Consider the following 57671-nt stretch of genomic DNA (forward strand, 5'->3'; position numbering starts at 1 on the left):
CCCCCCCCCCCCCGCGGGGGGGGGGGCCCGCTTCTCTGCATGCAGCCCTGCTTCCAAGGGCAGGCAGCGGCCGGAGCCGGGGCCGGCCGTTACAGGGCGTTGGTATAGGGTGGAATTCATGAGTCTTGCCGTTGTGCCCTGTACTGACCGCGCCGTCTGGGACGGATATGTTGAGCGCTTCCGGGGCCATCCTCAGCAGCTATGGGGCTGGGGTGAGACCAAGGCCATGCACGGCTGGTCCGTGGACCGCGTCGTGGTCACCGACGACGAAAATATTCTCGGCTGCGCGCAGTTGCTGATCCGGAAGCTGCCGTTGCCGTTCCGGGCACTGGTCTACGTACCCCGCGGACCCATGTGCTCCGCCGAAAACGCCACCGCCGTCCTGGGGCAGTTGGCCAAGCATGCTTCCTCCCGCCACCGGGGCGTGGCGCTGAGCATTGAGCCCGACTGGGACGCCGAGTCCCCCTACGAAGGCGCAGTCGCTGCCGCCGGCTTCAAGCCCTCCGGGAACACCGTGCTCATCCCGCGCACGCTCATCCTTGACCTGGCCAAGACGGATGATGAGCTCATGGCCGACATGTCCAAGTCGACGCGCGCCAACATCCGCAAAGCGATGCGAAGCGACGTGGATTTCCGGAAAGTGCAGACCGCTGCGGAGCTTGAGCGGGTGTTGGGCATCTACCACGAAACGGCCAGCCGTGCCGGGTTCGGGATCCACGAGGACCAGTACTACCGGGACATCTTCGCCAACCTGGGGGAGGGCTCGCCCATCATCGGAGCCTTCGACGGCGACCAACTGCTGGCGTTCGTCTGGCTGTCCCGGAGCGGTGCAACAGCGTTTGAACTCTACGGCGGAGTCTCGGCGGAGGGCCAGAAACAGCGGGTGAACTACGGCGTCAAGTGGGCCGCCCTGCGCGCCATGCGCGAGGACGGCTGCGGGCGCTACGACTTTAACGGCCTGCTCAACGACGGCATCTCCGATTTCAAGAAGCAGTTCGCCAAGCACGAGAACATGCTCATGGGAACGTGGGAGAAGCCGCTCTCACCGCTCTACCCCGTGTACGCGCGGGCCATGCCGGCCGCCCGCAAGGGACTGCAGGCAGCCCGGAAGGGCTTGCAGGCGGCCCGCAAAGCGCTGCCAGCCGCCCGCAGCAAAGGGCTGCCCGCCGCGCGCCGGCTCCTGAAACGGGTTACGCGGCGCTAAGAGCGCCCGTGGTGACGGCGAACGCAACCGCCGTCTCCGTAGCCCCGCCCACAGCATGGACGTTCACCGGAGCCTCGGCGGCGGCCAGGAACGCGCTGCCGCCGCGGGCCAGCTCCAGGTCGCCCTTGGGCGAGTCGAGGTACACCGCGCCTTCCACCACAATCATGACGACGGCGCCCGACTGGGCGAGCGGGACCGGTGCCGCGCCAGGAGCCAGCTCGATCCGCTGAAGCTGGAACTCCCGGAACGGGGGCCGGTACAGCTGCTGTCCCAGTCCGGAAATTTCCGGGTTCAACATCGGGACCGCCACGGAAGTGAAGTCGACGGTGCGCAGGAGTTCGGGCACGTCAACGAATTTGGGTGTCAGTCCGCCCCGGAGCACGTTGTCGGAGGAGGCCATGACCTCCACTCCCAGGCCGGAGAGGTAGGCATGGATCTTGCCCTCGGGCAGGTAGACAGCCTCACCGGGGGCCAGCGAGATGCGGTTGAGCAGCAGCGAGATCAGGACTCCAGGATCACCCGGATACTGCTCATTGAGGCTGACGACCGTGGACAGTTCCGTCTGGTACGGTGCCAGCGAAGCGCCGGACGCCAGGGCAGCCGCCACCGTCGCCGTGGCCCGCGGGACATCTTCGCCGCCCTGAATCAGACGTTCGAAGGCAGCCCGCAGGCCGGCACCCTCGTCCGGATTCTCCAGGAACTGGATCAGTTCGGTCAGCAGGGGCGGCACCTCGGTTTCGATCAGGTCGAAACAAGCGCCAATATGGGCCAGGATCTTCCGGGTGGCGGCAGGATCCCGGAATCCGCAGAGCGATTCAAAGGGCGTCAGCGCAAAGATCATCTCCGGCTTGTGGTTGTCATCACGGTAATTCCGGTTGGCTGCGTCCGGGGCGATGCCTTCAGCATTTTCCCGCGCAAAACCTGCCCCGGCCTGCTCGATGCTGGGGTGAACCTGAAGTGACAAGGGCTGGGCAGCCGCAAGAATCTTTGCCAGGAAAGGCAGCCGCGGCCCAAATTCCGCCACTGATTCGCTGCCGAGGAAGTGCTCCGGATCTGAGGCAATCAACGCATCCAGGGGTGTTTCCGAGCCGTCAGTCCGGCGGGCCATTGACGGGGCGCCGGGGTGTGCGCCGATCCACAGTTCGGCTTCCGGACCACCGGACGCAGGGCGCCCCAAAAGCTCTGCGATGGCTGTTTTGGATCCCCAGGCATAGTCGCGGAGGGCGTTTTCAAGTTTGTACACAGCCAGGTCCATTTCCTTAGTTTGCAGGTCTTCAGTGGGTGTCCATGCGGGTCAGCGTGGTCAGCAGGCTACAGGGGCGCGCACTGACCGTTGGTGGCGACGAGTTGGCGGATGGCTTCCTCGTTGCCCTCGCGCTTGAGCTGGTTCAGCAGCTCCTCGGTGATCGGTTCGCCGTCGGGCGTTGTGGTCACCGGGGTGAAGTCCGACGACGGCGGGGGCGTTTGCTGCGCGGGCCAACCTCCTGCCAGGCCGGAAGCGGCCTGCAACGGTCCGGCTGCCTGCAGATGTCCGCCGGCCGTGGGAGGCTGCACCACGCCGTCGACGAACGACGCAGCCTTGGGGCCCGAAGCAGATGCCAGGAGCTGGTCCACCTTGTCGTGGATGACGTCGAAGTCAGGCACCGTGGAGAAGGAAGCGTCGAAGTCGGGCGGACCGATGGTGAGCCGCTTGGCTTCCTGGCCCTTGGCCTTCATGGCAAGATCCACAAAGCTGCCGAGCTGGGACGAGGAGATGTTGGACTCCACCACCTTGGTGCCTGCGCTGGCGATGTCCTCGAATTTGGACAGCAGCGTGGCCGGGTCCAGCTGCTTCAGCATGGCCTGCTGGACGCACTGCTGACGCTGGATGCGGGAGTAGTCGTCAACGTATTCGCGGGACCGTCCGTACCAAAGTGCATGCTCGCCATCGAGCGTTTGTTCACCGGCGGGAATCCAGCCCAATGGCATGCCGTGGGTGCGCGTAACCTCATCGAAGTAACCGCTCATCGGAACCCAGCCGCCGGCCTTGATTTTGATGCCGCCCATGGCGTCGATGAGTTTGGCGAAGCCCGCCATATCCACCAGGACATAGGCCTGGACAGTAATGCCCAGCGTCCCTGAGACTGCTTCGAGAGTCGCCTGCGCACCGGGATCGGCTACCCCAGGGTAGAGGTCGGCGTGCTCATTCGTTACTTCGGTGTTGATGGCGTTGATCAGGCACTCGTCACCACAGTTGTACCCGTCCGGGTAGATCCTGCGCATGGGGGAGTCTTCGCTGAACTGGGCGTTCTGGAGGTTTCGCGGCACGGAGATGATGGCGGTCTGGCCGGTCTTGGCATCCACGCTGAGGACGGAAAGGCTGTCCGGGCGCCGGCCCGTACGGTCGTCGCCGGCGTCACCGCCCATCATCAGGAAGTTGTAGCGGCCCTCCACCGGATCGATCGCCGGCCCGGCCGAGAAGATATTGCCAATGGCATTGCGCCCCACGTTGAGCAGGTAAGCGGCGTAACCCAAAGTGCCGCTGCTCAGGACCACGGCAATGACAAGCGCGATCACGACGGCGGGACGCGCCCCCGGCGCCAAGAGGACCGGCCTGATGAGCCGCAGGGTGTTGATAAAGAGGTACGCCCACCAGAGGGCGAGCGCCACCAGGAGCACGATGATCACCAGCGAAGCGAACGGGTTGGTGATGACATTGATCAGGAGGGTGCGGTTGAGGATAAACAACAGCACCGTTGCCACCAGCACCACCCAGACGCCCAGGGTCACCCGCAGTGCGGTTCGGCCGAGTTTACGGTCACCGGCCACAACCTGCGCGCTTCCGGGCACCAGAAGGGTCATCAGCAGCAGGACAAAGGCCCGCTTGGTCCGGACAGGGGACGAGGCGCCGGACGGAAACCGTACGGGGTCGGTCATGACCGTGCCGGGGGCGGGGTGCTGCGGTTCGCTTCTGGACATGTTCCCGTACCTAGCGGCTGCCCCGGAGGACGCCATTGCCGTCAGCGAAGACTTCGCTGACTTTCTGCCGGAGGTTGGCTCCCTTGCGGGCGGCCACATCGTTGAGCTCCTGGGCGAAGTCCACGAGATCGGCGCGGAGCGAGGCTGCCAGTGCGTCCGTGCCCGAGGCGAGGATGCGGACCGCCAGCAGGCCGGCGTTGCGGGCGCCGGCTATGGACACGGTGGCGACCGGCACGCCGGCCGGCATCTGCACGATGGACAGGAGGGAATCCATGCCGTCCAGGGTCTTCAACGGGACCGGGACACCAATGACAGGCAGGGGAGTCACGCTGGCGAGCATGCCCGGAAGGTGGGCCGCCCCGCCGGCGCCCGCGATGATGACGCGCAGGCCGCGTTCATGGGCGGTCTGCCCGTACCGGATCATTTCCGTGGGCATCCGGTGGGCGGAGACCACGTCGGCTTCAAAAGGTATGCCGAACTCGGCCAGCGCATCAGCCGCGGCCTCCATTACCGGCCAGTCCGAATCTGAACCCATAACAAGCCCGACAAGAGGGCCGGTGCCCGTGTCGGCAGTCCCGGTGTCGCCGGTGCCGGGGGTAGTTTCGGTGCTCATGCGTTCTCCTCGGAAATCCGTGTTGAATCGTCGGCCGGGATCCGGCCGTCCCGGATGATGGCTGCCACCCGCGTGGCGCGTCGCCGGACCGAGTCCACATCATCGGTGGAGTCCCCGACGAGGTTGACGTGGCCGATCTTGCGGCCAGGACGCACCGACTTGCCGTAGCAGTGGACCTTGGCCGCCGGCTCACTGGCGAGGGCAGCCGGGTACGCCGAGAACAGGTCCTGGTTGTCGCCGCCCAGGAAATTCTTCATCACCACCACCGGACCCAGCACATCGGTGGCCCCCAACGGAAGGTTGAGGACTGCCCGCAGATGCTGCTCAAACTGGCTGGTGACTGAACCGTCCTGGGTCCAGTGACCGGTGTTGTGAGGCCGCATGGCCAGTTCGTTGATGAGGAAGCCCGCGCCGGTGCCGGGTGTTTCGAAGAGTTCCGCGGCCATCACACCGGTGACGCCGAGTTCGTGGGCGATCCGCAGGGCGGCGTCTTCGGCTGCTGCCGCAACCTCCAGCGGGATGCCCAGGGCAGGCGCAATGACCTCATCGCAGACGCCGTCCACCTGGATGGTGTGCACCACCGGCCACGCCCTCGCTTCACCGTCAGGGGTCCGCGCAACGAGGGCGGACAGCTCGCGGCTGAACTCAACCTTTGCTTCGGCCAGGAGCGGGCTCATGGCCTCGAACCACGGAGCAGCCTCGGCGGCGTCCTCGGCGGAGTCGACTATCCGCACGCCCTTGCCGTCGTACCCTCCGCGGGGCATCTTGAGGACCACCGGCCAGCCGATCCCGTCGCCGAACCTCACCAGTGCGGCGACGTCAGCGACCTCAGCCCACGCCGGGTTTGGGAGGCCCAGCCTGTCGATGGCAGCCCGCATCACCAGTTTGTCCTGCGCATTGACCAGGGCATCGGGGCCGGGCTGGACGTTGACGCCGGCGGCCAGGAGTACGCGAAGGTGGTCGTTGGGGACGTGCTCGTGATCGAACGTCAGGACGTCCAGCCCGTCGGCAAAGTCCAGGAGCGTTTGGAGGTCTTTGTAGTCACCCACCGGTGACGTGGAGACAGCTGAGACGGCTGAAACGTCCTCAGCTTCGGCCAGGACACGCAGTTCAAAACCAAGGGCGGTGGCGGCTGGGGCCATCATGCGCGCGAGTTGGCCGCCGCCAACCACGCCGATTACTGGAAAAGTCACATATGCCAGCCTACAGAAAAGGTCGCCGGATCCCGGCTTCCGGGCGCCACGACGCCCGCAAACCTGGTAATCCGGGCACCGCTCAACCCGGCCGGCAGGCTGGTTCCCAGCTTTGGGGGCTAAAATAAACCTCTGGCCGTGTGGCCCACAGATCGGACGGCCATGGAGGGTCATGATTAACTCACTCGCAGATCGTATCCGGGGACTAGCCTCGCTGTTTTGGCGCGAGGTAGCCAAATTCGGAGCAGTTGGCGGTGTGGCGTTCGTCATTGACAACGGCCTGACGTATTACCTGATGCACGGACCCATGACGGACAGCGAAGCCAAGGCGCGCTTCGTCGGCGCCAGCATCGCCACAGTCTTTTCCTGGATCGCCAACCGGCTGTGGACGTTTCGGCATCGGCGGCAGGCAAACGTGCTCCGCGAGTTCCTGATGTTCATCCTCATTAACGGCATTGGGATCGGAATCTCGACGGGGTTCACTGCCCTGGCCAAATATTCATTCAACGTGACCGACAAGAACATGCTGTTCGCCGCCGGTGTTGTGGGAATCCTGGTAGCTACGGTGGTCCGCTTCTTTGCCTACCGGTTCCTTGTGTTCAACCAGGAATTGGACCAGGAGCCGGAGTTCTCCCACGACCACGAAATCATCGAAGTGCACCACCACGACAAGCCGGCTCCGGCAGCCGTCCTGGGCGCAAAAGCACCTGCGGCCAGCGCCCACGGCTCGGAAGTCCCTGACCAGGACGCGTCCGGAAGTGCCCGCCAGCCCTAGTTGGGTGAGCCCTGGTTCTTCGGCAGCTGCAGTCCCGAGGCAGCTGTAGTCCTGAGGCAGCTGCAGTCCTGAGGCGGCCGCAGTCCTGAGGCGGCCGCAGGTCCTGGCACGGCCCCCGGGCCGCTACCTTCCTTGGATGCGTTCCGTAGCCAGAAGCTGGTCTGTCAGCTGCACAGCGGGGTGAGCCAGCACCACCGAGCCCCCGTTGTGCCAGGCGCCGAGGGAGTTCGCCAGGGCTGCCTCCAACCCATCCCCGGCCGTGACCAGGAGCCTCACCCCTTCCTCGTGCGGGGCTGAGAAACCGGTCAGCAGGTCTGCATGGAGGTGGCGTGTCCCCTCGCCGTCAGCGATGGCGCAGCCGGACGCGGACGGATCTGAGTGGGCCATGAAAACGTCGCCATGGGAACGCACCTCGGCCGCGTAGTCGATAACTCCGGCAGGCAGGTCTCCCGGCCACCGCATGGCAAGCGCAGGCAGCGCGACGGCGATAACGGCGTCGTACTTTCCTGCTTCGGTTCCCGGCTTGTCGGTGACGAGCAGCTCAGCCTCGCCCCCGTCCAGGACTGTCTCCATGCCGAGTTGCCAGGCGGCCAGGGCCCAAATCAGTGATTTCCAGTGGACGGGGAGGTCAAGGCCCAGCCGCATCCCCGGTTCGGCGTCCAGTTCGTCCTGCAGCAGGTTGCCGGTCTTGGCGACCCAGTTGTCCAGGACGCGGCCCGAGAGTTCCACCCGTTCCGAGTCCGGCCCGTACCAGGTCAGCCGGGGTGAGGTGGCGTGGCCGGAACGCAGGTTGGTCATCAGTTCGATCGCCGGGATGCTCATGGCACCATCTTGCCACGGACGCCCCGGGCACATCCTTGGCCGCGGACAGCCTTCTGCCACCCCAACCGGCGGTCTGCAACCCGCTCTTTGCTGTGATGTTCCTCACAATGTATTTGTCATCCTATTTGTCTTATTGCGGCAGCGACGGTATTTTTGGCCGTTATTCGTTGCAATCGGGGGCTTTCGGCCTCCGGCTGGGGCCGCCCGCCGCTCGGCGCGCCGATCCTTGGAAAATTCCCGGGCGTGGCGTGACGGCGTTTAGCCGGGAAAGGTGATTATTATCCATCGACGGCTTGACTCTCCCCTAGTTACACACGTGTAATTAGATATCGAAAGCGACTGCATAAATACCCGCACTCAACCGAGCCATGGGAACCATGCAGTGGCTGCAAACTTTCAGGAGGGTCGCCGTGGGGCAAGCAGAGCGTATCCATGAAGATGCCGTCGCCGGCCAGGCAACGGCTAAATACCGCGCACGGGGCGTACCGAGCGACTGGTACGTGGACCCTGCTGATCCTGACGCGGCGGACCGCTACAACCGAAACGCCCAGGACCCGCTCCAGGACCAGGCAACAGCGTTCCTGGCGGCCCATGAAGCACTCCTTGACGGCGGGCACGACCAGGACGAGGACGACCTGGATCCGCCCATGGAACTGCGCACTCCCGGCCCCGGGGTTACCCAGCCGGTGTGGATCGGATTGCCGTTCCAGCAGGACTTCGATGACGAAGGTGAACTGGGCTGGCAGACTGATGCCCTGTGCGCCCAGACCGACCCGGAAGCATTCTTCCCGGAAAAGGGCGGATCCACCCGGGACGCCAAGAAGGTGTGCGGTGCATGCAATGTGCGCTCACAGTGCCTGGAATACGCGCTGGCGAATGACGAACGGTTTGGCATTTGGGGTGGCCTTTCCGAGCGTGAACGCCGGCGGCTAAGGAAGCGAGCAGTCTAATTCTTCAGGAAGTACATGTCACTGCCGTTGTGGTCGCCCACAACGGCAGTGCCTATCTCCCCAGGACCCTGGCCGCCCTTGCGGACCAGACGCGGCCCGCCGATTCCGTCATCGGAGTGGATACCGGCTCGCGCGACGATTCCACGGTCCTCCTGGAACGGGCTTTAGGCGCAGAGAATGTCATCAGCTTTCCGCACGGCAGGAGCGGGATGGGTGGCGCCGTGCGCGCCGGGCTCGCCGCGCGCTCACCCTGGGAAGGCCAGTCCGAACGATCCGCCACAGAGTGGATCTGGCTGCTTCACGATGATGCAGCCCCCGCGCCCGAGGCGCTTGCGGAGCTCCTTGGTGCCGTGGAGCGGGCACCGTCAGTCACAGTCGCCGGCTGCAAGCAACTGGACTGGCACAGCGAACGCCGCCTGATCGACGTCGGACTGTCCACCAGCCGGTGGGCCGAGCGTCTAACCCTCATCGATGCCGACGAACTCGATCAAGGCCAATACAACGGCCGGTCGGACACCTTTGCGGTGAACTCAGCCGGAATGCTGGTGCGCCGTGACATCTGGGAACACCTGTCGGGCTTTGACCCCGCACTGCCGGGAACCGGCGATGACGTCGACTTCTGCTGGCGTAACCGACTCGCCGGGCACCGTGTCGTCGTGGTGCCTACGGCCCGGATGTTCCATGTGGCACACCGGCCCCACGCCCAAGGAAACCCCTCCGCGGCCCGCAAAGCGCAGGTCCACCTCCGGCTTAAGCATGCGCCGCTCTGGAAAGTGCCTATCCACGCCGTGGGCGCGCTGCTCGGCAGCATCTTCAAAGTCGTGCTCAGCGTGGCCGTTAAGGACCCGGGGCACGGATTCGCTCAGCTGGTAGCCACGTTCGCGGCCCTGGCCCGGCCCACTGCTCTGGCCAAGTCGCGCCGCACGGCGGCCAGTACCCGCCGGATCCGGCGTTCCGTCATCAAGAAGCTGCAGACTCCCCGCCGCGAAGTGTGGAACCACCGCCGCTCCCTGATCGAAGCCCTGGGCGCAGACAAGTCCAGCGCGGACGGCCTGGTGCATGATCCGCTGGCCGACCAGCCGACAGGCGACTCCTCAGACGACTTCGCGGCGCTGACCACCACCGAACGGGCCTGGGTGGGTGCCGGCGCGCTCGCTGCCATCATCATCGCGTCTGCCGCTTCCCTCACGGCGCTGAGCGGCTTGTTCCGCGCGGAAGCCGTTTCCGGCGGCGGACTGATTCCGGTGTCGGCATCCCTGGGGGAAATCTGGCATCACGCCTCAAGCTGGTGGATCAGCCTGGGGGCCGGCCTTCCCGGCAAGGGCGACCCCTTTGACTACGTGCTGTGGATCCTCGGTGTTCTCGGCGGTGGAGATGCCAATGCGGCCATGGCGTGGCTGCTGCTGCTCGCTGCCCCGCTGTCCGGCCTGACGGCGTGGTTTGCCTCCGGCGGGGTCACCGTCCGGCGTCGCTTCCGCTTTGTGGCGGCGCTCTTCTGGGCTGCCGCGCCAGCCTTGCAGGTGGCCCTCAACCAGGGCCGGGTGGGGGCGCTGGTTGCCCACATCGTGATCCCGCTGCTGGTCTTGGCACTGTTGCGGGCCACAGGGTCCGCCGTGGGCCATGGGCGGTTCGCCCTGCCGTCCCCGGGCGAGCGCCGGTTCACTGAAAAGCCGCCTTCACGGCCCGGGATCAACGGCATGCCCTCGTGGACCGCCGCAGCCGCTGCGGGCCTGGCCCTGGCGGTCGTTGCCGCCTCTGCACCCGCGCTGCTGATCCCCGCTGCGGTGCTCATTGTGCTGTGCGGGCTGATGCTGGGCCGGCGTGGCCGCACGGTGTGGTGGGCGCTGCTGCCCAGCGCTGCACTTTTTCTCCCCTTTGGACTCTCCGTTCTGGACAGGCCGCGGGCGCTCCTGGCGGATCCGGGCGTTCCGCTCGCATTCGAGGCGGCACCGCTGTGGCAGCAGCTTCTGGGCCAGCCGCTGCTCTTTGCACCCGGCGGTGGACTGTACGGCCTGGCCGGGTTCAGTGGGGAGGTTATCCCGTGGGCACTCTTCCTGGCGCTGCTGGTGGCCGTCCCGGTCCTGCTGCTCGGTGCGGCAGCTCTCTTTATCCCCGGCAAACGGAGCCGGACGGCGCGCGCCCTGTGGGTAGCGGCGCTGATCATCCTGGTGGGCGGCTGGCTGGCCGGACATGTTGCTACAGCCGCCAACGCAGACACGTTGGTCACGCCGTTCACCGGCCCGGCTGTTTCGGCCGCCGGCTTCACGCTCCTTGCGGCGGCGCTCATCGGCGCCGAGCGCCTGCTGGACGCCGCCGACCGTTCCGCCTCGCTGAACGTCAGGCGCAGCGTAGCCCTTCGCTCTGCCACCGCCGTCGCCACGGTGATACTCCTCGCCGGTCCATTGGCCGGCATGGCCGTGTGGTCGGCGCAAAACATCCTTCGGCCCGCTGCTGCCGCGCAATCTGCCGAAGGTCCGGCCGGACCTTCGCTTGGAACGCCGCGGCTCGTGGAGGCAGGAATTGAACGGACGCTCCCAGCTACGGCGATCGACCGGGGTACCGGACCGGAACAGACCCGCACCCTGCTCATCAGCACCCACGAGAACGGCACCTATGACGCCTCGCTGATGCGCGGTGCAGGAACCACCTTGGACAGCCTTTCCGCCGTCGCCGCGGCCCGGAACATCATGGGCGCACCCGGCCAGGAGACAACCAGGGACGACGACGACGTCACGGCCTCGCTCCGCAGTGTGGTGGCCACACTGGTGGCCGGGCAGGGAGTGGACCCCAGGTCGGCATTGGAGCGCCTGGGCGCCGGGTTCGTGGTGCTGCGCTCGGCGGACACGGCAGCCCAGTTGACGGCCAGCAGGATGGACGCCGTGCCGGGCCTCGTTGCCGTAGGCCAGACGGACGTGGGCTGGCTTTGGCGGATTACCCCGCTCAACCAGCCTGCCCTGCAACCCGCGGACGTCGCCCACCGGGTGCGCATTGTGGACCCTGCCGGAGCCACCGTTGCTCTGGTGCCGTCCAAATTTGACGACGTCGACACCACCGTCCCCGAGGGCCCGGAAGGCCGGCTCGTTGTGCTCGCCGAGCGGGCGGATCCGGGATGGAGCGCCTGGTTCGACGGGCGGAAACTCACGTCCACAACGTCAGGCTCTGCCCAGGCCTTCACCTTGCCGGCGTCGGCAGGCCAGCTGACTATCCGGTATGACGCCCCGTGGGCCCTGTGGTCCGGAATCGCGCAGATCGCGGTCTTCGCACTCACCGTGATACTCGCCCTACCCATGCCCGCACGGCGGCCCAACACGGGCCTGTCACGGGACGAGGGATCTTTGCGTAAGGAACACCAGAATGCATAACGACGCTCCAGGGTCCGCGCCGACGGCCGGAAAGACTACGACGGCCGCGGTCCGGGATCAGGATGCCACTGCAGGCGCGCCGGCGGTGGCCAACGCCCCTGAGCCGGCCCGCCCGGCCGCCCGGCGGACACCGTCCAGGGAAATGCTCGCCGGGCTGGTTTCCGCGGTGGCGATTCTCGCCGCGGCCGGCGGCATCGTCGCAGCCGACTCCTTCGCCCCGCAGCCCGCGGGCACCCGCGGCATCCCGGCCGCGTTGGCCTCGGTTCCCGCCGGCGCAAACGTGGGGGTATGTCCGGGACCGGCCCGCCTGCTCGAAGGCACGGAAGCGGGCACCGACCCCCAGTTCAGCCCCGAGTCCGCGACGGCCAAAAGCGTCGTTACCGGCGCCGTGCTGAGCGCTCCCGGCGGTGTCCTGCCCGCCAGCCAGCTCTCGGCACTCAACGGAACGCCCGCCGTGGAGATAGCCAAGGGAGGCGGCCAGCCGGCTCAGGAGGCCGGTCCCCAGGATCTGAAAGCCGGGGTGCTCAACGGTCACAGCGTGAACGGCGCCACCGTGCTGGGCGCGGAGGCCATGGCAGGCCAGAAACCGTCAGCGGCCGGTGTGCTGAAATATTCAGCCACGGACGGCGACCTGCAAGGTTCAGCGGCAGCCAACTGCACGCCGCCGGCCAACGACCTCTGGCTCGCAGGCGCCAGCACCACCGTGGGCCGCACGTCCGTCCTGGTCCTCAGCAACGCCTCAAGCACCCCCGCCACCGTGAGCCTGGAGTTGTTTGGCAGCAAGGGGCAGATCCAGGCTCCCGGCAGCCGGGGTCTGCTGGTCGCTCCCGGCACCACCCGTTCAATCGTCCTCGCCGGGCTGGCGCCCGGTGAGCCGCAGTTGAGCGTCCATGTCCGCAGCGCAGGCGGTCCCGTGGCGGCAGCCATTCAACAAAGCGTCCTGAGGGGGCTGACACCCGGGGGCGTGGACTTCATCGTGCCAGGGGCGGCCCCCGCCGCCCGCCAGGTCATGACCGGCCTGGACATCCAGGACGCCGGCGGGATTTCCGCAATCACCGGAAAAGACGGCTTCGGCGACGCCGGCCCCGCTCTCACCATTACGGTCCCTGGTCCCTCGAACGCGGTCGTAGAGGTCAGGATCTTCGGCCGGGACGGTCAGAAAGCCCTGCCCAGCGGCGGCGTCGTCACGGCGAAGGCAGGGTCCGTGACCGAGATTTCGCTGGCGGGTGTCCCGGCTGGCCACTACACGGTATCCACCAGCTCGGACGTGTCGTTCGTGGCGTCGGCGCGCGTTACGCGCGGCGTCAATGGCGAAAAGGCATCGGATGTTGCCTGGGCAGCCTCCGGCGTCAGGCTGGGCAGCCAGCATGTTGTGCCGGTGCCGCAGGGTGGTGACCGCAGTCTGGTCGTCGGCGTGCTGGAGAACCGGGCCACGATTTCGTATGCGCCCATCACAGCGGACGGCAGGATCCGCCCGGCGGCGACTGCCGACGTCGCCGGCGGAACCACCACCTCCATCAAGCTCCCGGGGACGGTTGAGGAGTCAGCGGTAGTGGCATATGTGGTCTCCGCGTCAGGCGACGCCGCCTACGGCGCCCTGCTGCTGCAGCAGGAAGGCCGGGATGACGTTTCGACCCTGGCCTTGATGCCGGCTGCGTCGGGACAGGAAAAGGTAGCCGTCGCGCTCGGCTATTAAGGCTTGTGCCGGCGAGGTCCAGTGCCGGCAGCTACCTGGTGGCGGTTCAGTAACCGCAGTTCGGTGCCTCTGGCTCAGTACCGGCGGCTACGCGCCGGCGGCCCAGTACCCGCGGCTACGCGCTGGCGGCTCAGTACCAGCGGCTCAGTACCGGCGGCGGTAGACCGGATCGAGAGTTTCCGGTGCCACTCCGAGCATTTCGGCGGTGTGCTCCACCACGACGTCGTGGACCAGATCCTGGAGTTCGTCCCGGCTGACGCAGCCCTGTTCCACCACCCGGCGATACAGGGTGATGACCGGGCCTTCGTCGTCCGTGGCGGGAGTGTAGGCACCCATGGGCGGAGGCGCCGCGTTGGCCACCAGCTGTTCCAGGTCCGGCGGTATCTCGTCCACGGCGAACCGAACCCCGTCCAGGGTCTTTCCCCAGATGTCGTGGAGGCGCTGGGCAGAGTCAAGCACCATGTCATCAAAACGGTCGGACCGCGTCCGGTACCCGGGATGCGTGGGCAGGACCAGTTCCCCCCGCAGGCCGCGGCCGTGGCGGTTCCTGCGGCGCATTGCGAAGCTTCGGCCCGGTGAGTCCGGCCCCGCTTGTCCGCTGCGGGCGTCCGGGTCAGCCAAACGGACCGAGAAAGCTGAATCATGGTTCGATGACTGCATACATTGACTGTAAACCCGGCCGCAGTTTTACGCGACACCAACCGCGGGCAGGGTCAGGGGCGCGGCGACCGGGGCGGCAAATACCGGGAAAGTCCGATCAGACAGAGTAGTCTGTGATGTCGTGGGAGCTATCCGTCAATGTTCAAGATCGGCCTGCCGTCAGTCAGCGGTGGCAACTTTGACGTACGTCTACGCGGACTCCACCGCCGTCCTTGGCCCGCTGGCCACTTACGCCGAGCCGCATTGTTACGATTTGTGCGAGCAGCATGCCGGGTCGCTGACGGTTCCCCGTGGTTGGGAAGTGCTTCGCTTGGCGATGCCCACCACCCCGCAGCAGCCGGGCCCGGACGACCTCCTCGCCCTTGCCAACGCGGTCCGGGAGGCAGCGGCGCTGCCGCCCAAGCCGCAGACAACTCAGGCCCAGCGTGCCGCGCATTCGGCGCTGGAAGCGCCTGCCGGTGCCGAGGGCACCCGCCGCGGGCATCTGCGTATCCTGCGCGAACCGTCCTGATCGCGAACCTCCGTGGCCCGATGTTCCGCACGCGCACCGTTCTGATCGAATGTCCCACGCGCACACCGTTCTGATCGTGAACCTGCCCGGCCGCACGCCTGGCTCATGCTGATGTGGCGGTAGGCTTGAACCTGCTAATCAGTCAGCCACCGGCGCGAACGCGCGCCCTTTCGGGAGCATCAACCATGGCAAAGATCAGTCCTGAGCTGTTGTCCGTCCTGCGCTGTCCCGTGACCGGCTCGCCGCTGGTCCAGGAAGGCGAAGAACTTGTATCGACGGCGGCGGGGGAGTCGGGCGTGAAGCTCCGCTATCCGATCCAGGACGGCATCCCGCTCCTCCTTCCGCCGGAACTGCTGCAGGCCGCCACGGCTGCCGGCTCCGACCAGCACGACTCCGCGGCCTCCTGACTTTTACCCCCAATCGACTTGCACGCAGACGCTTCAACGCCGTCGCCGCTATCGGACAGAGCAAAGGAATACCATGACAACTGACTACAAGGTCGCCGACATTTCGCTGGCTGAAGCCGGACGCCACCAAATTCGGCTGGCCGAACACGAGATGCCAGGGCTGATGTCCCTTCGCAAGGAGTTCGGCCCCAGCCAGCCGCTGAAGGGCGCGCGGATCGCCGGCTCCCTCCACATGACGGTGCAGACCGCCGTCCTGATCGAAACCCTCACCGCGCTCGGTGCCGAGGTCCGCTGGGCCTCCTGCAACATTTTCTCCACCCAGGACGAAGCTGCGGCCGCCGTTGTGGTGGGCAGCGGCACAGTCGAGGACCCCCAGGGCGTTCCGGTGTTCGCCTGGAAGGGCGAAACCCTCGAAGAATACTGGTGGACTGCGCAGCAGATCCTCACATGGCCCGGGGCGGACGCTGACCCGGAGCTCGGCCCGAACATGATCCTGGACGACGGCGGCGACGCCACCATGCTGGTCCACAAGGGTGTTGAATTCGAAGCCGCCGGCGCTGTGCCGGCCGCAGCCGAGGATGAGTCCGAAGAAGGCAGGATCTTCCTGGACGTGCTCCGCGCCTCCCTCCAGGAGGACACCCAGCGGTGGACCCGGATCGGTTCCCGCCTGCGCGGCGTCACCGAGGAAACCACCACCGGCGTGCACCGCCTCTACCAGCTCGCGGAGCAGGGCAAGCTGCTGTTCCCGGCCATCAACGTCAACGACTCCGTCACCAAGAGCAAGTTCGACAACAAGTACGGCATCCGGCACTCCCTGCCGGACGGCATCAACCGCGCCACGGATGTCCTGATGGGCGGCAAGGTCGCCGTCGTCTGCGGCTACGGCGACGTCGGCAAGGGTGCGGCGGAGGCATTCCGCGGTCAGGGCTCACGCGTGATCGTCACCGAAATCGACCCCATTTGCGCGCTTCAGGCAGCCATGGACGGCTACCAGGTGGCCAAGCTTGAGTCCGTGCTGAGTGAAGGGCACATCTTCATCACCACCACGGGCAACAAGGACGTCATCATGGCCGAGCACATGGCCGGGATGCGTGACAAGGCGATCGTGGGCAACATCGGCCACTTCGACAACGAGATCGACATGGCCGGCCTCGCCCGGATTCCGGGCGTGAAGAAGGTCGAGATCAAGCCCCAGGTGCACGAGTGGGTGCTCGACGCCGGGACTGCGGAAGAGCGCTCCATCATCGTCCTGTCCGAGGGCCGCCTGCTTAACCTCGGCAACGCCACAGGCCACCCGTCCTTCGTGATGAGCAACTCGTTCGCCAACCAGACCATCGCCCAGATCGAGCTGTGGACCAAGCGGGACCAGCCCGAAGGTGAACGCGAGTACGAAAACCAGGTCTACGTCCTGCCCAAGATCCTCGACGAAAAGGTTGCCCGGCTCCACCTGGACGCGCTGGATGTCGAGCTCACCGAGCTGTCCAAGGAACAGGCCGAGTACCTGGACCTCGAGGTAGCCGGGCCGTACAAGCCGGAGCATTATCGTTACTGAGGTGTGACTCCCCGGGCGCGGACCGCGCCCGGGGTTGTTATCTTCAACCATTAAGATCGAAGCATGGAGCCTGAAGTAAAGCCACGCCGCATGTCGACCATCAAGAAGGTTTTTGTTGTGGCCGCCGTCTGCGTGCTTGCTGCAGCAGGCGGTGTCTTCGCCGCCGTCGCCCCGGGCCTCACCCGCGGTGCACTCGAATCGGAAGCAGCTTCCGCAGTCCGTTCGGCACCGGGCGTGGCATCGCCTGTGGTGGCTCCGGTCAAGGTGGACATCACGCCTGCTGCGGCCGCCAAACAGGTCAACCCGGCATCACCGGTCTCCGTGAAGGTGGGCAACGGCAGGATCGAGAGTGTCACGCTCACCAGCACCTCGGGCGAAGCAATCCCGGGCACCTTCGCCACCGATGGCAGCAGCTGGTCCGCTACGGCACCGCTGAAGTTCAACACTGAATACAGCTACACGTATGTGGTTACCGACGAAGCAGGACGCGATACCACCACCACGCAGTCATTCAATACGGTGTCCAGCACCCACGAGGCCGACGCCGCGATCTACCCCCTGGACGGCATGAAGGTGGGAGTGGGCCAGCCACTTCAGGTGGTCTTCAGCGAGCCGGTAGTCAACCGGGAGGCCGTGGAGAAGGCCATCAAGATCACCTCCAGCGCCGGCCAGAGGGGGGCCTTCCACTGGTTCAGCGACACCATGGTCCGGTATCGCCCGGAAGTCTTCTGGACCGCCAACTCCACCGTCACCATGGACATGCAGCTCTTCGGAGTGGACCTCGGCAATGGCCAGATCGCCAACTTCAACAAGAAGGCGAACATCCGTTTCGGTGACAAGAAAGTTGCCATCGCCGACGCCGCCGCGCACACCTTCACCCTCAGCGTCAACGATCAGGTGGTCAAGACCCTCCCGGTCAGCATGGGCGACAAACGCTTCCCGTCTGCCCGGGGCTACGCCGTGCTGATGGAGAAGAACCGCCATGACCACTTCCGCGCCGCGAGCATCGGCCTCAAACCGGGGGACCCTGCGTACTACGGTGAAGTGGATGTGGAATACTCCATCCGGCTGACACTCAGTGGGGCGTACATTCACCAGGCGCTCGAGTCCGCCTTCCCGTACATCGGCAACACCAATGTTTCCCACGGCTGCATCGGGTTCGCTCCCGACGGCGCGGCCTGGGTTTTTAACAACATGACCACGGGCGATGTGGTGCAGATCGTCAACACCGAGGGCGACTACGCCGCCTTGGACGACGGCTATGGGGACTGGAACATCCCTTGGGCCGAGTATGACAACTAGGCCGGTAGGCTCGAGACCAGACACCCTGCGCTGCCCGGACCAGAGCCGGGCAGTGCGGACCCCAACGGAAGTGACGCTGCTGTGAACGACAACTCGCCGACCCCTGCCAAGAGCACGGAGCCGCAGCCTGATCCGCACCTTGATGCTTCTTCGGACTCGGATGAGCCCGCATTCGCCTGGATGACGGGTCAGCCCGAAAGCCGCGCCGACCGCAAAGCCGCAGAGGCCGCCGTCGAACCTGCTGACCCTCAACCCGCCGCCGCTGAAACTGCTGCCGTTGAGCCTGCAGCGGCCGAGCCTGCCTGGGACGAACCTGCTGGGGACGAACCCGCCTGGGACGAAACGTCCCCAGCGGACCGCGCTGACGCCGGTCGCGCTGACGCCGGTCGTACCGCCGTCGCGTCTTCCGCTCTGGCCGTCGGGTCCTCCGCGGCGGCTGCCGGAAAGGAAACACCCCTCACCGGCGCGGCACGCCACCAGTCCAGCCCTTATAGTGAGCCGCTGCCCACCTCGGCACTCCAGATCCGCCCTCCCCAGGAGGAAGTGGAGCGCCGCAACGCAGAGCGGGAAAGCGCGGCCAACGCAAAACCGGTGGCCCCGCGCATCTGGCAGGTCCTCCTGGCCTTGTTCTACCCAGTGATCCTTTTGGTGCTCGCCGTCCGTGCAGTGACCAGCCCGCTGTTCCTGTGGGTCGAGTACAACAGGCCCGGTTTTCCCGGCGACGGGTACGGCTTCAGCACCGACGACAGGATGACCTACGGCTCCTACGCCGTCGACTACCTCAGCAACTGGGCAGGGCCGCGGTACCTCGGAGACCTGGTGAACCGCAGCGGGGGCAGTTTGTTCAAGGACGGCGAAGTCAGCCACATGGCGGACGTAAAACTGGTCATACTTTCGGCCTTCGCCGCGGGGGCGCTCCTGATCGTGCTCAGTATCGCGGCCATCGCCTACCTGCGCCGCCGAAGCACCGGGGGAGTGCGGCGGGGCCTGTTCGCGGGCTCCATCGTCTCCCTGGCAATCATCCTGGGCCTCGCGGCACTGGCCGTGCTCGGCTGGCAGCAGTTCTTCACGGAGTTCCACCGGCTGTTCTTCGCCAGCGGTTCCTGGACTTTCGCCCTTGAGGACACCCTGATTCGCCTGTTCCCGGGGCAGTTCTGGATTGATGCGGGCATCGTCATCGCCGGACTTGTCTTCCTGGCCTCGGTGGTCACCCTGATCCTCACCTGGCCCACGCGCCGCCGTCGCGGTCTGCCCAAAGACGACCAGGAACCCGCTGAGGTTCCGGCCTAACTGTCGTACAGTGCGGTAATCTCCGCTTCAAAATCACTGACGACGGCGGCCCTCTTGAGTTTCAGCGACGGCGTCAGGTGACCGGACTCTTCCGTGAGCGGCGCCGCCAGGATCGTGAAGCTGCGGACGGCTTCGGCCTTGGACACGAGTGTGTTGGCCTGGTCCACGGCCGTCTGGATCGCGCCCCGGATACGGGCGTCCCTGGCAGCTTCGGGCAGGGACAACAGCTTCACGCTGTTTTCCTGGCACCAGTTTTCGAGGCCGGCAGGGTCCAAGCTGACGAGCGCCGCAACGTAGGGTTTCCCGTCGCCCACCACCACTGCGTGGTCCACCAGTTGGTGCGTGCGGATCTTATCTTCGAGCGGTCCGGGAGCTACGTTCTTCCCACCGGCGGTCACCAGCAGGTCCTTCTTGCGGCCGGTGATGGTCAGGAAACCCTCGGGGTCGAGTTCGCCGAGGTCACCGGTGCGGAAAAATCCGTCCACGAAGGCCTCCGCGTTGGCCGCTTCATTGGCGTGGTATCCCTTGAAGACCCCGATGCCCTTGACCAGCACTTCGCCGTCCTCCGCGACTCGGATGGTGGTCCCCGGCAAGGGGATGCCCACGCTGCCCACGCGGGTGCGGCTGATCGTGTTGGCCGTACAGGGCGCCGTGGTTTCAGTCAGACCGTAGCCCTCCAAAACCGGGATGCCCGCCCCGCGGAAGAAATGCGCGTCGTCGGGTGCCAGCGGGCTGGCCCCGGAAACCATGTGGCCCACCCGGCCGCCGAAGACCTGGCGGACCCGGGCGTACACGAGCCGGTCAAAAAGGGCATGCTGCGCCCGCAAGGCGAAGCCCGGCCCGCTGCCTTGACCGCGGGCGGCGTTGTCCTGCTCGGTGGAATAGCGGATGGCCGCTGCAGAGGCCGCCCCGAAGATCCGTGACCTGCCTGCCATGGCCGCCTTGTGCGCGGCGGCTCCGCGTACCTTTTCGAAAATCCGGGGCACGGCCAGAAGGAAAGTCGGCCTGAATGTCCCCAGGTCCTCAAGCAATGCCGCAGCACTGTTGACGTGCCCCAGCGTTGCGCCTGCATGGAGGCAGGCCACCTGGACAGCGCGGGCCAGCACATGGGCCAAGGGCAGGAACATCAGTGTGCGCGCGTGGGCCTGTCTCAGGATCTCGGGCAGGAAAGCCGCCACATTCACGGCCACGAGCGCAAAATTACCATGGGTGATCTCGCAGCCTTTGGGGCGGCCGGTGGTGCCGGAGGTGTAAACCAGGGACGCGACGTCGGCCAGGCCGGCGGCGGTGCGGTGGCGTTCCAGTTCGGCGTCCGTTACCCCCATGCCGGCCGCCGAGAGGCTCGCCAGGTCCGGGGCTTCGCCGTCGAAGTCCATCCTGACCACACTGACCAGCCGGTCCCGCAGGACTGGCGACCCTTCGAGCACACCGGCGATCAGGGCCACTGTGTCACGGTTCTCGGCGAACACGTGGCGGGCCCCGGCGTCGTGCAAAATCCACTCCACCTGTCCGGCGGCGGCGGTCTCATAGACGGGCACGGTCACGCCGCCGGCGAACCAGACGGCGAAGTCAACCAGCGTCCAGTCGTAGCGGGTTGCGGACATCACCACCACGCTGTCTCCCGGCTCCAGGCCACCGGCAATCAGGCCCTTCGCGAGGGCCCGGACGTCACGCAGGAACTTGTGCGCGGGTACGTCAGTCCAGCCATTTGGGCCTTTTCGGGCGTACAGCGGGTGGGCAGTGTTGGCAGCTTCCTGCTGGAGCAGAAGGTCAGTGACATTGCTGTCCGGGTCCAGCTCCACCAGGAGTTCGGTGCTTGCTTCTCGCACGGGGCGTCTCCGTTCCGCAGCCGTACCGCGGCGCGGCTTTTTCGAGGGTGTGATGCCATCCTGCCTTAGATCCAGGACGGCATCCACATTCTGTAACGCCATTCCTCGTACGAAATGGTCTCTGCGGTCCACAAGGGGTAGAAGAAAGCGGACAGCAGGAGCGCAGCGGCGACGAACAGCGCCACCAGGTAGAGTCCGGAACGCCGACGCCAGAGCGGGTCGCCTTCCCGGCCCAGGACCAGGCCCAGGCAATAGGCGAGGGCGAGTATCAGGAACGGCTCAAAGGAGACGGCGTAGAAGAAGAACATGGTGCGTTCCGGATACAGGAACCACGGCAGATACCCCGCACCCACGCCCGCAAGGACTGCCCCTGCGCGCCAGTCCCGGCGTCCGGCCCACCAGAAGAGCAGGACCACCAGCGAGATCGCGGCACTCCACCAGATCAAGGGATTCCCGACTGAGAGGATGGCCGAGGAGCAGCGGGCGGCAGCGCACTCCAAGGTCTCCGGTCCCGGCTGCTGGTAGTAAAACGAGGTTGGCCGGCCCATGACCAGCCAGCTCCAGGCGCTGGCCTCATACGGGTGCTCCGAGCCCAGGCCCTGGTGGAATTTGTAGGCCTCCAGATGGTAGTGCGCCAACGAGCGGAGCGGGTCCGGCACCCAGCCCCACTCGGCGGACGGGTTGTTCTCGGCCCAGTGGCGGAAGTAGGCATCCTCAGAGCGGAACCAGCCGGTCCACGTTGCCGTGTACACCAGGGCGGCCACGGGAACCATGCTGATGAAGGCGGGCAGCCCGTCCTTAATGATTCCCCCGCTGATCCAGCCACGGATCCCTGCCACCCGCCGAGCATTAAGATCCCACAGGACAGTGAGGACACCGAACCCGGCGAGGAAGAACAGGCCAGACCATTTGGTACCTATGGCGAGGCCCATGTAGACGCCCGCAGCGACCCGCCACCATCGGATACCCAGCCACGGGCCGGCCAGGAGCTGGCCACCGGCCGGGCGGCCCGTCGTCGACGCCGCTGCCCGCCGTGCGAGCCGGGCAGCGAGGCGCCGCCGCCCGTCGTCGCGGTCCAGCAGTAGTGCCCCGAAGGCCGCCAGGATCCAGAACATCAGGAAAATGTCCAGCAGTGATGTCCGCGACATCACCAGGTGGTGGCCGTCGACGGCGAGCAGGAGTCCGGCCGCCGCGGCCAGTGGCAGGGAACGGAACAGCTTCAGGGCGATGAGCGTCAGAAGCAGCACGGACAGGGTGCCCGTCAGCGCAGCGCCGAACCGCCAGCCAAACGGATTATCCGATCCGAACAGCCACATGCCCCCCGCGATCATCCACTTGCCCACAGGAGGATGGACCACGTATTCGGGAGTGTTCAGCAGGATGGCAGGGTTGCCGGCGTTGAAGGAGTCGTTGGCTTTGTCCGGCCACGTGCGCTCGTAGCCACTGATCAGGTAGGAGTAGGCGTCCTTGACGTAGTACGTTTCGTCGAAGACCAGGCTGTGCGGGTTGTCCAGCCGCACAAAACGGAGGACGCCGCCGATCAGGGTGGTCAGGGCAGGAACCAGCCAAAACCAGATGCGCAACGACGGCGGGTAATCACGCCAGCTGCGGATGTCGCCAATGAGGCGCTCGCGGAGGGCTGCCGCGGAGTATGCCTCGGCCGGGCGGGCGATCCACGGCCGGCCGGCAGGGGGAATGGTTTCTCTGGCCTCGGCAGGCCGCATCGAGGTCTGCGTCACGAGCCCCATGCTACCTTTTGCCGCCTGCTTCCCCTGCCAGCAGTAGGCTGGTGGGGTGGACCCTAACCCCAGCACCTTCGCCGATTCCAGCCCTGCCGATCCCAGCCTTTCCGATCCCTCTACCGAAGCTGAGGCGGGCCAGAACGGCGTTTCTCCGGCCGCTGCCGGGCCGGGCCGGATCGTCCTGGCGGCCACGCCGATCGGTAACACCGGCGACGCCTCCGCCCGGCTGATCGAACTGCTTGGCACAGCGGATATCGTGGCGGCCGAGGACACCAGGCGCCTGCACCGCCTGGTCCAGAGCCTCGGCGTTACGGTTGCCGGGCGGGTCATCAGCTACCACGAACACAATGAGGCCACTAAGACGGCAGAGCTGTTGGAGCAGGTGCGGGCAGGGAAAACCCTCATCATGGTGACGGACGCCGGGATGCCGGCCGTGTCGGACCCCGGCTTCCGCCTCGTGGAAGGCGCTGTGGCGGCCGGGCTGACAGTGACCGCCGTCCCGGGGCCTTCTGCCGTGCTGACAGCCTTGGCACTGTCCGGACTCCCCACCGACCGCTTCTGCTTCGAGGGCTTCCTACCCCGGAAGGCGGGCGAGCGCGCGTCACGGCTTGCGGACCTGGCCGCCGAACGCCGGACCATGGTTTTCTTCGAGGCGCCGCACCGGCTTGAGGCGATGCTGCGTGCGCTCCGGGAACGCTTCGGCGCGGAGCGGCGGATCGCCGTCTGCCGCGAACTGACCAAGACCTATGAAGAAGTTATCCGCGGCACCGTGGGGGAATTGCTGCTGTGGGCAGAGAGCAACGAGGTCCGTGGCGAGATCGCGGTGGTGCTGGGCGGTGCACCCGAGCAGGCGCCGGGAACGCCCGAAGACCATGTGGCAGCCGTCAACGAGTTGATGGCCCAGGGCATCCGGCTTAAGGAAGCAGTGGCCGCCGTCGCTGAAGACGTGCGTGTCAGCAAGCGCGAACTGTACTCGGCGGTGCTGGCGGCGCGCTAAGTGGCGGCGCGCTGGGTGGCGGAACGGCGGGACGAAAGACATGCGCGGGCAGGCCTAAGACGGGCGTGAATCAACTCCCAAACAAACCGGAACGCATGGTTGTGCAGGTGCACAACTCGGGGCGAGCCCCGTGGTTCATTCAGGCGTAGACCCCCGGTCCGGCACAGCAGTACTGTGAAAAGTAATCAGCCACGAGGCGGGCCACCCGGGCCCCGCAGGGCTCAAAGAATCTTACTGACGAGGGAGTCACCGTGACCGTCACTGCACAAACTGCTGTTGTTACTGCAGACCGCGAGAGCGAGCTGCTGGCTTCTGTTCCTACCGGCCTGCTGATCAATGGTGAGTGGCGGGCCGCCGCTTCGGGGAAGACATTCGACGTCGAAGATCCCGCCACCGGGAAGGTGCTGGTGAGCATCGCCGACGCCGGCCCCGAGGATGGCATGGCGGCCCTGGATGCTGCCGCCGCCGCCCAGGAGTCCTGGGCGAAGGTGCCAGCCCGGGAGCGCGGCGAAATCCTGCGGCGGGCGTTCGATCTGGTGACGGAACGGGCCGAGGACTTCGCACTGCTGATGACGTTGGAGATGGGCAAGCCGCTGGCGGAGGCCCGGGGCGAAGTCACCTATGGCTCGGAGTTCCTGCGCTGGTTCTCCGAGGAGGCGGTGCGCGCGTTCGGCCGCTACTCCGTGTCGCCTGACGGCAAGTCCCGGCTGCTGGTCACCAAAAAGCCGGTGGGGCCGTGCCTGCTGATCACACCGTGGAACTTCCCGCTGGCCATGGCCACGCGCAAGATCGCCCCCGCGGTGGCCGCTGGCTGCACCATGGTGCTGAAGTCGGCCAACCTGACGCCGCTGACGTCCCAGCTGTTCGCTGCCGTCATGATGGAAGCTGGCCTGCCTGCCGGTGTGCTGAACGTCATTCCCACGTCTACCGCAGGCGCCACCACCGGCCCGCTGATCAAAGACCAGCGACTGCGCAAACTGTCCTTCACCGGCTCTACCGAAGTGGGCCGCCGCCTGCTGGCCGACGCCTCCGAAACCGTGCTGCGGACTTCCATGGAGCTCGGCGGGAACGCCCCGTTTGTGGTGTTCGAGGACGCAGATCTCGATGCCGCCGTCGCCGGCGCCATGCTGGCCAAGCTGCGCAACATGGGCGAGGCATGCACAGCCGCGAACCGCTTTATCGTGCACGAATCGGTGGCGGACGAATTCGCCGAGAAGTTCGCTGCGAAAATGCGCGACATGACCACGGCCCGTGGCACCGAGCCCGAGTCCAAGGTGGGTCCGCTGATCGATGCCAAGAGCCGGGACAAGGTCCATGAACTCGTCACCGACGCCCTGGCCTCCGGGGCCAAAGCAATCCTGGGCGGTGCCGCGGGTGACGGCCCGGGGTACTTCTATCAGCCCACCATCCTCACCGGCGTCACCGAAGGCACCCGGATCCTGTCTGAGGAGATTTTCGGGCCCGTCGCACCGATCATTACCTTCGGCACGGAAGAAGAGGCCGTCCGGCTGGCGAACAACACGGAATACGGGCTCGTGGCCTATGTCTTCACGAGGGACCTGAACCGCGGGATCCGGATGGGCGAACGCCTTGAAACCGGCATGCTGGGCCTCAACGCGGGCGTCATCTCCAATGCGGCAGCACCGTTCGGCGGCGTCAAGCAGTCCGGGCTGGGACGCGAAGGCGGCCTCGAAGGCATCGAGGAATACCTGTACACCCAGTACATCGGGATCGCTGACCCTTACGCAGGCTGAACGGGAAGAGCTGGTTCCCGGAGGGGCGCTAGCGGGAAGTGCAGCTGACCGGAGGGGCCGCCGCTCATCCTGTCACTAAGCGTGTGCTGTCTTTAAGCGTGTCCTGTCACTGGCCGCCTCGCGGACGAAACAGTCGGCCGCGGACCCCAAACCAGAAGCGCGCTACGGCTCTGACCGCCCGGCGGGTCAGCGTGCTGACCCCGCGGAAGGGAGCTGCCAGGAGCCGGGCCCAGTGGCCCAGGACCGACGCCGGGAGCCAGGCGGCGCGCAACCGCCGGGGGAGCGGGGCGTTGTCGCGCAGCGACTGTTGCACCGCCGAGATGCGCGGTGCAACCCCGTCGGGCTTCTCTGCAGAGGTCGCGGGGCCGGCCGGCCGGCCGTAGTTCCGGCGTTCGAAGTCGGCGGTCAGCGTGAGGACGGCCTGGTGCGCCTCGTCCTCCATGCCGCCAGGCTCCCCGAGCAGGGCCGAACGCCGGAGGCGTGCAGAGTAGGCCCGGGCCGTTTCGCTTGACTGCGGCGGCAGGCCGTAGTCCGTGCCAAGGTCGCGCAGTTCAGCCCAAGCCAGCGGAACGGCGTCACCTGTGTCCGGTTCTGGCCGTTGAAGCCGCCGGGAGCGGATTCCCACGCGGACCAGCCGTGGCGACGCCAGGAGGAGGAGCAGCCCCAGGACACCGGCTACGCCCGGCAGCCACGGCAGGAGCAGCCGGCCGAAGTCGTTGCTGCCGCCGGAGCCCGGAAGGGGCGCCGCCGTGGCGCTCGGCGCCGGTACAGGGGATGTTGCGTTCGGCAGCAGGTCATCGTTGTTTTCAATGAGGTCAGGAGAGCCGGGGCTGACCGGTTCGGTAGCATAGCCAGGCACGACGCCGCGTGACGGGGTGGGCTCGAAGGGCACCCAGCCCAATCCCTGGAAGTAGAGCTCCGGCCAGGCATGGGCGTCGCGGGCATCCACTTCGTACTCCGGAAGGGCCCCCAGCCCGGCAACAGAGACGCTGGCGCCAGTCGCCCGGCCCGGCGCGTAGCCGACGGCGATGCGGCTGGGAATTCCCTCCAGCCGGGCCATCACTGCCATGGCGGAGGAGTAATGGATGCAGTAGCCGCTCTTCTGGGTGAGGAAATCGGCCAGTACGGAAAGCCCGTTTCCGTCGTAGCCGCCCTGGACGGGGGACTGCAGGGAGTAAGTGAACTCTCCCGAGCGCAGATATCTCTGAATGGCCATCGCCTTGGCGTAAGCGTTGTCGCTGGAACCGGTCACCGCATCAGCGGTGCGGCGGACTATGTCTGGCACGCCGCCGGGAATCCTGGTGAATTCGGCCGGGATTCCGCGCACGTCCTGGGAGGACTGCCGAAGCATGGCGGCGGTGAGCTCCGGCACGGAGGACGCCACAATATATTGCTGGGCGCGCGTGTTGGTGTTGAGTCCCTTGACGGCCAGGGTGGCGGGGTCCCACGTCCAGGACCCGTTGAGCCCGCGGATTAATTCCGGCGCATAAGGCAACGGCAGGTACGGGCTGGTAAAAGTGCCAGTGTCCACCACGGTGACCTGCCGCTGCTGCGGGGCGGTGATGTCATAGCCGGTCTGGATTTGCCCGGAAACAGGCCGGCGTTCTGCGTCCCGGTCATCGGGTCCCCAGGTTTCGCCGTCGAAATTGTCCACCGTGACGGAGCGCAGGTACAACGGCGCGGACGCGTTGGTGGCGTAAGTGATCCGACCCGAGCCGGCAGGGGTCCGCAGGCTGTTGCCGAGGGTGATCATCGGATTCAGGCCGGTGCCGGCACCCCAGGGGTTCAGGCGGGAGCCCTGGGGGAACGTACCGTGGTCGAAACCCGGAATGGCCAGCGGAACCGCCAGGGTGGCCACCAGGGCCACGGTGCCCGTGAGCACTGCCCGCCGGAGATGCCCGGGAGTCCGCCCGCTGTCCGCCGAGGTACGGGAATCAGGGGAAAACCATTGGCTGCAGGCCAGGATCAGCAGGTAGCCGGCCGCCGCAGCGCCGAATCCCCAGGCACCTACACTCTGCGGTTTCACCATGGCAGGAACCACCATGATGGCAAGCAGGCCAAGGCCGGTTGTGGCTGGCATGCCGAGGGGGACGGCCAGCACGTCAATAAGGATGACGGTCAGGCCCAGGACGGCGCAGGTGACCATCACGATCCCCGCGTTCGGGGCCACCGGCGCGCTTTCGGCGAGTACGGTCTCGCTGGCACGGCGAACGAACCTGTCCAGTTCGTTCATGGTCGCCCCGGAGGGAATGAAGCCGGCGATACCCGTGCTGCGGAAGAAAGTCAGGGTGAGGATCGCAATCAGGGATGCGAAGCCGCCCGCCGCCACCAGGGCCGGATGGGTGCGCAGGGAGCGAAGCACGGCGAGGGTCAGGCACACCACCACTACCGTCGTCAGGACGGGGAGGTACCAGGCCCACCCCCGCAGGACACCGTTGAGGGACAAAGCTGCCCCGGCCACCGATAGCGCGACTGCACCGGCCATGGCCCACGGGTATGCCCCCACCCGGACGGGAGCCGGTCCCGGGCTGCCTGACGCGGTGCCCGCGGCCGCGCCGGGGGGCCGCGGTTCACGCCGGGCATTTCGTTCCGGTGCCAGCGTCACCGCCCCACCTCCGCTCCCCGGCGGACGTCGGCTGCCGCTGTGGCCGGCGCCGCTCCTTCCTCGTCAAAGTAACTCCAGGCCACGGGTACGGCAACCGAGGCCGGCACGGCAACAGCCCGCCAGCCGCCCCGGCGCAGTGCTTCCAGGGCTTCTTCGGAATCCGCGGGCCGCTCGGACACGATGATGGCGAAGGCATTCGCGCCGTAGCCTGCGCCCGACGCCAGTGCCCTGGCTTCGGCTGGCGAGATCCTGCCGAGCACCGCGATGATGGGCCCGCGCATCCGGTGCGCTGACAGCTTGTCCATCAGGTGGTCGTCGAAAACGTCGGGACTTGAGTCGTGGCCGCCGTGGTCCCTCACAGCGCGCCTTTCCCTGCCTGAGTGCAGTTCCCACCCGCCGTGGTGCGGCCCGGACAGGTGGATGGCGGCGAGGCTCTCAGCGATGCACTGCAGGCCCGATGTCCCCGAGAACTCCTCCGCATCCGGCTCGGGTGCGGAGGGGGAACGGAGGAAAGCCGGCTCGCCACGGGGATCCAGGAGGCGCAGGGCGTAGTTCCGCTCCGCCAGGTGAGTGCAGATGGACATCGCTGCCACCACTGCCCACTCAAACGTGCCGCTGCTCGCCATCTCATGGCCGTCCACGGCAGGCGTTCCCCCGAAACCCGGGCCGGAGCTCCCCGAAAACGCCCCAAACCGCTGATCCAGGATGATGGTGGCTTCCGGCGTCGTCACTGACTCCTCCTGCCGCACCATGAGCTCGCCATGGCGGGCGGTGGCTGCCCAGTGGACCCGCCGCATCGGATCGCCCGGGCGGTATTCACGGGTCATCACGTCGTCATCGCTGGGGTTGGCGCGGGTACGGGTGGCGGTGATGCCGTCGTTGCCGCGGGCACCCGCGAGGCCCGTCACGGGAAGCTCGACGGCGGCGGGCGTGACGGTGAGGAGGTCGCCGTCGTCGATGGCCCGGCGGTGCAGGGACAGACCGAACGGATCAGTGAACTCGGCAGTCACGGGGCCGATCAGGAACTGCCCGCGTTTGGTGGAGTGCAGGTGGTATTCATACCTGCTTGTCCCGCCGGTGGCTGACCGTGCAGGAAAGCGAAAGGCCGGGGACTCGCCAAACCGCGGGGGCAGCTTCTCCTCCATGATCGCCCGCCCGCCTCCCGAACCGCTCCGGGCCACCGCAAGCCGGACGGTAGTAGCCGCCGAGGTCTCCACCGGGGAGGGGTGGAATTCCCGGTACACCTGGAAGCGCGGCTTCACGAGCCGGATCCCCGCAAGGGCGGCTAAAGGCAGGACGATGAGCAGCACACCCAGGCTCAGGAGGTCCCGACGTCCCATGATCTGCGCCGCCACCAAGGAGAGGGCGCCTGCCGCCAAAAGCCCCCATCCGCGCTGGCTGAAGAGATGCCGGGGAAACCGATCAAGCAGCGCCATGGGAATGCCCTGCCTAGTGGTTCCGCCGCAACCCGGCCGGCGCGGCCGAGGACCGGGCCTGACGGTTCACCGGGTCCTGGCTCACTGGAAGCCGGGACAGGATCCCCCGGATAACGGTGTTCGGCGTCTCACCGGCACCCGCAGCCTTGCGGTCCAGGATGATGCGGTGGGCCAGCACTGACTCCGCCACACCCACGACGTCGTCGGGCAGCACGAAGTCACGGCCGTCCAGCGCCGCCGTGGCTTTGGCAGCCCGGAGCAGTTGGAGCATGGAACGTGGGCTCGCACCCAGCCGGAGCAGGGGACTCTCACGCGTCGCCCTGCCCACGGAGACGGTGTATTCCTTCACCGCCTGGGACACATAGACCTGCTGGACGGTGGCGATCATCGCGGCCACCTCCGCCGCGGTGACAACCGCGGACAACTTGGCCAGCGGCGAGGTTGCCTGATGGGTCTCCAGCATTTCGATCTCGGAGTCCTTGTCCGGGTAGCCCATGGAGATGCGCGCCATGAACCGGTCCCGCTGGGCCTCGGGAAGGGGGTAGGTCCCTTCCATCTCGATGGGGTTCTGCGTGGCCACCACCATGAATGGCTCATCGAGCTTGTAGGAATCTCCGTCCACGGTGACCTGATGTTCCTCCATGCACTCCAGCAGCGCAGACTGGGTCTTGGCGGAGGCGCGGTTGATCTCATCACCGATGACGATGTTGGCGAAGACGGCCCCGGGCCGGAATTCGAACTGGCGCGTTGACTGGTTGTAAATGGACACGCCGGTCACGTCCGAGGGCAGCAGGTCGGGGGTGAACTGAATCCGGCTCACCGTGCAGTCGATGGTCCGGGCCAGGCTCTTTGCCAGCAACGTCTTCCCCACACCGGGGACGTCCTCAAGCAGAAGGTGGCCCTGGGCGAGGAGCACCGTCAGGGCCAGCCTGGCGGCATCGGATTTTCCGTCGATCACGGTGTTGATCGAGTCAAGGATGCGACGGCTGGCGGCGTGGAATTCCGCGGCGTCCATGGCGGACGTCCGGTGGCCGTTGAGGTGCCCCACCTGTCCGGAGACCGCGGTGAAGTTCCGGCCGGCCGGGGATACCTCGTTGACTGCGGTGCGGCGGTGGGGGTCCATCTGCAACCTTTCAGCCCGGGGATCACCTGGGACGGGACAGCCGGCCTGCCTTCGCCCAGCGTTGGGCGTTCGCATCTGTTGGTACCAGACTACTAACACAACTGCCGGTGCTGACAGAGAGTTCCCTGAATTCTGCCGGCATCCGGCGGCGCTAGGGTGGAGGAATGTGCAATTCGCTGATTCCCGCCGCATACCGCGTGGCCGGGGCCGATGAGCCGGCCGGTTCCGGCCAGCAGAAGCGCCCCGATTATCCGCCGGCGCCGGAACCCCTTCCGGTTCCCGTGATGGACAACCATACGCACTTCGATTTCCCCAACGGCGACAGCCCGGTGGCCATTGCCGCCGCGTTGGACGCAGCCCAGGCCGTGGGTGTGCAGGGCGCCGTCCAGGTGGGTACGGACCTCGAGTCTTCCCGGTTCACCGTCCAGGCCGTCGACCTGGACAGCAGGCTGCTGGGGGCGGTGGCGCTGCACCCGAACGACGCCCCGGACTATGCCAGTCGCGGCGAGTTGGAGGAAGCGCTGGCTGAGATTGAACGGTTGGCCGCCCATCCGAGGATCCGGGCCATCGGAGAGACAGGCCTTGATTTCTTCCGCACGGAGGGCGAGGGCCTGGCCCACCAGCGTTATTCCTTCCGCCGGCACATTGACATTGCCAAGCGACTGAACCTGACCCTCCAGATCCATGACCGGGACGCGCACGACGACGTTGTGCAGGTTCTGCGCGAAGAGGGGGCCCCGGAGCGGGTGGTGTTCCACTGCTTCTCCGGTGATGAGGAGCTTGCCAGGATCTGCAACGAGGCGGGCTGGAACATGTCGTTTGCGGGAACGCTGACATTCAAAAACGCCGCCAACCTCCGGGCTGCGCTCGCGGTGGCAGACCCGGCACTTGTGCTGGTGGAAACCGACGCTCCGTTCCTGACCCCGCATCCGCACCGGGGCCGCCCCAACGCCAGTTACATGGTGCCCTACACCGTCCGCGCCATGGCCGAATTGACAGGAACGGACCTCGCCGGGCTCTGCGCCGGGATCAGCGAAAATACCGTGCGGGCATACGGTTCCTGGGCTTAGCGCAGCCATTTTCGTGACCCCTCCGCACGATACTCAGTATGCGAATTTCTTGGTCGGTTTATAACGCTACGGTTACAGTGGAGAATTATTAGCCGGGGTCGGGGAAGGCCTTCGGATAATTTCACTTCACTCGCAGAAGCTCAGGCACGTATCTGATGCCCGCTGCCCTGGGAGCGAAGTGTGGCGGCGCAACGGTGCCCGGAGCTGTCCTCAGGGTCATGCGCCGGCTATTTCACTGCGTTTTTCCCCGTGCCCGGATGGATCTAAAGTTACGGGCAATCGTGGTCAAGCTCTTCACAACGGACGGCAAGTTCAGTTTCATCAAAATCGGCACCCAACTCTTGGTGCTCTGCGCGCTGGTAGCAGGCCTCGTCGCCTTCGTCGGAAATAACAAAACCGTTACCCTGAATGTCGATGGAAAAGTGACTTCGGTCCAATCCTTCGGCGGCACGGTTGGCCAAGTAGTAAAAAGCGCAAACGTGGAACTGAAGCCAGCTGACCGCGTCTCGCCTTCGGCGGACGCCAAAGTGGAGAACGGCACTGTCATCAACGTCAACATGGCCAAGGACGTCAAGGTCAGCCTGGACGGTGCCGAGAAAACCGTCAGCACCACCGCACCGGATGTTGCCGGCCTGGTCACCGAACTCGGAATAGCGAGTGCCTCATCGGTTTCCGTGCCCAAGGATGCGCAGCTCGCCGTGGCAGGTTCCTTTGTTTCCATCTCGACCCCAAAGAGCATCAGCATTGTTGCTGACGGCAAGGTCTCCACTGCCACCACGACGGCGGGAACCGTCGCCGAGGTGCTCGAAGACGCCGGCATCACTCTCGGCGTCGATGACCGCACGTCCCAGCCCGGCAACGCGCACGTGGTGAACAACATGGTTGTGAAGGTTTCCCGCGTGGACACCAGCCAGACCGCCGCCACCAGCGAAGAGGTGGGCTTCGACAGCATGAGCACCGAAAGCGACGAGCTGTTCAAGGGTGAGAAAAAGGTCACCCAGGCGGGCGTCGCCGGAAAGGTCGACAAAACCTTCAAGCTGGTGCTGGTGGACGGCCGCGAAGCATCCCGGACGCTCGTCTCCGAAGCTGTTTCGGTCCAGCCTGTGACGGAAAAGGTCACCGTGGGCACCAAGGCAAAGCCTGCGGCCACGGCACCTGCGGCGGGCGCCAACACCGGTGCTGCAGCCCCGGCCATGATGAACGAAGCCATGTGGGACAAGATCGCCCAGTGCGAGGCCGGCGGAAACTGGTCCATCAACACGGGCAACGGCTACTACGGCGGCCTCCAGTTCGACATCCGGACCTGGATCGGTTCCGGTGGCGGCGCATACGCCCCGAACGCAAGCTTGGCCACCAAGGCCCAGCAGATCGATATCGCCAATAAGGTCTACGCGCAGCGTGGCCTGCAGCCGTGGGGCTGTGGCTGGGCCGCCACAAGCTAGGCACCCCCTCTCAAACACCTGTGACGGCGGCAGCTGACCACAGCCGCCAGGTACGCAGTCATCAGTGGCCGGCCCCGGGATACCCGGGGCCGGCCACTGCCGTTAACCCGCAACGGTCATCGCAAAGACGGCGCGGGAACGCCACGAAGCGGGCGGTGCGTGATGGCCGCCGGGATAGGATACCTACGTGACTGAACCGACTGCCGCCGCGCCCGCACCCCTCTTCGGTGCCTCCGACATACGCCGCCTGGCAGAGGAAATTGGCATCCGGCCCACCAAGACCCTTGGCCAGAACTTCGTCATTGACGGCAACACCATCCGCAGGATCGTGTCCGTGGCCAGCATCGGGGCGGACGAGACGGTGCTGGAAGTCGGCCCTGGCCTCGGTTCGCTCACGCTGGGCCTGCTGGACGCCGCAAAGGCCGTGGTCGCCGTCGAAATTGATCCGGTCCTCGCCGCCAAGCTCCCGGAAACGGTACGGACGTGGCGCCCCGAAGCGGCGGACTCGTTCCACCTCGTCCAGGCCGACGCGATGAAGGTCACGTCCCTTCCCGTTGAGCCCACCGCCCTCGTGGCGAACCTGCCTTACAACGTGGCTGTGCCGGTGGTCCTGCACCTGCTCCAGCACTTCCCGAGCCTGCAGCACGGCCTGGTGATGGTCCAGGACGAAGTGGCGGACAGGCTGGCCGCCGGGCCAGGTTCGAAGACCTATGGAGTACCCTCCGTTAAGGCCGCCTGGTACAGCAGTATGCGCAAGGCCGGAGTGATCGGTATGAACGTGTTCTGGCCCGCCCCGAAGATCCACTCCGGCCTCGTGGCCTTTACCCGGCGGGAGGCGCCTGTCACGACAGCCACCCGCGCGCAGGTGTTCGCCGTCATTGATGCGGCCTTCGCCCAGCGCCGCAAGACCCTGCGGGCAGCCCTGGCGGGCTGGGCCGGCGGCGCTGCGGAGGCCGAACGCTGCCTGGTGGCCGCAGGAGTGGACCCCACGGCGCGGGGCGAAGTCATCGACATCAACGCTTTCGCACGGATCGCTGAAGCCCGCGAGGCCACGGCGTGAATGCGCTGGCCGGGCGGTTTCCCGCTCGGACAGTTCGGGTGAAAGCGCCCGGAAAAGTCAACGTCTCCCTGGACGTAGGGCCGCTGCGCGCCGACGGGTACCATTCCGTGGCCAGCGTCTACCTGGCCGTTTCCCTCTATGAGGAGGTTGCGGCCACCAGTACGCAGACGCCCGGGATCACGGTCAGCATCAGTCCGGAGAGCACCCTGGACCTGGACGGGGTGGACATCCCGCTGGATGAAACCAACCTGGCCTACAAGGCCGCGGCCATGATGGCCGATGTTTCGGAGCACGCCACCGGCGTCCACCTGGCGATCACCAAGCGCGTCCCGGTGGCTGGCGGCATGGGTGGCGGGTCGGCCGACGCCGCCGCTACCCTCCTGGCCTGTGACGCCCTGTGGAACAGCGGGCTGTCCAAAGACGAGCTGGCACACATCGCCGCCGACCTGGGCGCCGATGTCCCCTTTTCCCTCCTCGGCGGCACCGCCGTGGGACTGGGCGTGGGCGATGAACTCTCGCCGGCGTTGGTCAAAGCACGGACAGACTGGGTCCTGGTGGCAGCAGATTACGGCCTGGCCACTCCCGAGGTCTTCCGCACGCTGGACCGCCTCCGGGACGCTGAAGGCCACGAAGCAGCCGAGCCAACGGCCGTGGATCCCCGGATCCTGCAGGCGCTCCGCGGGGGTGACGCCGTCGCCCTCAGCCGGGTCCTGGTCAACGACCTCCAGCGGGCCTCCATTGAACTTGCCCCCAAGCTCCGCCATACGCTGGGACGGGGCGAAGCACTCGGCGCCCTGGCAGGGATTGTCTCCGGCTCCGGTCCCACCGTGGCGCTCCTGACCCACAGTCCTTCCGCCGCCGACAGCCTGGCGGAGGACCTGCGGCATTACGGGCTGACGGCCCTTCCAGTCCACGGGCCCGTGCACGGCGCCCGCATCATCTCCGATACCCTCCTTTAAAGCACCAAACCTCACCCAGCAGCAGAAAGCAGTCCCCTTTGGCACACCTTCTTGGCGGCGAGAACCTCACAGTTTCGTACGCAACGCGCACCGTCCTGGACGGCATCACCCTTGGACTCGAGGAGGGTGACCGGATCGGCATGGTGGGCCGGAACGGTGACGGTAAGTCGACGCTGATGCGCCTGCTGGCCATGCGGTCCACCCCGGACTCCGGCCGCGTGACCAAGCGCAGCGAGGTCAACATCGGCTACCTGGACCAAAGCGACGTGCTCGACGGCGACCTCACCGTCGGTGCCGCGATCGTGGGGGACCAGGCCGACTATGAATGGGCCCGCAACCCGCAGATCCGCGAAGTCATGGGCGGTCTGGTGTCCGACGTCGACTGGCACGCCAACGTCCACGCCCTCTCCGGCGGGCAGAAACGGCGCGTGGCACTGGCCAAGCTCCTCATCGAGGACCACGACGTCATCATGCTCGATGAGCCCACCAACCACCTCGACGTCGAAGGCGTCGCCTGGCTGTCCCGGCACCTGAAGACCCGTTGGCGGGCCAACCAGGGCGCCTTCCTGGTGGTCACGCACGACCGCTGGTTCCTCGACGAAGTCTGCAACAAGACCTGGGAAATCCACGACGGCATCATGGACCCGTTCGACGGCGGCTACGCCGCCTACGTCCTGGCCCGCGCCGAGCGCGACCGGGCCGCGAACGTTATGGAAAGCAAGCGCCAGCAGCTTGTCAAGAAGGAACTCGCCTGGCTGCGCCGCGGCGCCCCGGCCCGCACAGCCAAGCCCAAGTTCCGCATCGAGGCCGCCAACGCCCTGATTGCGGACGTCCCCGAGCCGCGTGACTCGACGGCCCTGAGCAAGATGGCCACCGCCCGGCTCGGCAAGGACGTGCTGGACCTCGAGCACGTGTCCCTCGACTTCCTCGGCGGCGACGCCGGCCAAAAGCTCTTCGACAACATCACCCTGCGCCTTGCCCCGGGTGAGCGGCTGGGCCTGGTGGGCGTCAACGGCGCCGGCAAGACCACCCTGCTGAAGCTCCTGAACGGCGAGATCCAGCCGAGCTCCGGCAAGGTCAAGCGCGGCAAAACCGTGGTCACCGCAGTGCTCACCCAGGAAGTCAAAGAGCTCGACGACGTCTCCGACCTGCGCGTCATCGAGGTCATCGAGCGCGAGAAGCGGTCCTTCAACGTGGGCGGCAAGGAATTCACGGCCGGCCAGCTCGTGGAGCAGCTTGGCTTCACCAACGAGAAGCAGTGGACCCCGGTCAAGGACCTCTCCGGCGGTGAGCGCCGCCGCCTCCAGCTGCTGCGCCTGCTCGTGGGCGAACCCAACGTACTGATGCTCGATGAGCCCACCAACGACCTCGACACCGACACGCTCGCCGCCGTCGAGGATGTCCTGGACGGCTGGCCCGGCACCCTCGTGGTGGTCAGCCATGACCGCTACCTGCTGGAGCGTGTCACCGACCATCAGATGGCGCTCCTGGGCGACGGCAAAATCCGTGCCCTGCCGCGCGGCGTGGACCAGTACTTGGAACTGCGGGAATCCGCCCTCGCGGGCTCCACCATCACCGGCGGCGGCAACCCCGTGACCGGCGCCAGCGGCAGTTCCGCCCCCGCCTCGAGCGGCGCGTCCGAAGCCGCCAAGCGCGACGCCCGCAAGGCCAAGAACCGCATCGAACGCCAAATGGGCAAACTCGAACAGGCGGAGAAGAAGGTCCACGACCAGATGGTCAAAAGCACCGCTGATTCCGACTTCGACGCCCTCGCCCAACAAAACAAGAAACTCAAGGACCTCGCAGGGGAGCGAGAGGCGTTAGAACTCGAATGGCTCGAAGCCCTGGAAGTCCTCGGCGAGTAGCCCCTTCTGTCGTCTCCGGCCCGCGTTGCGTGCCGGAGGCGACACGTCCGGGGGTCTGTGCGGCTTGGGTGCCGGAACCGGTCCTTCCGCGTCGCTTAGACGCGTCACATAGGGAGTGCTCCGGTCGCTGAGCGACCTCCGCACTCCGATGTGCCGCGATGCGCTCCTTTCGGAAGAACCAGCTCCGGCGAACTGACGTCACCTTCCCAAAGGATCGCCTCCCGACAAAGCACGTCACCCCATGCCGTGGTACAGCAGGCAACCCGCGCGGAACGTTCGGCATGGGGTACTCGTGATGGGCGCCCTGACGCGCGTGTTTGGGTAGTGCAGCGCGGCGTCAGACGCTCGATCGGAACCGTCGGCAATTGCGTTTCGCGGAGTTCCCCAAATGGAAGTTTGAGCACAAGTGGTGCGGGGGGCCTTCGCGTAGTCGCGCATCGCGGGCCATCGGGCACATAAGGTCGCTCAGCGACCGTTGAGCCCCTATGGCTCGTGTCTAAGCGACGGCGAAGGGCCACTGCGCCGCGAAGGTGACAACGGAGGCTTGCGACGGGCCTCTGCGCCGCGATGGCAACCACAGGAGCTTGTAAAGGCAACCAGAAGATCAACCCTCGGACTGCAGTTCGGGGTCCTTTTTGAGGCCCGTCAGGCCGTTCCAGGCGAGGTTTACCAGGTGTGCGGCTACGGTTTGTTTGTCGGGCCGGCGGCTGTCCTGCCACCACTGGCCGGTCATGGCCACCATGCCCACGAGCATTTGCGCGTACATGGCCCCGTCTTCGGCGCTGAGGCCGCGGCGGTCGAATTCGTCGGACAGGATGTGTTCAACGCGGGCCGTGACGCGGGAGAGCAGGGTGGAGAAGGCGCCTTCGGGCTGGGACGGGGGAGCGTCCCGCATCAGGATCCGGAAGCCTTCGGTGTGGTCTTCGATGTAGGTGAGCAGGGCCAGGGCGGCACGTTCGACGAGGACGCGGGGTTTCGCTTCCTCGGTCAGGGCTGCGGTAATCGCATCCAGGAGGATCCGGAACTCGAAGTCCACCACCTGGGTGTAGAGGCCCTCCTTGGAGCCGAAGTGCTCGTAGATCACGGGTTTTGAAACGCCGGCGCAGGCCGCGATTTCCTCGATGGTGGTGCCGTCGAGTCCTCGTGCGGCGAACAGGCCACGGCCGACCTCAACCAATTGGCTGCGCCTCTGCACGCCTGTCATCCGGGCCCGGGGTGGGTTGTTACTCACATTTCCATCATGCCTTAGGGGCGCCGGCTGGCGCGGTTAAAACGGCCGGAACGGCCTGCGGGACAGGACCTGGGGTGCCCTGATTACTGCCCGTGTCGCGGGCTGCCCTGAACCCATGGCAAAATAACTACTTGTGCCTTGGGCTTGCGCCTCTGGCACGGTCCGCCCTGGTGTAATGGCAGCACCCCGGCCTTTGGAGCCGTGGAGTATAGGTTCGAATCCTATGGGCGGAACTGCTGTGCCGAGAGCGTCCAGTAGTATGAACTCGGTGCCCCGCAAGGCTTGTGGCCGGCCAGGCACCGCACCCAGCGCCACGCGCAACCAAGCCAAGGAGAGCCCGTACGTGATCCCCGAGAATACCGGCCCAGCCGCCGTCATTGTTCTGGCAGCAGGCGCCGGTACCCGGATGAAATCCCGTACCCCCAAGATCCTGCATGAGATCGGCGGCCGGTCCATGGTGGGCCACGCCCTCCTCGCGGCCCGCAGCATCAACCCCGGGCGGTTGGCCCTGGTGGTCCGCCACGAACGCGACCTGGTTGCCCGCCACCTGAAGGAACTGGACCCGGAAGCCCTGATCGTGGACCAGGACGAGATCCCCGGCACCGGACGTGCCGTCGAAGTCGCACTCGCGGCCTTGGACGCCGAGGAAAAGCTTTCCGGCACCGTCGTGGTGACTTACGGCGACGTTCCCCTCCTCAGCGGCAGCCTCCTGGCCGACCTGGTGGCAACACACGAACGCGAAGGCAATGCCGTCACGGTCCTCACCGCCCTCCTCACCGACGCCACGGGCTACGGCCGGATCCTCCGCGGCGATGACGGCTCCGTCACCGGCATCCGTGAACACAAGGACGCCACGGACACCGAACGGCTGATCCGCGAGGTCAACTCCGGCATCTATGCTTTCGACGCCGCCGTCCTCCGCGACGCGCTGGTCCACGTCACCACGGACAACTCGCAGGGCGAAAAATACCTGACCGATGTGCTGGGCCTGGCGCGTCAGTCCGATGGGCGGGTTGCCGCCGTCGTCACCGAAGACCGCTGGCAGGTGGAGGGCGCCAACGACCGCGTGCAGCTCGCGGCCCTCGGCGCCGAACTGAACCGCCGCACGGTCGAAGCCTGGATGCGGGCCGGAGTCACCGTTGTTGACCCCGCCACCACCTGGATCGATTCCACCGTCACCCTTGATGAGGACGTCCGCATCCTCCCCAACACCCAGCTGCACGGCGCCACCAGCGTGGCGAGGGACGCCGTCGTCGGCCCCGACTCAACCCTGACCGATGTCCGCATCGGCGAGGGCGCCACCGTGACGCGCACCCACGGTTCCGGTGCTGTCATCGGTGCTGGCGCCGCCGTCGGACCCTTCACCTACCTGCGGCCAGGCACGGTGCTGGGCGATACCGGCAAGATCGGCGCCTTCTACGAAACCAAGAATGTCACCATCGGCCGTGGTTCCAAGCTGTCCCACCTCGGTTACGCCGGTGACGCTGAAATCGGCGAGGACACCAATATTGGCTGTGGCAACATCACCGCCAATTACGACGGCGAGAAGAAGCACCGCACGGTGATCGGCTCGGGTGTCCGCACAGGTTCCAATACCGTGTTTGTTGCACCGGTCACCGTGGGGGACGGTGCCTACAGCGGCGCCGGCGCGGTGATCCGCAAAGACGTCCCGGCCGGGGCGCTCGTCGTGTCGGTTGCTGCCCAGCGCAATGCCGAAGGCTGGGTTGTTGCCAACCGCCCCGGCTCGCGCTCCGCAGAGCTGGCCAAGGCCGCCGCGTCAGACTCCTCAAATACCCCGGCATCAACAGAAGAGGGCAAGTAATAATGAGCGAAATTACCGCACACGGCGAGAAGAAGCTGGTGCTTGCCGCTGGGCGGGCCCACCCCGAACTGGCGCGGGAAATCGCGAAGGAGTTAGGGACCGAGCTGCTCCCCATTGACGCCTACGATTTCGCCAACGGCGAGATCTACGTGCGCGCCGGCGAGAGCGTCCGGGGCACCGACGCATTCGTCATCCAGGCCCACCCTGCCCCGCTTAACAACCACTTGATGGAACAGCTGATCATGATCGATTCGCTGAAGCGGGCCTCCGCCAAGCGGATCACCGTGGTATCCCCGTTCTACCCGTATGCACGCCAGGACAAGAAGGGCCGCGGCCGCGAACCCATCTCCGCCCGGCTCGTGGCGGATCTGTACAAGACCGCCGGCGCCGACCGCATCATGAGCGTTGACCTGCACACCTCCCAGATCCAGGGCTTCTTCGACGGCCCCGTTGACCATCTGATGGCCATCCCGCTCCTCGCCGACTACATCCGGACCAAGGTCGGCGCCGACAACGTCACGGTCGTCTCCCCGGACACCGGCCGCGTGCGTGTTGCGGAGCAGTGGGCTGAGCGCCTGGGCGGGGCTCCGCTGGCATTCGTGCACAAGAGCCGTGACCTCACTGTCCCCAACCAGGCCGTATCCAAGACGGTCGTGGGCCAGGTCGAAGGCCGGACCTGCGTGCTGATCGATGACATGATCGACACCGGCGGCACCATCTCCGGAGCGGTCCAGGTGCTCATGAATGCCGGCGCCAAGGACGTCATCATCGCCGCAACCCATGCAGTGTTCTCCGACCCCGCCGCCCAGCGGCTGGCCGAATCGGGGGCCCGTGAAGTGGTGGTCACCAACACCCTGCCCATCGCCTCCCACCAACGCTTCCCGCAGCTCACGGTGCTGTCCATCGCGCCGCTCATCGCCCGTGCCATCCACGAAGTGTTCGACGACGGTTCGGTCACCAGCCTGTTCGACGGCAACGCCTGAAGCCAGGGCCCACACCGGCAGGGTTCCCTCAGTGAGCTTGCGAGCTTAGGGAGCTGATGGGGATGGCCCCTGGCGCCGGTCCCGTTTTCAGTATTCGGGACCGGCGCTGGTAAACTTTTCTACGATACCTTGGCGAGGGAGAGCAGTCTCCGTTATCGACTGGGTCTGAATCTCCCTTCCGGATGGGCGCCACACGGCCGCCCGGCGTTGAAGGTCGCAACAGACCTCCGCCCTTGCTGAACACCGTTTAGTCTTCCGAGGAGATACACATGTCTGAGCAGAAGCTCGCAGCAGAAGTACGCACCGAATTCGGCAAGGGCTTTGCCCGCCGCGCGCGCATGGCCAACCTGATCCCCGCCGTCATCTACGGCCACGGCGCCGAGCCGATCCACATCACCCTGCCGGCTAAGGCCACCACGCTGGCAGTCCGCACGGCCAACGCCCTGCTGTCCCTGGACGTCAACGGCGAAGAGCACCTCGCCCTGGTCAAGGACGTCCAGCGCGACCCCATCAGGCAGATCATCGAGCACATCGACCTGCTGACCGTCATCAAGGGCGAAAAGGTCACCGTGGACATCCCCGTCCACCTCGTCGGCGAACTGGCTCCCGGCAGCGTCTACAACCAGGAACTCACCGTTATCTCCCTTGAGGCCGAGGCAACCCACCTGCCCACCGCCATCGAGGTCGACATCGAAGGCCGTTCCGCGGGACAGCACATCCACGCTTCCGACCTCGTCCTGCCGAAGGGCGCAACCCTGCTGGCCGACGCCGATGCCCTGGTTGTCAACATCTCCGAGGCCACCGAGGTCTCGGACGAAGAGGCCCAGGCTTCCTCTGAAGCCGCTGCTGAGTAATACCCACTCCGCTTGCAGCTGTGGCCGGACCCCGTCGGGGTCCGGCCACGGCCATGTCCGGACCACCTTAGGATGGAACAATGACTGACACCTGGCTGATTGTCGGCCTCGGCAACCCCGGAGTCGAATACAAAGGCAACAGGCACAACGTTGGCCAAATGGTTCTTGATGAACTCGCCGGCCGGCTCGGCGGAAACTTCAAAACCCATAAAGCCCGGGCCCAGGTCCTCGAAGGGCGGTTGGGGATCGGCGGTCCGCGCGTGGTCCTGGCCAAGCCGCTGAGCTACATGAACGTTTCCGGCGGACCGGTGGCCGCCCTGGCGAATTTTTATGGCATTGGACCAGACCACGTGGTGGCGGTCCATGATGAAATCGATATCGCGTTCAACACCGTCAAGCTCAAGTGCGGCGGTGGCGAGGGCGGCCACAACGGATTGAGGGACATCTCCAAAGTGCTCGGCACCAAGGACTATCTGAGGGTCAGGGTGGGGGTGGGCCGCCCGCCGGGCCGCATGGATACCGCCGACTATGTGCTCCGTGATTTTGGCACCACCGAACGCAAGGACGTGCCGTTTTTGCTGGATGAGGCCGCTGACGCCGTGGAGATGCTGGTCAGGGAGGGCCTGACGGCGGCGCAGCAGAAGTTCCACCCGGCGAAAACAGACGTGTAGCAAAAGAACTAAAAACGCCCAGTACCTGTTCACGCTTCCTTGCCTAGGGGTAGTCTTCTTCCTAAGCGGGGGGCGATGGGGCTTGTTCCCGCTGTATTGGGACGTAGGGGATAAGTTCATGTCAATCGAGCCACTCAGCTGGGAACGTGGGTCGCAGCTCAAGGACCTTGAGCTGCGGACAGACACCGCCGGCGTGCCAGAGGCGCAGCGATGGTCTGCGCCCGCACGCAGCGCCAACCTCGAAGCAGTCCGTACGGCGCTGACCAGCATCGACTCCCTCGGAGTGGTCATCACAGGCGGCCGCGGTGTCGGCAAGTCATCCCTGGCCAGAACTGCCGTATCCGAGCTTGGCCCCGACGTCTGGACGCTGCAGTTGCGCTGCGGGACCACAACGGGCGACACCCCTTACGGCTGCCTGGCGTTCCTTCTCGCGCGTCTTCCCCAGGCCTACATGGGCTCGCCAACCGCCATCCTGCGTGGCATAACGTCACTGATCCGCAGCGACGCCGCCGGCCGCCAGTGCGTCATCACCCTGGATACCGCCGGCAGCATTGATGACATGAGTGCCGGCGTCCTGCTCAACATCCTCCTGACCGGGACCGCGCGCATTGTTGCCGTGGCACCCAAGATCAGCGATCTTCCGGCGGACTTCCACTGGCTTCTCACCGACCGCCGGCTGACTGAGGTCAGGCTGGACAACCTTAACGAGCTGCAGACCCGCCAGGTGTTGCTTTCCCTGCTGGGGCACCGTGTCTCCGCCTCCCTGGTCAGTACCTTCCACACGATGGTGGGCGGAAACCCGCTGCTGCTCAAGGCGCTGGTAGCCGAGCAGCAGCAGTCCGGAAATCTGGTGCTGTCGGACTCGGTCTGGACATTGCGGGACAAGGTAGTGCTCGACGGCGCTGCGAGCCTCGAGGACATCGTGCGGTCGCGCTGGTCCCGGCAATCCCCGCAAGAGCGGGAAGTCATCGAAATGCTCTCCTGTGCCCGGCGGGTGGAGCTGTCAAGGCTCACGGCTGTATACGGTGCCGGCATTGTCGCGGACATGGAAGACGCAGGGCTGCTGGAGATCGACGGGTCCGAGAGCCGCTGGGTTTCACTGCGCGAAATGTACCTCGGTGACGTCGTGCGCTCCTGGCTCAGCATCACCAGGCGGCGGGAACTGCGGAATGTGCTTCTGGACAGCCATGAACCCGATCCGGCCAGCATGACCGTGGAAGAGCTGATGGCCTTCGCTGCATGGACCCATGAGTGTGAGGCCGAGCTGAGTCCCGCCATGGCGCTGGCCGCGGCCGAGGCGGCCGTGCAGCTCTTTGACCCGCACTTCGCCCTCAAATATGCCGAGACGCTGAGGCGCAACGACCCCCAATGGGTAGCCGGCCAACGGCAGAAGGCCGCCGCCTACCTGCTCCTGGATCTTCCTGTCCAGGCGATGGCTGCCCTGGACGACATCTCACAGCCGCAGCTGGACAGCCTGGACGTCCAGGAATACGCCCAGGTCATCGCAGCAAAATCACGGGTCATGGTCTGGCTGCCGGACCACGCCGACAGGGTACCGGCCCTCCTGCAGACGGCACGGGAGCGGCTCGGGGAAGAACCGGGTAACGCGAAAAAATGGCCTGATCCCGTTGCCGCTGCAGCCAATCGGATCAGCCTGAGCGAATTCGAGTACCAGGTGTTCGCGGGAGATTACGCGGCAGCCATTCCGGGCTTGGAAGCCGCTGCCGACCCCGGGCTGAACTCCGACCTGTGGTTCCGGATGAATTCCGCAATGATCCTGATGACCGCCTTGGCCATGACCGGGCGGGAGATGGACGCCTTGAGCCTGATGAGGCAGTTGGGCGGTCAAATTTCCGACGCCGGCCAAATCGTGGGCCTGCGCGAGACGTTCACCGAACGCGCTTACTACGTCCTGTTGACCGCCGGGCAGTGGCACCGTTGCATCGATCTCCTCAATCCCGCAGCCCCTGAGACCCACCAGCTTCCCTACCGAAGCGCCGCCACCGAGTTGGCGGCCGGGATTGCTTACGTCTTCGCGGGGCGGGGCGCCGTTGCCTTGGATTCGCTGCTGTCAGCGGTGGCCCAACTCGAGTTGCGGCCCGCCCAGGGCATCCGCCGGGAAGCTTACGCAGCTGTGGCATTCGCCTATGCACAGTTGGGCAACGCCGGCCAGTCCCGGAAATATTTGGACAAGTTGCAGCGGACCGGGGGCACCGCCGATCATGTTAGCCGGAGCATCACTGACTTCTGCGCCGACATGGCCGGCCGGTGGCTGAACGACACCGAGGCCGTCAACCGCCTGAAGGAGTCTGCCCGCGGCGACATCGCGGCGGGGAGGTACACGCTGGCCGGAATCAGCCTTCTGGGGGCCACGGTCCACGGTACAGAGGCTGACTTCCGCCTGCTCGAAGAAGTGGCCGGCCACCGCCAGGGTCCCTTGGCGGAAATCTCGCGGCTGATTGCCGTGGGCACCAGGACCCATGACGCCAAGACCTTGCTCGCCGGCGGGGAGTTGGCCGCCACGCTGGAACTGGATGCTGTTGAGGCGCGATGCATGGCGCTGGCCGTTGACTTCGCCCGTCAGGCCGGCGACCCGGCAGCAGCAAGGACTGCCCAGGCGCGGCTGGACATCCTCGCTGCCACTGTGGCCAGCCTGCCCATCGTTCCCAGCAGCGGCAGCCCTCTCCTGACCAGCAGGGAAAGGCAGATTGCGCGGCTCGCGGGCAGGGGCGCCTCCAACCGCGACATTGCGCTGGACATGGGCGTCTCCGTCCGCACGGTGGAAGGCCACCTCTACCAGGTCTTCACCAAACTGGGAGTTACGTCCAGGGGTGATCTGACTGGACTCGTCTAACGGCCACTCATCGAAACCGGGCCGCCTGCTCACGGGGCGGCGGCAGCCGCTGGATCGGATCTGCAACATCATCCGGACCCGAACCAGCCAGGCAGTGTTCCTGATGGCGGGCCCGGGCATCGGCAAGACCGCGTTGGCCGAAGCCATCACCGAGCGGCTGGCCACCGACATGATCATTGTTCAGATCCATGGCAGTTCTGCGCTCTCAGGCGTTCCTTTTGGCATCCTTGCCCCCTACACAGCGGAGCTGACTGCCGAGGATTCGGTGTCACCGGTGGCTGTCCTGAGGTCCGTCTGGAGCTACTTTGAAAAGCTCAAAGCGGGCAGGGACGCACCACTGCTGCTCGTGATGGATGATGCCCACCACCTGGACGAGGCTACGGCCAGCATCGTGGCAGACATGATCTCCGCGGGCTGGGCCAGCGTCGTGGCAGCAGGCAGGCCCCGGCCCGGCCTGCCCCAGCCTCTGGCGCAGCTTTGGTATGACGGCCTTGCCGATCGCGTGGACCTTCGTCCGCTGAACCGGGAACAGATCGAGGAAGTCCTTGCCCACGCCCTGGACGGGACGGTCCCCGACGGAACCGTCGACACCATCTGGAGCGCTTCCGGCGGAAATCCACGGATCCTCGATGCCCTGCTCCATGACGCCGCCGAAGGAGGCCAACTCGCCAAAAGGAACGGGATCTGGATGCTGGTGGAGCAGTTGCCGGCCGATGGGCCTCGACTGACCAACGTTGTGGTGAAGGACATGCTGCGCCGCACGCCCGCAGAGCAGGAAGCACTGAAGCTGATTGCGCTGGCCGGGCCCGTGAGCCGAAAGGTGATCGAGGACATCTGCGGCGCTGAAGTGGTGCGCTCCCTGCTTGACCAACAAATGGTGGTAGAGGGCCATGGCACGCCCGCTGACCTTCGGATCTGGAACGCTATGTTCGGGGACGCCCTCCGGTTAACCATTTCTGTCTCGCGGAGCCTGCAACTTCTGGAAAGGGTACGCGAGCACCTGGGAACGTCCCCGGCCGGGTCAGAAGGCCGGTTGAGGGCTGTCGAGTGGGCGCTTGAATGCGGAGTGAAAACAGGAGAGCCTGAGCTCCTTGAAGCGGCCAGCACGGCGTTGGCCCACTTCAGGAACCCTAGCGCCCGGGCCATGGCGGCAAAAATTATGGACCCGGCACTCGTGCCCGAGGCCCATGCCATTCACGCGCGGGCCCTGTTCAACGAGGGTGACCACGCCGGCGCCGCAAAGCTCCTGGACGGATGCTGGCTGCAGCTGGGATCCAGCGCCGCCGCGGCCCCCGCCCTGATACTCAGGGCGCTTGTCCACCAGGCCCTGGGAACACCACTGGCACTGTTCGCAGCCGAGTCCCGTGAAGTGCTCCGCCGCGTCCCTGCTGAAACTGACACAGCCCCGGGCACGGCCTGGCAGGAGCAGCTGCTTCACCTGCTCGAACTCGGCGAAGCCGGAAACTGCGAGGCCTTGGCCAACGAGGTCCAGGACCTTCGCAGCCGTAACCCCGGCGGCCCTACCGACCACGCCCTTCGCACGGTGGGAACCGCCCTGCTCGCACAGACACGCGCTGCAGCCGGACGCGCCGTCCAAGGCCTGGATGCCGGACTCCTTGCAGTTTCGGAACTCGCTGCGCTGGACGGCGGAGTGTTTTTCTTCAATGAGTTCGTCCTGGGCCGTCTGGTGGCCGACTACCTGGCCCTGGGGGACTGGGAATCAGCGGAACGGGAGCTGGCGGACTATGCGGCGGATCAGCCTCGGGATGCAGCCGCCTTCGCCGGCAGCATCGAGGTGCTACGCGGCTATTCATTGCTGCGGCAGGGGCGGATCGAGCGCGCTTACCAGACGCTCCTGCCTGCGGTAGAGACGCTGAGGCTCAACGATCCCTTGCAGGTGTTCCGGTTCGGATCCGCACTCGCCTTCTATGTGGCAGCGAGGCTGGGTGACGCTGCCCAGTCCAGCCGGCTCGAGATGGATTATAAGGATTCGCTGCTGGGTTCAGCCAGCCAGGATCTGCTCGCAACGGCCTACGCTGCGGCGGGTTCGGAGTACGTGACCCGAGACGGGAAGGGATTGGCGTCCCTCCATACCCTGGCCACCACCCCGGAGGTCTCAGCCAGGGGCGGCACATTGCTGGAACTGTTGGCGCTCTGCTGGGACCTGGGCGACCATTCGGTGATTCCCCTGGTGCACAACCTGGCAGGCAACGTCCAAGGCCGCTGGGCCGCAGCGCTGCTCAGCCTCGCGGAGCATTGGGAATCCGCCGACGCTGACGCCCTCATGGAGATGGCGGCCCGGCTTGAAACCGAGGGCTTCGTCAACGTGGCAAGGGAAGCCTACGCGCGGGCAAGCTCTGTGTGGGAAGCGGTCGGTGAACGCCGCCGGTCCCGCCAGGCTGTGGCCCTTCGGGAGAAATGCGACCACGAACTTGGCGAGAGGTTCCGGGAGGGCCAGTTCATCGCCGCAGCGCCCACGGTGCACCTCACCCGCCGTGAGCAGGACATCGTGGAGCTGGCAGTCCAGGGCCTCACGGATCGGGAAATCGCCCAGCGGCTCATGGTCTCCGTACGAACAGTGGAGGGCCACCTCTACCGCACGTACGTGAAACTCGGAGTGCGGAGCCGCGACGAACTGTCTACCGCCCTGGCCCACTAAGCCCCCTCCACTGCAACCGTCCGCTGACTCCAGCACGAGCTGGGGCCCCGAATGCATCCCATGCGCTGGTGATGTGCACTGGCGTTCCCATCTGCTGAGGACTGCCCTGGTTGCCCGGATCCTTCGCATTGTGGTGGCTGCCCCGCTTTGAGTCCGGGCCGCCTGCCGCGCGTTCCGAACCCTACGTTGCCTGCACAGCCGGGGCGTGTCGTGACTTCGAGTGTTCCGGCCCCTGGAATGCGCGTATCAGCCGGGCCCGCCCCGGTATCCCCACCGTCGAAGTAGAGTACTGCCTACTCGTGCCGTCCGGGTCCGCGTGCGATTAACTTGAGGCGGGAGGAAGGAGCGGCGAAAGCCCTCCAACTCCCACCATCAGACTTTCCAGGTCTTGTCTCAATTCAAACTTTCCGGCCCCCGGGCCGGACCGAGACTGGGCCGGCGACGTCAGAGTCTTCTGAGACCGAGGCTCTCCCCCCAGCCGTCGCCGGCCCTCTTATCCGCGGGCTGAAGCCCGGAGCCACTGTGGCGGCCGCCCCCGGGCGGCCGCCACAGTGGTGTTGTGGGACAATTGAATGTCAATCCATTGGCATTTCAAGGAGCTCACTTTGGCATTCGTAACCACGCCAGCCACGCTGGAACATGCCGTTCCGGCCATGGACAACGCCGAAGTACTGAGAATCAGGAATGACTTCCCGGTGCTGGACCAGTTGGTGAATGGCCGGCCGCTGGTGTATCTGGATTCGGGTGCCACATCGCAGAATCCCTTGAGCGTTATCGAGGCTGAGCAGGAATTCTACGAACAGCGCAACGCAGCCGTACACCGCGGCGCGCACCACCTTGCGGTCGAGGCCACCGAAGTCTTCGAGGACGCCCGCCAGGCCATTGCAGATTTCATCGGGGCCGAGTACGCGGAAACGGTGTGGACCTCCAATGCCACCGAGGGCCTGAACCTGGTCAGCTATGCGCTGTCCAATGCCGCCCTGTGGTCTGCCCGGGGACGCGGCGACGCCAGGCTCAAGGAGCTGGCTGTGGGCCCGGGGGACCAGATCGTGGTCACCGAAATGGAGCACCACGCCAACCTGATCCCTTGGCAGGAACTCGCTTTCCGAACCGGCGCCACCTTGCGCTACATCCCCATCGACGACTCCGGAGCCCTGCGCCTGGACCTCGCGGCTGAGATCCTGGCAAGCAAGACCAAGGTCCTCGCCTTCACCCACGCGTCCAATGTCCTGGGAACCATCAACCCGGTCAAGGAACTGGTGGCCCTTGGCCGGGCGGCGGAAGCGCTGGTGGTGCTGGACGCCTGCCAGTCCGCGCCCCACTTGCCGCTGGACGTCAAGGAACTCGACGTCGACTTCGCCGTCTTCTCCGGCCACAAAATGCTCGCGCCCACCGGAATCGGCGTGCTGTATGGCAAGCAGGACCTTCTGGATGTGCTGCCCCCGTTCCTCACCGGCGGTTCCATGATCACCACCGTCACCATGGAACGTGCCGAGTACCTGCCCTCGCCGCAGCGCTTCGAAGCCGGTACCCAACGCATCTCCCAGGCCGTGGCCCTTGCCGCCGCGGCCAGCTACCTCACAGAAACGGGACTGGCCCGGGTGCACCAATGGGAAACTGAGCTTGGCCAGCGCATGGTGGCCGGCCTTGAAGCCCTTCCCGGAATACGTGTCCTGGGGCCCGCCGCCGGGCAGGAGAGGATTGGCCTGGCCGCGTTCGACGTCGAGGGTGTTCACGCGCATGACGTCGGGCAGTTCCTGGATTCCCGGGGCATCGCGGTCCGGGTGGGGCACCACTGCGCCCAGCCCCTGCACCGCCGCCTGGGCCTGACGGCAACCACCAGGGCGAGTGCCTACCTGTACAACACCACCGACGACGTCGACGCTTTCCTCGAGGCCGTTGCCGGCGTCCGCTCCTACTTCCGCGTCTGACGCGGCCACCGAAGGTATACCGAATATGAGCCTTGACCAGCTATATCAACAGATCATCCTTGACCATTCGAAGGCCCGCCACGGCAGCGGCCTGGCCGGCGTGGACGCCCCTCAGGGCGCGTCCACCGGACAGTCGCACCAGCTGAACCCCGTCTGCGGGGACGAAGTCACCCTCCGCGTTGCAGTGGAAGATGGCAGAGTGGCGCAGATTTCCTGGGACGGAGCCGGGTGCTCAATCTCCATGGCCTCAGCCTCCGTCCTCAGCGAACTCGGTGAGGGACTGACCGTGGACGAACTCCACTCAATCATTGGCAGTTTCCGGGAAGTCCTGCGTTCCCGGGGGAAGGTCCACGCAGATCCGGAAATCCTCGGTGACGCGGCCGCGTTCGAGGGTGTGGCCCGCTATGCCGCACGCGTCAAGTGCGCCATGATCTCCTGGGTGGCCGCCGAGGACGCACTCAACCAGGCGGCCTAGACCCAGCAGCCTGGACCAACCAGCGTAGCCGGCCGCTTGGGTCCGGCAGGCCAGACAGGCGCGCCTTCCGGACAGCGTTCCTGCCCGGATGGAGCGCCTGCCTAAGCCGGTGCTAGCCGAACAGGCCCACAACGCCGATCACGGCGGTGGCGGCCCCCAGCACCATGGAGATGCTGACCAGCACCACGTGAACCGTGAGGAACTTTGTTGCTTTGCCGTCGGCGTCGCGCGCCCGCGGATCCTTCATGACCCGGCGCAGAAACTGCGGCCAGACCACCAGCGACCAGACGCCGGCGATGATCAGCAGTAAGGCGGCGAACAGGGGAAGCTGCATGGACTCAGTGGCTTTCGAGCCAGGCCTGGGCCCGCTGCGACTGGATGTTCAGGGCCTTGGCCACCATGGGCTCGGCTGCTTCAGCGATCTTGCTGCCCAGGAACGGCACGGACGAGGTCACGTTGCCTTCAAGCTCAACCCGGGTGCTGCCGCCCTCGGCAACGAGCCGCTGGACCGCGGTCACGTCGAGGGGAGCGCCGGCAATCTTCAGCGTGATGTTGCTCTGGCGGGAACCGTCAGCCGCGGGGGCTTCCCAGTTTTCCACCTGCGTCACGGTGAGGCTCTCGCCGACGAACTTGCGGGCGATCTCCGGCAGGCGGGTGGTGGGCAGGGTCCGGACCGAGGTGGTGCTGAACGCGCCGGCAACGTCTCCATCCACGGCGAAGGACTCCAGTGTGCCGCCGACGTATTCGCTTGTGTGCCGCTGGAAGTCCTCGTTGATGAAAACAGCAGCGACACTGTCAACGGCATGCGGAAGGGTGGTGGTTGCACTCAGTGCCATGAATCCTCCAGTAATACGGGGTCTGTACGCTTTTTGCTCCCCACATCCTACGGGGCACCGGGCGTGTTCTTGGAACCGGCCTCCGCGCGCTCAGCGTCGGCGATCTTCCGTGCAGCAGTGGTGATGTTCCGTGCCATCGCCGGAAAAATGAGGCTGTGGAAGGGCAGGACGGCCAGCCAGTAGAGCCTGCCGCTGAGGCCTTTGGGGAAGAAAATGGCGCGCTGCCGGTAGCGGCTCCCGCCGCCGTCGGGCTCTACGGACAGCTCAAGCCAGGCGCGCCCCGGCGCGCGCATCTCTGCCCGCAGGCGGAGGAGTTTGCCGCGGTCCATCCGCTCCACCCGCCACCAGTCCACCACCTCGCCCGGAGCCAGGTTGCCGGGGTGCCGGCGTCCCCGCAGGAGCCCGGCGCCGCCGGTGAGCTTGTCCAGCCAGCCACGGACCCGCCAGGCCAGCGGCAGCGAATACCAGCCGTTGCGGCCGCCGATTCCCTCGATGACTGTCCACACGTGCGCCGGGTCAACGTCCCCGTGGAAAGTGCGCTCATCCACGAAGACCGTGTGCCCAGCCCAATCCGGGTCGCTGGGCAGGGGATCGGCATCGGCGCCGGCGCTGGCCCACGTGGTCTCCACCTGGCCGTCACGCTCCTTGCCCAGGGCCAGGGCAACTGCCCGCCGGTACGGAGTCAGCCCGCTCTCAGGCACGGGAATGACGGAGTCAACGTCGTGCTCCCGGGACACGGCGTCGTGCTGCAGCGACTGGACCAGCGGCAACGACATGGACAGGGGGATGGGCGTAGTGAGGGCCACCCACAACCCTGCAAGTTTGGGCGCGGGAACCGGCAGTGCCAAGACCACCCGGTACGGCAGTCCGGCCTCGGCCGCATACTCCTTCATCATGCCCGCGTAAGTCAGGACCTGGCGGCAGCCGATATCGAACGTACGGTTAATGTGTCCGGTGAGGGAGGCTGCGCTGACCAGGTAATACAGCACGTCCCGGACGGCGATCGCCTCGATCTTGTTGCGCACCCAACTCGGCGCAGGCATCAGCGGGAGGGTTTCGGAGAGGTGCCGGATCATTTCAAAGGACGCAGACCCGGACCCAATCACCACACCGGCCTGGAAGACCACCGCGTCCACCGGGCTGTCCAGGAACACCTTGCCCACTGCCTCCCGGGACCGCATGTGCGTGGACAGTTCCACCTTGGCGGGGTGCAGGCCGCCGAGGTAGACGATCCTGCCCACCCCGGCGTCAGCGGCCGCCTTCGCGGCGGTCTGGGCCATGGCTTTTTCCTTGGACTCGAAACCCGACCCGGCGGCCATGGAGTGGACCAGATAGTAGAGCACGTCGACGCCGGCAAGCGCGTCCCGGAGGGCCCCGCCGTCGTCCAGGCTGCTCTGTACCACTTCCACATCCTCCAGCCAGGGCACACTCGCGATCTTGGCTGGTGTCCGGACCAGGACCTTCACGGTGTGCCCTGCCTCGAGCAGTCGCGGAACAAGCCGGCCGCCGATGTAGCCGGTGGCGCCCGTTACCAGGACGGTGCGGCGGATGCCGTTCATGTGGTCTCCTCGGAAGTTCACTAAAAAACGTCGGTGCTAAGCCAGCGTAGCAATGCGCCGGGATCGCCTCTCCGGTTCAAATGCTCTCGTTTTGACCGGTAAGCCAAGGCCCCTCTGGAACGTCCGGGGCCCGCCTGCTGCCAGTTTTTCCATCTTTGTACTTAGTGAACTACTTACCCCGGCCGGCAGCAGTACTTGTTCGGCGTCCTGACCTACCTCACCAGGCGGGGAACGGGTACGGGTACTACGTGTCTTTGCCTCCATGGCAAAGTCAGGTATCCCCGAGCCTTGTCGGCTACATGTCACCGTGTCACGGTGGTTCTGGAAGCCGGATGAGCAGCATTGCACCGCTGCTCATCCGACCGGATGGCTGCACTTGGTGTCGCCTGCCTGGGGGATAGGGGGACATGGTGGGGAGTACTCTCGCAGCATCAGACCTGATTTCTGTCCATCTGTTCGGCACGTTGACAGGGCGCGGCAGCAGTGGTGCACACTACGTCAACAGTATCCGCCGCGCGGTCCGGCCACGCTACACAACGAACGCTCGGCACCGCACGGCCAACGGCGGCTACACACCGGACCCGGAGCTCGTTGCCCTGCCCCTCCCCACTTTCCACCAGCTGATCAGGAAGGCCGCTCACTCCCCGCCCGCGGAGGCCTGCCCCCGCGGCGTCGCGAGGGAACGGCTGGCTCATCCTCGTCTACCACCGGATCTCGACTCCCGAGTCGATCGGCTCCCACGAGGACACCCTCGCGGCGGACCAGAGCAGCTTCATCAGCGCCGTCCTCGCCGCCCACGTGCAGATCATCGAAGAAAGCGGCATCGAAGTCCGGCCGGCCGGGCAGGCGTTCGAGCTTCTGCAGAGCCTGCGATCACAACACGGCGGTGCAACCAGGCGCTGTCACCCATCCGAACAGAACGGAAGTACTCATGACCAGAACCAGATCCGGCTTGCCGCGGGGGCGCGCCAAGCTCGTGACCGTTGGGTTGGCCGTGGCGGCACTGTCCGCCGCACTGCTGACGCCCGGAGCGGCGAACGCGGCGATGGACAACCCAGCACCCCAGCCGCTCGTGTCCTTCACCTTCGATGACGGCATGGCCAGCGCCATCAACCAGGCGGCGCCGGTACTGAAGAAGTACGGGCTGACCGGCACCAGCTACGTGATCACGAACTGCGTCGGCATGACCGCCACGCCGAACACCTGCCGCGCCGGCACCGATGTCCCGTACATGACGTGGGCCCAGATCACGCAGCTGCAGAACACCTACGGCTGGGAGATCGGGTCCCATACCGTTGACCATCAGTGCCTGGTGAGCATCGGCGGCGACTGCCAGGCCACCAAGCTGACACCAGCGCAGGTGGATGCCGAGCTGGCTGACAGCAAGGCCGCGCTGGTAACCAACGGCTTCAACCCGACAGCGTTCGCCGCGCCGTACGGCGACTACGACATGTCGACGGTCGCCCAGGTGGCCAAGTACTACACCTCCATGCGCGGCTTCGCCGACGTTGGCAACAACCCTTGGCCGCTCGGCGACCTCCTGCTGCACAACACGCCCGCCGTGGAGGTGACCACCCCGGTCGCCGCCCTGAAGGCGAAGGTCGACGAGGCGATCCTGAACAAGACCTGGGCCGTGTTCACCTTCCACGACATCATGCCGAATCCGAGCCAGACGCCGGACGACTACCAGTACGGCACCGCCGAACTTGAACAGCTCGCGGCCTACGTAAAGACGAAGGTCGACGCCGGCCAGATCAAGAACGTCAACGTCAGCAAGGGCCTCGTGACGGGTACCCCCAACCTGATGCCTAATCCGACGTTCAACAACGGACTCGGGGACGGCTGGAGCACTGATGCTCCGGCGACCATCACGGCCGATGCGGGCACCAACGGCAGCTTCCCGGACGCGACCAATTCCGTCAAGTTCGTCTCAGGTGCGACCGAGTCGCACCTGTTCTCACCGAAGGTTCCCGTGACACCGGCGACGACCTACCTGTTCAAGGCCTTCCTCAACGTGGCGGCGATCACGACCGGCTACGTGGGGTTCTACGTCGACGAGTACAACGCCGCCGGAGCCTGGATCTCCGGGAAGACCTATAAGACCGAGAACGCAAGGTGGGTGGAGTCGATGAACTTCGCCTACACACCCAGCTCCGCCACTGTGGCCTCGGCGAGCCTGCAGATCATTGTGAACGGCACCGGCATCACCGCCTACGTGGACAACGTGCAGATGCTGGCGCCGGGGTACATGCCGCCTGCGGTCTCGCCGTTCGCGGATGTGTCCACCGGCCAGCAGTTCTACAAGGAGATGTCCTGGCTCAAATTCAAGGAAATCTCCACTGGCTGGACTGAGGCCAACGGCACCGTGACCTACCGTCCCCTGCAGTCCATCAACAGGGATGCCATGGCGGCGTTCCTGTACCGGGCAGCGGGCCAGCCGGCCTTTACTCCACCGGCGGTTTCCCCGTTCGCGGATGTGTCCACGGGCCAGCAGTTCTACAAGGAAATGGCCTGGCTTAAAGCCCAGGAAATCTCCACTGGCTGGACGGAGCCGAACGGCACGGTGACTTACCGTCCGCTGCAGGCCATCAGCAGGGATGCCATGGCGGCGTTCCTGTACCGGGCAGCGGGTAAACCGGCCTTCGCAGCACCGGCGGCCTCACCGTTCGCTGATGTGTCCACCGGCCAGCAGTTCTACCTGGAAATGGCGTGGCTTGCAAAGGCAGGCATCTCCACCGGCTGGACGGAAACCAATGGCACGGTGACCTACCGCCCATACGAGGCCATCAACCGCGACGCGATGGCAGCGTTCCTCTACCGGATGTACAACCCGACCGACAGCTAAAGCTCTCCTAGGATCACTAACAAAAAGCAGGTCCCGGAACATCCGGGGCCTGCTTTTTGCCGCCCCTAGAATGCTGGACGGAATGTCTCTTCCTTCCTTCGGCGGGCCAACGTGGCTGTCTGATGCACCGCGAGGGGAGGCGTTTTTCCTCAGCAAGCGTAGAAACGCGTGCCGGGAGGGCGGCGGGGCAGGAGTAGGCTGGGATGACCCGGGATTCGAAGTGAATTTCGGGCTTTCGTGTTGCCTGCGCTCCCCTTGAACCCACAGGCCTTGAACACCACAGGAGTTTCTGCCATGAGTCCGAGCGCCTCCCGCACCGGTACCTCCCATCCCGGCCCGTCGCTTGCCGGACTCCGCCGGGCGCTGGCCGAGGACCGGACCTTCGCCAGGGTCAAGGCCGAGGCAGAACGGGGGTTCGAGGTCCGCGGCCAGGATTACCAGATAAGCGCACCGGCAGGACTCCGGGCTGCCCTGCTCGCGGAAATGGCCGACGGCCTGGCGGCCGCCGACGCCGCTGAAGGAACGCCCGACGGCGGGATCCCCGCGATGGTGCTGGCCGTCACCGCCACCGGACGTGAAGCCGAAGACCTGACCGCCGCGCTCCGCGCCTACCTGCCGGCCGATTCCGTGGCCGAGTTCCCCAGCTGGGAAACCCTGCCGCACGAGCGGCTTTCGCCGCGCTCGGACACCGTGGGCCGGCGGCTGTCTGTCCTGCGCCGGCTGGCGCACCCGGAAAGTTCGACGGCGGCCCCTCTCCGGGTGGTTGTGGCTCCCGTCCGGGCCGTGGTCCAGCCGATCGTGGCCGGGTTGGGGGAACTGGTCCCGGTCACCCTGAAGGTGGGCCAGGACATCCCTTTCACCGACGTTGTGCGCCGGCTGGCCGATGCCGCCTATGCGCGCGTGGACATGGTCACGCACCGCGGCGAGTTTGCCGTCCGCGGCGGCATCATCGACGTTTTTCCGCCCACCGAGGACCATCCCATCCGGGTGGAGTTCTTCGGCGACGAGGTGGACCAGATGCGCTGGTTCGCCGTCGCTGACCAGCGCTCGCTCTCAGCCCCCGGCATCCACCACCCCACTGAACTGCACGCCCCGCCGTGCCGGGAAATCCTGATCACGCCCTCGGTCATGTCCCGTGCAGCCACCCTGAAGACCCAGCTCCCGGCGGCCGCGGACATGCTGGAAAAGATTGCCGGCGGCATCGCCGTGGAAGGCATGGAGTCCCTGGCGCCGGTGCTGGTGGACGCCATGGTTCCCTTCGTCGAGCAGCTGCCTGCCGGATCGATCTCCGTGGTCATCGAACCGGAAAAGGTCCGCACCCGCGCGCACGATCTGGCCGCCACCAACGAGGAGTTCCTGGAAGCGGCCTGGTCCACCGCGTCGGACGGCGGTACTGCGCCGCTGGACCTCAGCTCGCAGGCTTCAGCCGCGCTGCACTCGGCCAGCTTCCGCTCGCTCGCCGAAACCCGCAGCTCCTCGCTTGAGCACGCTGTGTCTTGGTGGTCCATCACGTCGCTGGCCACCGACGAGGAGCTGCTGCCCGAGATCGACGTCCTGAACCTGCACGCCCGGGAACCCCGCGGCTACCAGGGTGACGTGGCCGAAATGATGGAATTTATTGGCTCGCACGTGCGGGACCAGTGGCGGATTGTGGTGGTCACGGAAGGGCCCGGTCCGGCGCAACGCCTGGCGGAACTGTTCCACGACGCCGATATTCCGTGTGCCCGGGTGGACACCCTGGACACGGAACCGCAGGCGGGCATCATCGAGGTGA

42 protein-coding genes and 1 tRNA gene (1 of these 43 running past the window's edge) are annotated in these 57671 nt (G+C 66.1%); 28 read left to right on the top strand and 15 right to left on the bottom strand.

Features of this window, described 5'->3' with window-relative positions; genetic code table 11:
• Positions 1-118 precede the first annotated feature (118 nt).
• Complete coding sequence (locus IAQ70_RS06395; protein WP_190988487.1) at positions 119-1204, top strand: lipid II:glycine glycyltransferase FemX; 1086 nt, start codon at positions 119-121, stop codon at positions 1202-1204.
• Here the strand turns inward: IAQ70_RS06395 and manA are convergent.
• The 4 genes from manA to IAQ70_RS06415 form a co-directional block, all read right to left on the bottom strand.
• Positions 1191-2447 carry a mannose-6-phosphate isomerase, class I gene (gene manA, locus IAQ70_RS06400; protein WP_190988733.1) on the bottom strand — a complete coding sequence of 419 codons (1257 nt, stop codon included), beginning with the start codon at positions 2445-2447 and terminating at the stop codon, positions 1191-1193. The two genes, IAQ70_RS06395 and manA, sit on opposite strands and share 14 nt — an antisense overlap.
• Before the next feature lie 68 nt (positions 2448-2515).
• A complete protein-coding gene (locus IAQ70_RS06405) occupies positions 2516-4162 on the bottom strand; it encodes an LCP family protein (RefSeq protein ID WP_190988488.1) in 1647 nt (548 codons plus the stop codon).
• A gap of 10 nt (positions 4163-4172) precedes the next feature.
• Positions 4173-4775, bottom strand: a complete 603-nt coding sequence (purE, locus tag IAQ70_RS06410; protein ID WP_190988489.1) for a 5-(carboxyamino)imidazole ribonucleotide mutase — start codon at positions 4773-4775, stop codon at positions 4173-4175.
• Entirely contained in the window at positions 4772-5968 is a 1197-nt protein-coding gene (locus IAQ70_RS06415) for a 5-(carboxyamino)imidazole ribonucleotide synthase (protein WP_190988490.1), read from the bottom strand. The genes purE and IAQ70_RS06415 overlap by 4 nt, the downstream gene beginning before the upstream one ends.
• A gap of 172 nt (positions 5969-6140) precedes the next feature.
• Here IAQ70_RS06415 and IAQ70_RS06420 point away from each other — a divergent pair, with 172 nt between their 5' ends.
• Positions 6141-6743 (top strand): GtrA family protein, encoded by a 603-nt coding sequence (locus tag IAQ70_RS06420; RefSeq protein WP_223859274.1) that lies wholly within the window; start codon positions 6141-6143, stop codon positions 6741-6743.
• A gap of 123 nt (positions 6744-6866) precedes the next feature.
• Here IAQ70_RS06420 and IAQ70_RS06425 read toward each other — a convergent pair whose 3' ends face one another.
• Complete coding sequence (locus tag IAQ70_RS06425; RefSeq protein WP_190988491.1) at positions 6867-7565, bottom strand: TIGR03089 family protein; 699 nt, start codon at positions 7563-7565, stop codon at positions 6867-6869.
• A 410-nt stretch (positions 7566-7975) separates the two neighbouring features.
• On the opposite strand from IAQ70_RS06425, the gene IAQ70_RS23045 reads away from it, so the two are divergent.
• The 3 genes from IAQ70_RS23045 to IAQ70_RS06440 are packed head-to-tail and all read left to right on the top strand — an operon-like array spanning position 7976 to position 13573.
• Positions 7976-8515 (top strand): WhiB family transcriptional regulator, encoded by a 540-nt coding sequence (locus IAQ70_RS23045; RefSeq protein WP_317983600.1) that lies wholly within the window; start codon positions 7976-7978, stop codon positions 8513-8515.
• 29 nt (positions 8516-8544) lie between these two features.
• Entirely contained in the window at positions 8545-11877 is a 3333-nt protein-coding gene (locus tag IAQ70_RS06435; RefSeq protein ID WP_190988492.1) for a glycosyltransferase family 2 protein, read from the top strand.
• Complete coding sequence (locus tag IAQ70_RS06440; protein ID WP_223859276.1) at positions 11870-13573, top strand: DUF5719 family protein; 1704 nt, start codon at positions 11870-11872, stop codon at positions 13571-13573. Before IAQ70_RS06435 ends, IAQ70_RS06440 begins: the two co-directional genes overlap by 8 nt.
• Before the next feature lie 144 nt (positions 13574-13717).
• On the opposite strand, the gene IAQ70_RS06445 is transcribed toward IAQ70_RS06440, so the two are convergent.
• Positions 13718-14233, bottom strand: a complete 516-nt coding sequence (locus IAQ70_RS06445; protein WP_190988493.1) for a metallopeptidase family protein — start codon at positions 14231-14233, stop codon at positions 13718-13720.
• Between the two features lie 121 nt (positions 14234-14354).
• Between IAQ70_RS06445 and IAQ70_RS06450 the strand changes: the two genes are divergently transcribed.
• The 5 genes from IAQ70_RS06450 (at position 14355) to IAQ70_RS06470 (ending at position 19295) form a co-directional block, all read left to right on the top strand.
• Entirely contained in the window at positions 14355-14744 is a 390-nt protein-coding gene (locus IAQ70_RS06450; RefSeq protein WP_190988494.1) for a DUF3499 domain-containing protein, read from the top strand.
• Between the two features lie 185 nt (positions 14745-14929).
• Complete coding sequence (locus IAQ70_RS06455; protein ID WP_190988495.1) at positions 14930-15151, top strand: Trm112 family protein; 222 nt, start codon at positions 14930-14932, stop codon at positions 15149-15151.
• Positions 15152-15224: 73 nt separating this feature from the next.
• Entirely contained in the window at positions 15225-16703 is a 1479-nt protein-coding gene (ahcY, locus tag IAQ70_RS06460; RefSeq protein WP_190988496.1) for an adenosylhomocysteinase, read from the top strand.
• A gap of 63 nt (positions 16704-16766) precedes the next feature.
• On the top strand, positions 16767-18005 hold the full coding sequence (locus IAQ70_RS06465; RefSeq protein ID WP_190988497.1) for a L,D-transpeptidase: 1239 nt from the start codon (positions 16767-16769) through the stop codon (positions 18003-18005).
• A gap of 81 nt (positions 18006-18086) precedes the next feature.
• Positions 18087-19295, top strand: a complete 1209-nt coding sequence (locus IAQ70_RS06470) for a TIGR01906 family membrane protein (protein WP_190988498.1) — start codon at positions 18087-18089, stop codon at positions 19293-19295.
• Here IAQ70_RS06470 and IAQ70_RS06475 read toward each other — a convergent pair.
• Both IAQ70_RS06475 and IAQ70_RS06480 read right to left on the bottom strand, forming a co-directional pair.
• A complete protein-coding gene (locus IAQ70_RS06475; RefSeq protein WP_190988499.1) occupies positions 19292-21124 on the bottom strand; it encodes an AMP-dependent synthetase/ligase in 1833 nt (610 codons plus the stop codon). The genes IAQ70_RS06470 and IAQ70_RS06475 overlap by 4 nt on opposite strands.
• A gap of 65 nt (positions 21125-21189) precedes the next feature.
• Positions 21190-22872, bottom strand: coding sequence for a dolichyl-phosphate-mannose--protein mannosyltransferase (locus IAQ70_RS06480; RefSeq protein WP_190988500.1), 1683 nt, complete (start codon positions 22870-22872; stop codon positions 21190-21192).
• Positions 22873-23041: 169 nt separating this feature from the next.
• Here IAQ70_RS06480 and rsmI point away from each other — a divergent pair, with 169 nt between their 5' ends.
• Together rsmI and IAQ70_RS06490 are read left to right on the top strand one after the other, a co-directional pair.
• Positions 23042-23863, top strand: a complete 822-nt coding sequence (rsmI, locus tag IAQ70_RS06485) for a 16S rRNA (cytidine(1402)-2'-O)-methyltransferase (RefSeq protein WP_190988735.1) — start codon at positions 23042-23044, stop codon at positions 23861-23863.
• A gap of 251 nt (positions 23864-24114) precedes the next feature.
• A complete protein-coding gene (locus IAQ70_RS06490; RefSeq protein ID WP_190988501.1) occupies positions 24115-25617 on the top strand; it encodes an NAD-dependent succinate-semialdehyde dehydrogenase in 1503 nt (500 codons plus the stop codon).
• Between the two features lie 106 nt (positions 25618-25723).
• On the opposite strand, the gene IAQ70_RS06495 is transcribed toward IAQ70_RS06490, so the two are convergent.
• The 3 genes from IAQ70_RS06495 to IAQ70_RS06505 are packed head-to-tail and all read right to left on the bottom strand — an operon-like array spanning position 25724 to position 30781.
• Positions 25724-28222, bottom strand: a complete 2499-nt coding sequence (locus tag IAQ70_RS06495; protein WP_317983601.1) for a transglutaminase family protein — start codon at positions 28220-28222, stop codon at positions 25724-25726.
• Entirely contained in the window at positions 28219-29658 is a 1440-nt protein-coding gene (locus IAQ70_RS06500; protein WP_190988502.1) for a DUF58 domain-containing protein, read from the bottom strand. Before IAQ70_RS06500 ends, IAQ70_RS06495 begins: the two co-directional genes overlap by 4 nt.
• 13 nt (positions 29659-29671) lie before the next feature.
• Positions 29672-30781, bottom strand: coding sequence for an AAA family ATPase (locus tag IAQ70_RS06505; protein ID WP_190988503.1), 1110 nt, complete (start codon positions 30779-30781; stop codon positions 29672-29674).
• A 164-nt stretch (positions 30782-30945) separates the two neighbouring features.
• Here IAQ70_RS06505 and IAQ70_RS06510 point away from each other — a divergent pair, with 164 nt between their 5' ends.
• The 5 genes from IAQ70_RS06510 (at position 30946) to IAQ70_RS06530 (ending at position 37177) form a co-directional block, all read left to right on the top strand.
• Positions 30946-31851, top strand: coding sequence for a TatD family hydrolase (locus IAQ70_RS06510; RefSeq protein ID WP_190988504.1), 906 nt, complete (start codon positions 30946-30948; stop codon positions 31849-31851).
• 281 nt (positions 31852-32132) lie between these two features.
• On the top strand, positions 32133-33293 hold the full coding sequence (locus IAQ70_RS06515) for a ubiquitin-like domain-containing protein (protein ID WP_190988505.1): 1161 nt from the start codon (positions 32133-32135) through the stop codon (positions 33291-33293).
• A 187-nt stretch (positions 33294-33480) separates the two neighbouring features.
• Positions 33481-34353: a 16S rRNA (adenine(1518)-N(6)/adenine(1519)-N(6))-dimethyltransferase RsmA gene (gene rsmA / locus IAQ70_RS06520; RefSeq protein ID WP_190988506.1), complete on the top strand. Its 873-nt coding sequence runs from the start codon at positions 33481-33483 to the stop codon at positions 34351-34353.
• Positions 34350-35312: a 4-(cytidine 5'-diphospho)-2-C-methyl-D-erythritol kinase gene (locus IAQ70_RS06525; protein ID WP_190988507.1), complete on the top strand. Its 963-nt coding sequence runs from the start codon at positions 34350-34352 to the stop codon at positions 35310-35312. The genes rsmA and IAQ70_RS06525 overlap by 4 nt, the downstream gene beginning before the upstream one ends.
• 38 nt (positions 35313-35350) lie before the next feature.
• Entirely contained in the window at positions 35351-37177 is a 1827-nt protein-coding gene (locus IAQ70_RS06530; RefSeq protein ID WP_190988508.1) for an ABC-F family ATP-binding cassette domain-containing protein, read from the top strand.
• A 604-nt stretch (positions 37178-37781) separates the two neighbouring features.
• Here IAQ70_RS06530 and IAQ70_RS06535 read toward each other — a convergent pair.
• Complete coding sequence (locus IAQ70_RS06535; RefSeq protein ID WP_190988509.1) at positions 37782-38408, bottom strand: TetR/AcrR family transcriptional regulator; 627 nt, start codon at positions 38406-38408, stop codon at positions 37782-37784.
• 161 nt (positions 38409-38569) lie between these two features.
• Between IAQ70_RS06535 and IAQ70_RS06540 the strand changes: the two genes are divergently transcribed.
• From IAQ70_RS06540 to sufU, 9 genes are all read left to right on the top strand, one after another.
• A tRNA-Gln gene (locus IAQ70_RS06540) sits at positions 38570-38641 on the top strand.
• 110 nt (positions 38642-38751) lie between these two features.
• On the top strand, positions 38752-40230 hold the full coding sequence (gene glmU / locus IAQ70_RS06545) for a bifunctional UDP-N-acetylglucosamine diphosphorylase/glucosamine-1-phosphate N-acetyltransferase GlmU (RefSeq protein ID WP_190988510.1): 1479 nt from the start codon (positions 38752-38754) through the stop codon (positions 40228-40230).
• A gap of 2 nt (positions 40231-40232) precedes the next feature.
• Complete coding sequence (locus IAQ70_RS06550; protein ID WP_190988511.1) at positions 40233-41213, top strand: ribose-phosphate diphosphokinase; 981 nt, start codon at positions 40233-40235, stop codon at positions 41211-41213.
• Positions 41214-41482: 269 nt separating this feature from the next.
• Positions 41483-42067 (top strand): 50S ribosomal protein L25/general stress protein Ctc, encoded by a 585-nt coding sequence (locus IAQ70_RS06555; RefSeq protein ID WP_190988512.1) that lies wholly within the window; start codon positions 41483-41485, stop codon positions 42065-42067.
• A gap of 80 nt (positions 42068-42147) precedes the next feature.
• A complete protein-coding gene (gene pth, locus IAQ70_RS06560) occupies positions 42148-42738 on the top strand; it encodes an aminoacyl-tRNA hydrolase (protein ID WP_190988513.1) in 591 nt (196 codons plus the stop codon).
• Positions 42739-42856: 118 nt separating this feature from the next.
• Positions 42857-45592: a helix-turn-helix transcriptional regulator gene (locus IAQ70_RS06565; protein WP_190988514.1), complete on the top strand. Its 2736-nt coding sequence runs from the start codon at positions 42857-42859 to the stop codon at positions 45590-45592.
• 25 nt (positions 45593-45617) lie between these two features.
• Positions 45618-48251, top strand: a complete 2634-nt coding sequence (locus tag IAQ70_RS06570; RefSeq protein WP_407682568.1) for a helix-turn-helix transcriptional regulator — start codon at positions 45618-45620, stop codon at positions 48249-48251.
• 605 nt (positions 48252-48856) lie between these two features.
• Complete coding sequence (locus tag IAQ70_RS06575; protein ID WP_190988516.1) at positions 48857-50182, top strand: SufS family cysteine desulfurase; 1326 nt, start codon at positions 48857-48859, stop codon at positions 50180-50182.
• Positions 50183-50207: 25 nt separating this feature from the next.
• The gene (gene sufU, locus IAQ70_RS06580; protein WP_190988517.1) at positions 50208-50657 is read left to right on the top strand and encodes a Fe-S cluster assembly sulfur transfer protein SufU; all 450 of its coding nucleotides are present in this window, start codon (positions 50208-50210) and stop codon (positions 50655-50657) included.
• Positions 50658-50769: 112 nt separating this feature from the next.
• Here sufU and IAQ70_RS06585 read toward each other — a convergent pair whose 3' ends face one another.
• The 3 genes from IAQ70_RS06585 to IAQ70_RS06595 are packed head-to-tail and all read right to left on the bottom strand — an operon-like array spanning position 50770 to position 53052.
• Positions 50770-50991, bottom strand: coding sequence for an SCO4848 family membrane protein (locus IAQ70_RS06585; RefSeq protein WP_190988518.1), 222 nt, complete (start codon positions 50989-50991; stop codon positions 50770-50772).
• Between the two features lie 4 nt (positions 50992-50995).
• The gene (locus tag IAQ70_RS06590) at positions 50996-51493 is read right to left on the bottom strand and encodes a DUF2505 domain-containing protein (RefSeq protein WP_190988519.1); all 498 of its coding nucleotides are present in this window, start codon (positions 51491-51493) and stop codon (positions 50996-50998) included.
• A 47-nt stretch (positions 51494-51540) separates the two neighbouring features.
• Positions 51541-53052 carry an SDR family oxidoreductase gene (locus IAQ70_RS06595; RefSeq protein ID WP_190988520.1) on the bottom strand — a complete coding sequence of 504 codons (1512 nt, stop codon included), beginning with the start codon at positions 53050-53052 and terminating at the stop codon, positions 51541-51543.
• A gap of 931 nt (positions 53053-53983) precedes the next feature.
• Here IAQ70_RS06595 and IAQ70_RS06600 point away from each other — a divergent pair.
• Both IAQ70_RS06600 and mfd read left to right on the top strand, forming a co-directional pair.
• Positions 53984-55897: a polysaccharide deacetylase family protein gene (locus IAQ70_RS06600; protein WP_190988521.1), complete on the top strand. Its 1914-nt coding sequence runs from the start codon at positions 53984-53986 to the stop codon at positions 55895-55897.
• A 294-nt stretch (positions 55898-56191) separates the two neighbouring features.
• Positions 56192-57671 carry the 5' portion of a transcription-repair coupling factor gene (mfd, locus tag IAQ70_RS06605; RefSeq protein ID WP_190988522.1) on the top strand. It continues 2201 nt past the right edge of the window, so the window shows 1480 of its 3681 coding nt (coding positions 1-1480); it begins with the start codon at positions 56192-56194; its stop codon lies beyond the right edge, outside the window.

It is taken from the genome of Pseudarthrobacter sulfonivorans (assembly GCF_014712225.1).
GTDB lineage: Bacteria > Actinomycetota > Actinomycetes > Actinomycetales > Micrococcaceae > Arthrobacter > Arthrobacter sulfonivorans.

Excerpts from the sequence above, each read along its gene's own strand:
- IAQ70_RS06395 (WP_190988487.1), top strand. The coding sequence starts at position 119 with ATGAGTCTTGCCGTTGTGCCCTGTACTGACCGCGCCGTCTGGGACGGA.
- IAQ70_RS06405 (WP_190988488.1), bottom strand. The coding sequence starts at position 4,162 with ATGTCCAGAAGCGAACCGCAGCACCCCGCCCCCGGCACGGTCATGACC.
- purE (WP_190988489.1), bottom strand. The coding sequence starts at position 4,775 with ATGAGCACCGAAACTACCCCCGGCACCGGCGACACCGGGACTGCCGAC.
- IAQ70_RS06420 (WP_223859274.1), top strand. The coding sequence starts at position 6,141 with ATGATTAACTCACTCGCAGATCGTATCCGGGGACTAGCCTCGCTGTTT.
- IAQ70_RS06425 (WP_190988491.1), bottom strand. The coding sequence starts at position 7,565 with ATGAGCATCCCGGCGATCGAACTGATGACCAACCTGCGTTCCGGCCAC.
- IAQ70_RS06440 (WP_223859276.1), top strand. The coding sequence starts at position 11,870 with ATGCATAACGACGCTCCAGGGTCCGCGCCGACGGCCGGAAAGACTACG.
- IAQ70_RS06445 (WP_190988493.1), bottom strand. The coding sequence starts at position 14,233 with ATGCAGTCATCGAACCATGATTCAGCTTTCTCGGTCCGTTTGGCTGAC.
- IAQ70_RS06455 (WP_190988495.1), top strand. The coding sequence starts at position 14,930 with ATGGCAAAGATCAGTCCTGAGCTGTTGTCCGTCCTGCGCTGTCCCGTG.
- ahcY (WP_190988496.1), top strand. The coding sequence starts at position 15,225 with ATGACAACTGACTACAAGGTCGCCGACATTTCGCTGGCTGAAGCCGGA.
- IAQ70_RS06465 (WP_190988497.1), top strand. The coding sequence starts at position 16,767 with ATGGAGCCTGAAGTAAAGCCACGCCGCATGTCGACCATCAAGAAGGTT.
- IAQ70_RS06480 (WP_190988500.1), bottom strand. The coding sequence starts at position 22,872 with ATGGGGCTCGTGACGCAGACCTCGATGCGGCCTGCCGAGGCCAGAGAA.
- IAQ70_RS06500 (WP_190988502.1), bottom strand. The coding sequence starts at position 29,658 with ATGGCGCTGCTTGATCGGTTTCCCCGGCATCTCTTCAGCCAGCGCGGA.
- IAQ70_RS06505 (WP_190988503.1), bottom strand. The coding sequence starts at position 30,781 with ATGGACCCCCACCGCCGCACCGCAGTCAACGAGGTATCCCCGGCCGGC.
- IAQ70_RS06510 (WP_190988504.1), top strand. The coding sequence starts at position 30,946 with ATGTGCAATTCGCTGATTCCCGCCGCATACCGCGTGGCCGGGGCCGAT.
- IAQ70_RS06550 (WP_190988511.1), top strand. The coding sequence starts at position 40,233 with ATGAGCGAAATTACCGCACACGGCGAGAAGAAGCTGGTGCTTGCCGCT.
- IAQ70_RS06555 (WP_190988512.1), top strand. The coding sequence starts at position 41,483 with ATGTCTGAGCAGAAGCTCGCAGCAGAAGTACGCACCGAATTCGGCAAG.
- pth (WP_190988513.1), top strand. The coding sequence starts at position 42,148 with ATGACTGACACCTGGCTGATTGTCGGCCTCGGCAACCCCGGAGTCGAA.
- IAQ70_RS06565 (WP_190988514.1), top strand. The coding sequence starts at position 42,857 with ATGTCAATCGAGCCACTCAGCTGGGAACGTGGGTCGCAGCTCAAGGAC.
- sufU (WP_190988517.1), top strand. The coding sequence starts at position 50,208 with ATGAGCCTTGACCAGCTATATCAACAGATCATCCTTGACCATTCGAAG.
- IAQ70_RS06585 (WP_190988518.1), bottom strand. The coding sequence starts at position 50,991 with ATGCAGCTTCCCCTGTTCGCCGCCTTACTGCTGATCATCGCCGGCGTC.
- IAQ70_RS06590 (WP_190988519.1), bottom strand. The coding sequence starts at position 51,493 with ATGGCACTGAGTGCAACCACCACCCTTCCGCATGCCGTTGACAGTGTC.
- IAQ70_RS06595 (WP_190988520.1), bottom strand. The coding sequence starts at position 53,052 with ATGAACGGCATCCGCCGCACCGTCCTGGTAACGGGCGCCACCGGCTAC.
- IAQ70_RS06600 (WP_190988521.1), top strand. The coding sequence starts at position 53,984 with ATGACCAGAACCAGATCCGGCTTGCCGCGGGGGCGCGCCAAGCTCGTG.